Origin of the sequence: Pseudomonas farsensis (assembly GCF_014268805.2) — a bacterium.
GTDB lineage: Bacteria > Pseudomonadota > Gammaproteobacteria > Pseudomonadales > Pseudomonadaceae > Aquipseudomonas > Aquipseudomonas farsensis.
The window spans coordinates 462501-519902 of the sequence record NZ_JABWRF020000003.1; the positions used below are offsets into that span (position 1 = coordinate 462501).

48 protein-coding genes, 2 rRNA genes and 1 pseudogene are annotated in these 57402 nt (G+C 61.9%); 32 read left to right on the plus strand and 19 right to left on the minus strand.

Annotated features, from left to right (window positions below; genetic code table 11):
• Nucleotides 1–11: 11 nt before the first annotated feature.
• From HU719_RS18365 to HU719_RS18395, 7 genes are all read left to right on the plus strand, one after another.
• A 23S ribosomal RNA gene (locus HU719_RS18365) occupies nt 12–2905 on the plus strand.
• A gap of 133 nt (nt 2906–3038) precedes the next feature.
• A 5S ribosomal RNA gene (rrf, locus tag HU719_RS18370) occupies nt 3039–3154 on the plus strand.
• Nucleotides 3155–3428: 274 nt separating this feature from the next.
• Nucleotides 3429–5072 carry an acetolactate synthase large subunit gene (locus HU719_RS18375; RefSeq protein ID WP_186522024.1) on the plus strand — a complete coding sequence of 548 codons (1644 nt, stop codon included), beginning with the start codon at nt 3429–3431 and terminating at the stop codon, nt 5070–5072.
• A 321-nt stretch (nt 5073–5393) separates the two neighbouring features.
• Entirely contained in the window at nt 5394–5948 is a 555-nt protein-coding gene (locus HU719_RS18380; protein ID WP_186537192.1) for a UPF0149 family protein, read from the plus strand.
• A gap of 112 nt (nt 5949–6060) precedes the next feature.
• Nucleotides 6061–6690, plus strand: coding sequence for a glutathione S-transferase family protein (locus HU719_RS18385; protein WP_186537191.1), 630 nt, complete (start codon nt 6061–6063; stop codon nt 6688–6690).
• A gap of 28 nt (nt 6691–6718) precedes the next feature.
• Complete coding sequence (locus HU719_RS18390; protein ID WP_186537190.1) at nt 6719–8734, plus strand: 2Fe-2S iron-sulfur cluster-binding protein; 2016 nt, start codon at nt 6719–6721, stop codon at nt 8732–8734.
• Between the two features lie 285 nt (nt 8735–9019).
• Nucleotides 9020–9919 carry a LysR substrate-binding domain-containing protein gene (locus HU719_RS18395; protein ID WP_186537189.1) on the plus strand — a complete coding sequence of 300 codons (900 nt, stop codon included), beginning with the start codon at nt 9020–9022 and terminating at the stop codon, nt 9917–9919.
• A 370-nt stretch (nt 9920–10289) separates the two neighbouring features.
• Here HU719_RS18395 and HU719_RS23950 read toward each other — a convergent pair.
• Nucleotides 10290–10364, minus strand: a pseudogene (locus HU719_RS23950) (hypothetical protein); the annotation flags it as partial.
• Between the two features lie 23 nt (nt 10365–10387).
• On the opposite strand from HU719_RS23950, the gene HU719_RS18400 reads away from it, so the two are divergent.
• The 3 genes from HU719_RS18400 to HU719_RS18410 are packed head-to-tail and all read left to right on the plus strand — an operon-like array spanning nt 10388 to nt 11412.
• Entirely contained in the window at nt 10388–10609 is a 222-nt protein-coding gene (locus HU719_RS18400) for a hypothetical protein (protein WP_186537188.1), read from the plus strand.
• 39 nt (nt 10610–10648) lie between these two features.
• The gene (locus HU719_RS18405) at nt 10649–11005 is read left to right on the plus strand and encodes a hypothetical protein (RefSeq protein WP_186537187.1); all 357 of its coding nucleotides are present in this window, start codon (nt 10649–10651) and stop codon (nt 11003–11005) included.
• Nucleotides 11002–11412, plus strand: a complete 411-nt coding sequence (locus HU719_RS18410; protein ID WP_186537186.1) for a DUF7878 domain-containing protein — start codon at nt 11002–11004, stop codon at nt 11410–11412. Before HU719_RS18405 ends, HU719_RS18410 begins: the two co-directional genes overlap by 4 nt.
• 989 nt (nt 11413–12401) lie before the next feature.
• On the opposite strand, the gene HU719_RS18415 is transcribed toward HU719_RS18410, so the two are convergent.
• The 3 genes from HU719_RS18415 to HU719_RS18420 form a co-directional block, all read right to left on the minus strand.
• Entirely contained in the window at nt 12402–13652 is a 1251-nt protein-coding gene (locus HU719_RS18415; protein ID WP_186537185.1) for a ribonucleotide-diphosphate reductase subunit beta, read from the minus strand.
• A gap of 562 nt (nt 13653–14214) precedes the next feature.
• A complete protein-coding gene (locus tag HU719_RS23685; RefSeq protein WP_264081753.1) occupies nt 14215–14346 on the minus strand; it encodes a hypothetical protein in 132 nt (43 codons plus the stop codon).
• A gap of 150 nt (nt 14347–14496) precedes the next feature.
• The gene (locus HU719_RS18420; RefSeq protein ID WP_186521998.1) at nt 14497–17373 is read right to left on the minus strand and encodes a ribonucleoside-diphosphate reductase subunit alpha; all 2877 of its coding nucleotides are present in this window, start codon (nt 17371–17373) and stop codon (nt 14497–14499) included.
• Between the two features lie 740 nt (nt 17374–18113).
• Here HU719_RS18420 and HU719_RS18425 point away from each other — a divergent pair.
• The gene (locus HU719_RS18425; protein WP_186521996.1) at nt 18114–18824 is read left to right on the plus strand and encodes a response regulator; all 711 of its coding nucleotides are present in this window, start codon (nt 18114–18116) and stop codon (nt 18822–18824) included.
• Nucleotides 18821–20425, plus strand: coding sequence for an ATP-binding protein (locus HU719_RS18430; RefSeq protein WP_186537184.1), 1605 nt, complete (start codon nt 18821–18823; stop codon nt 20423–20425). Before HU719_RS18425 ends, HU719_RS18430 begins: the two co-directional genes overlap by 4 nt.
• Here HU719_RS18430 and HU719_RS18435 read toward each other — a convergent pair.
• Entirely contained in the window at nt 20422–21117 is a 696-nt protein-coding gene (locus HU719_RS18435) for a 4'-phosphopantetheinyl transferase family protein (RefSeq protein WP_186537183.1), read from the minus strand. The genes HU719_RS18430 and HU719_RS18435 overlap by 4 nt on opposite strands.
• Before the next feature lie 385 nt (nt 21118–21502).
• Nucleotides 21503–22294, minus strand: a complete 792-nt coding sequence (locus HU719_RS18440) for a dienelactone hydrolase family protein (protein WP_186537486.1) — start codon at nt 22292–22294, stop codon at nt 21503–21505.
• A gap of 132 nt (nt 22295–22426) precedes the next feature.
• Here HU719_RS18440 and HU719_RS18445 point away from each other — a divergent pair, with 132 nt between their 5' ends.
• The 5 genes from HU719_RS18445 to HU719_RS18465 all read left to right on the plus strand — a co-directional run bounded on the left by HU719_RS18445 (nt 22427) and on the right by HU719_RS18465 (nt 30853).
• A complete protein-coding gene (locus HU719_RS18445; RefSeq protein WP_186521951.1) occupies nt 22427–23032 on the plus strand; it encodes an outer membrane beta-barrel protein in 606 nt (201 codons plus the stop codon).
• Nucleotides 23033–23118: 86 nt separating this feature from the next.
• Nucleotides 23119–23796, plus strand: a complete 678-nt coding sequence (locus HU719_RS18450) for a response regulator (RefSeq protein ID WP_186537487.1) — start codon at nt 23119–23121, stop codon at nt 23794–23796.
• On the plus strand, nt 23793–25127 hold the full coding sequence (locus HU719_RS18455) for an ATP-binding protein (RefSeq protein ID WP_186521949.1): 1335 nt from the start codon (nt 23793–23795) through the stop codon (nt 25125–25127). The genes HU719_RS18450 and HU719_RS18455 overlap by 4 nt, the downstream gene beginning before the upstream one ends.
• 804 nt (nt 25128–25931) lie before the next feature.
• Entirely contained in the window at nt 25932–27254 is a 1323-nt protein-coding gene (locus HU719_RS18460) for a dicarboxylate/amino acid:cation symporter (RefSeq protein ID WP_186537197.1), read from the plus strand.
• 185 nt (nt 27255–27439) lie between these two features.
• Nucleotides 27440–30853: a M10 family metallopeptidase gene (locus HU719_RS18465; protein WP_186537196.1), complete on the plus strand. Its 3414-nt coding sequence runs from the start codon at nt 27440–27442 to the stop codon at nt 30851–30853.
• Nucleotides 30854–30868: 15 nt separating this feature from the next.
• Here the strand turns inward: HU719_RS18465 and HU719_RS18470 are convergent, their stop codons facing one another.
• Together HU719_RS18470 and HU719_RS18475 are read right to left on the minus strand one after the other, a co-directional pair.
• Nucleotides 30869–31363, minus strand: coding sequence for a SprT family zinc-dependent metalloprotease (locus HU719_RS18470; protein ID WP_186537195.1), 495 nt, complete (start codon nt 31361–31363; stop codon nt 30869–30871).
• Nucleotides 31364–31557: 194 nt separating this feature from the next.
• Nucleotides 31558–32157 carry a Yip1 family protein gene (locus tag HU719_RS18475; RefSeq protein WP_186521941.1) on the minus strand — a complete coding sequence of 200 codons (600 nt, stop codon included), beginning with the start codon at nt 32155–32157 and terminating at the stop codon, nt 31558–31560.
• Between the two features lie 264 nt (nt 32158–32421).
• Between HU719_RS18475 and ttcA the strand changes: the two genes are divergently transcribed.
• Nucleotides 32422–33246, plus strand: coding sequence for a tRNA 2-thiocytidine(32) synthetase TtcA (ttcA, locus tag HU719_RS18480; RefSeq protein ID WP_186521940.1), 825 nt, complete (start codon nt 32422–32424; stop codon nt 33244–33246).
• Nucleotides 33247–33250: 4 nt separating this feature from the next.
• Entirely contained in the window at nt 33251–33922 is a 672-nt protein-coding gene (locus tag HU719_RS18485) for a DNA-3-methyladenine glycosylase I (protein ID WP_186537194.1), read from the plus strand.
• A 146-nt stretch (nt 33923–34068) separates the two neighbouring features.
• Here HU719_RS18485 and HU719_RS18490 read toward each other — a convergent pair whose 3' ends face one another.
• From HU719_RS18490 to arsC, 3 genes are read right to left on the minus strand one after another with little or no spacing between them, the layout of a single operon-like run.
• Nucleotides 34069–34482 (minus strand): DUF2069 domain-containing protein, encoded by a 414-nt coding sequence (locus HU719_RS18490; RefSeq protein ID WP_186521935.1) that lies wholly within the window; start codon nt 34480–34482, stop codon nt 34069–34071.
• Complete coding sequence (gene wrbA, locus HU719_RS18495; protein ID WP_186537193.1) at nt 34475–35080, minus strand: NAD(P)H:quinone oxidoreductase; 606 nt, start codon at nt 35078–35080, stop codon at nt 34475–34477. The genes HU719_RS18490 and wrbA overlap by 8 nt, the downstream gene beginning before the upstream one ends.
• Nucleotides 35077–35430, minus strand: a complete 354-nt coding sequence (arsC, locus tag HU719_RS18500) for an arsenate reductase (glutaredoxin) (RefSeq protein ID WP_186521931.1) — start codon at nt 35428–35430, stop codon at nt 35077–35079. The genes wrbA and arsC overlap by 4 nt, the downstream gene beginning before the upstream one ends.
• Nucleotides 35431–35517: 87 nt before the next feature.
• Between arsC and HU719_RS18505 the strand changes: the two genes are divergently transcribed.
• Nucleotides 35518–35985 carry a TlpA disulfide reductase family protein gene (locus tag HU719_RS18505; protein WP_186521929.1) on the plus strand — a complete coding sequence of 156 codons (468 nt, stop codon included), beginning with the start codon at nt 35518–35520 and terminating at the stop codon, nt 35983–35985.
• 73 nt (nt 35986–36058) lie between these two features.
• Here the strand turns inward: HU719_RS18505 and HU719_RS18510 are convergent, their stop codons facing one another.
• The 4 genes from HU719_RS18510 to HU719_RS18525 form a co-directional block, all read right to left on the minus strand.
• The gene (locus tag HU719_RS18510) at nt 36059–36463 is read right to left on the minus strand and encodes an META domain-containing protein (protein ID WP_186521927.1); all 405 of its coding nucleotides are present in this window, start codon (nt 36461–36463) and stop codon (nt 36059–36061) included.
• On the minus strand, nt 36460–36897 hold the full coding sequence (locus tag HU719_RS18515; protein ID WP_186521925.1) for a hypothetical protein: 438 nt from the start codon (nt 36895–36897) through the stop codon (nt 36460–36462). The genes HU719_RS18510 and HU719_RS18515 overlap by 4 nt, the downstream gene beginning before the upstream one ends.
• A 31-nt stretch (nt 36898–36928) precedes the next feature.
• Nucleotides 36929–37918, minus strand: coding sequence for a 2-hydroxyacid dehydrogenase (locus HU719_RS18520; RefSeq protein ID WP_186521923.1), 990 nt, complete (start codon nt 37916–37918; stop codon nt 36929–36931).
• Between the two features lie 76 nt (nt 37919–37994).
• On the minus strand, nt 37995–40748 hold the full coding sequence (locus tag HU719_RS18525; RefSeq protein ID WP_186521921.1) for a response regulator: 2754 nt from the start codon (nt 40746–40748) through the stop codon (nt 37995–37997).
• Between the two features lie 196 nt (nt 40749–40944).
• Between HU719_RS18525 and HU719_RS18530 the strand changes: the two genes are divergently transcribed.
• The 7 genes from HU719_RS18530 (at nt 40945) to HU719_RS18560 (ending at nt 49593) form a co-directional block, all read left to right on the plus strand.
• Nucleotides 40945–41661 carry a response regulator transcription factor gene (locus tag HU719_RS18530; RefSeq protein WP_186521919.1) on the plus strand — a complete coding sequence of 239 codons (717 nt, stop codon included), beginning with the start codon at nt 40945–40947 and terminating at the stop codon, nt 41659–41661.
• Nucleotides 41662–41663: 2 nt separating this feature from the next.
• Nucleotides 41664–43013 (plus strand): histidine kinase sensor domain-containing protein, encoded by a 1350-nt coding sequence (locus tag HU719_RS18535; protein ID WP_186521917.1) that lies wholly within the window; start codon nt 41664–41666, stop codon nt 43011–43013.
• Nucleotides 43014–43528: 515 nt separating this feature from the next.
• Entirely contained in the window at nt 43529–44428 is a 900-nt protein-coding gene (gene cysM / locus HU719_RS18540) for a cysteine synthase CysM (RefSeq protein ID WP_186523487.1), read from the plus strand.
• A complete protein-coding gene (gene rlmD / locus HU719_RS18545) occupies nt 44428–45795 on the plus strand; it encodes a 23S rRNA (uracil(1939)-C(5))-methyltransferase RlmD (RefSeq protein ID WP_186523490.1) in 1368 nt (455 codons plus the stop codon). The genes cysM and rlmD overlap by 1 nt, the downstream gene beginning before the upstream one ends.
• A 90-nt stretch (nt 45796–45885) precedes the next feature.
• On the plus strand, nt 45886–48126 hold the full coding sequence (gene relA / locus HU719_RS18550; protein WP_186535728.1) for a GTP diphosphokinase: 2241 nt from the start codon (nt 45886–45888) through the stop codon (nt 48124–48126).
• Between the two features lie 62 nt (nt 48127–48188).
• A complete protein-coding gene (gene mazG / locus HU719_RS18555; RefSeq protein ID WP_186523496.1) occupies nt 48189–49022 on the plus strand; it encodes a nucleoside triphosphate pyrophosphohydrolase in 834 nt (277 codons plus the stop codon).
• Between the two features lie 28 nt (nt 49023–49050).
• Nucleotides 49051–49593 (plus strand): DUF2058 domain-containing protein, encoded by a 543-nt coding sequence (locus tag HU719_RS18560; RefSeq protein ID WP_186523498.1) that lies wholly within the window; start codon nt 49051–49053, stop codon nt 49591–49593.
• Between the two features lie 46 nt (nt 49594–49639).
• Here the strand turns inward: HU719_RS18560 and HU719_RS18565 are convergent, their stop codons facing one another.
• The 4 genes from HU719_RS18565 to purM all read right to left on the minus strand — a co-directional run bounded on the left by HU719_RS18565 (nt 49640) and on the right by purM (nt 52585).
• The gene (locus HU719_RS18565) at nt 49640–49822 is read right to left on the minus strand and encodes a hypothetical protein (protein WP_186523499.1); all 183 of its coding nucleotides are present in this window, start codon (nt 49820–49822) and stop codon (nt 49640–49642) included.
• A gap of 332 nt (nt 49823–50154) precedes the next feature.
• The gene (locus HU719_RS18570) at nt 50155–50865 is read right to left on the minus strand and encodes a DUF3108 domain-containing protein (protein ID WP_186535729.1); all 711 of its coding nucleotides are present in this window, start codon (nt 50863–50865) and stop codon (nt 50155–50157) included.
• A gap of 8 nt (nt 50866–50873) precedes the next feature.
• Nucleotides 50874–51527, minus strand: coding sequence for a phosphoribosylglycinamide formyltransferase (gene purN / locus HU719_RS18575; RefSeq protein ID WP_186535730.1), 654 nt, complete (start codon nt 51525–51527; stop codon nt 50874–50876).
• Nucleotides 51527–52585 (minus strand): phosphoribosylformylglycinamidine cyclo-ligase, encoded by a 1059-nt coding sequence (gene purM, locus HU719_RS18580; RefSeq protein WP_186519735.1) that lies wholly within the window; start codon nt 52583–52585, stop codon nt 51527–51529. The genes purN and purM overlap by 1 nt, the downstream gene beginning before the upstream one ends.
• Before the next feature lie 339 nt (nt 52586–52924).
• Here purM and HU719_RS18585 point away from each other — a divergent pair, with 339 nt between their 5' ends.
• From HU719_RS18585 to HU719_RS18605, 5 genes are all read left to right on the plus strand, one after another.
• Nucleotides 52925–53974 carry a DUF2066 domain-containing protein gene (locus tag HU719_RS18585; RefSeq protein WP_186535731.1) on the plus strand — a complete coding sequence of 350 codons (1050 nt, stop codon included), beginning with the start codon at nt 52925–52927 and terminating at the stop codon, nt 53972–53974.
• Nucleotides 53975–53986: 12 nt separating this feature from the next.
• Entirely contained in the window at nt 53987–55060 is a 1074-nt protein-coding gene (locus tag HU719_RS18590; protein ID WP_186519731.1) for an AI-2E family transporter, read from the plus strand.
• Nucleotides 55061–55211: 151 nt separating this feature from the next.
• On the plus strand, nt 55212–55916 hold the full coding sequence (gene hda / locus HU719_RS18595) for a DnaA regulatory inactivator Hda (RefSeq protein WP_186519729.1): 705 nt from the start codon (nt 55212–55214) through the stop codon (nt 55914–55916).
• 127 nt (nt 55917–56043) lie between these two features.
• Nucleotides 56044–56679, plus strand: coding sequence for a C40 family peptidase (locus tag HU719_RS18600; protein WP_186535732.1), 636 nt, complete (start codon nt 56044–56046; stop codon nt 56677–56679).
• 146 nt (nt 56680–56825) lie between these two features.
• Nucleotides 56826–57356 carry a C40 family peptidase gene (locus HU719_RS18605; protein WP_186519725.1) on the plus strand — a complete coding sequence of 177 codons (531 nt, stop codon included), beginning with the start codon at nt 56826–56828 and terminating at the stop codon, nt 57354–57356.
• Nucleotides 57357–57402: the final 46 nt, after the last annotated feature.

Consider the following 57402-nt stretch of genomic DNA (forward strand, 5'->3'; position numbering starts at 1 on the left):
TGGGGTTATATGGTCAAGTGAAGAAGCGCATACGGTGGATGCCTTGGCAGTCAGAGGCGATGAAAGACGTGGTAGCCTGCGATAAGCTTTGGGGAGTCGGCAAACAGACTGTGATCCAGAGATCTCTGAATGGGGGAACCCACTCAGCATAAGCTGAGTATCTTGTACTGAATACATAGGTGCAAGAGGCGAACCAGGGGAACTGAAACATCTAAGTACCCTGAGGAAAAGAAATCAACCGAGATTCCCTTAGTAGTGGCGAGCGAACGGGGACCAGCCCTTAAGCTGGTTTGAGATTAGTGGAACGCTCTGGAAAGTGCGGCCATAGTGGGTGATAGCCCCGTACACGAAAATCTCTTGCCAGTGAAATCGAGTAGGACGGAGCACGAGAAACTTTGTCTGAACATGGGGGGACCATCCTCCAAGGCTAAATACTACTGACTGACCGATAGTGAACTAGTACCGTGAGGGAAAGGCGAAAAGAACCCCGGAGAGGGGAGTGAAATAGATCCTGAAACCGTATGCGTACAAGCAGTGGGAGCCTACTTTGTTAGGTGACTGCGTACCTTTTGTATAATGGGTCAGCGACTTATATTCAGTGGCGAGCTTAACCGAATAGGGGAGGCGTAGCGAAAGCGAGTCTTAATAGGGCGCTTTAGTCGCTGGGTATAGACCCGAAACCGGGCGATCTATCCATGGGCAGGTTGAAGGTTAGGTAACACTGACTGGAGGACCGAACCGACTACCGTTGAAAAGTTAGCGGATGACCTGTGGATCGGAGTGAAAGGCTAATCAAGCTCGGAGATAGCTGGTTCTCCTCGAAAGCTATTTAGGTAGCGCCTCATGTATCACTGTAGGGGGTAGAGCACTGTTTCGGCTAGGGGGTCATCCCGACTTACCAAACCGATGCAAACTCCGAATACCTACAAGTGCCGAGCATGGGAGACACACGGCGGGTGCTAACGTCCGTCGTGAAAAGGGAAACAACCCAGACCGTCAGCTAAGGTCCCAAAGTCATGGTTAAGTGGGAAACGATGTGGGAAGGCTTAGACAGCTAGGAGGTTGGCTTAGAAGCAGCCACCCTTTAAAGAAAGCGTAATAGCTCACTAGTCGAGTCGGCCTGCGCGGAAGATGTAACGGGGCTCAAACCATGCACCGAAGCTACGGGTATCATCTTATGATGATGCGGTAGAGGAGCGTTCTGTAAGCCTGTGAAGGTGAGTTGAGAAGCTTGCTGGAGGTATCAGAAGTGCGAATGCTGACATGAGTAACGACAATGGGAGTGAAAAACTCCCACGCCGAAAGACCAAGGTTTCCTGCGCAACGTTAATCGACGCAGGGTTAGTCGGTCCCTAAGGCGAGGCTGAAAAGCGTAGTCGATGGAAAACAGGTTAATATTCCTGTACTTCTAGTTATTGCGATGGAGGGACGGAGAAGGCTAGGCCAGCTTGGCGTTGGTTGTCCAAGTTTAAGGTGGTAGGCTGAGATCTTAGGCAAATCCGGGATCTCAAGGCCGAGAGCTGATGACGAGTGCTCATTAGAGCGCGAAGTGGTTGATGCCATGCTTCCAAGAAAAGCTCCTAAGCTTCAGATAACTAGGAACCGTACCCCAAACCGACACAGGTGGTTAGGTAGAGAATACCAAGGCGCTTGAGAGAACTCGGGTGAAGGAACTAGGCAAAATGGCACCGTAACTTCGGGAGAAGGTGCGCCGGCGAGGGTCAAGGACTTGCTCCGTAAGCCCATGCCGGTCGAAGATACCAGGCCGCTGCGACTGTTTATTAAAAACACAGCACTCTGCAAACACGAAAGTGGACGTATAGGGTGTGACGCCTGCCCGGTGCCGGAAGGTTAATTGATGGGGTTAGCGCAAGCGAAGCTCTTGATCGAAGCCCCGGTAAACGGCGGCCGTAACTATAACGGTCCTAAGGTAGCGAAATTCCTTGTCGGGTAAGTTCCGACCTGCACGAATGGCGTAACGATGGCGGCGCTGTCTCCACCCGAGACTCAGTGAAATTGAAATCGCTGTGAAGATGCAGTGTATCCGCGGCTAGACGGAAAGACCCCGTGAACCTTTACTATAGCTTTGCACTGGACTTTGAGCTTGCTTGTGTAGGATAGGTGGGAGGCTTTGAAGTGGGGACGCCAGTTCTCATGGAGCCATCCTTGAAATACCACCCTGGCAACCTTGAGGTTCTAACTCAGGTCCGTTATCCGGATCGAGGACAGTGTATGGTGGGTAGTTTGACTGGGGCGGTCTCCTCCCAAAGAGTAACGGAGGAGTACGAAGGTGCGCTCAGACCGGTCGGAAATCGGTCGTAGAGTATAAAGGCAAAAGCGCGCTTGACTGCGAGACAAACACGTCGAGCAGGTACGAAAGTAGGTCTTAGTGATCCGGTGGTTCTGTATGGAAGGGCCATCGCTCAACGGATAAAAGGTACTCCGGGGATAACAGGCTGATACCGCCCAAGAGTTCATATCGACGGCGGTGTTTGGCACCTCGATGTCGGCTCATCACATCCTGGGGCTGAAGCCGGTCCCAAGGGTATGGCTGTTCGCCATTTAAAGTGGTACGCGAGCTGGGTTTAGAACGTCGTGAGACAGTTCGGTCCCTATCTGCCGTGGACGTTTGAGATTTGAGAGGGGCTGCTCCTAGTACGAGAGGACCGGAGTGGACGAACCTCTGGTGTTCCGGTTGTCACGCCAGTGGCATTGCCGGGTAGCTATGTTCGGAAGAGATAACCGCTGAAAGCATCTAAGCGGGAAACTTGCCTCAAGATGAGATCTCACTGGGATCTTGAATCCCCTAAAGGGCCGTCGAAGACTACGACGTTGATAGGTTGGGTGTGTAAGCGCTGTGAGGCGTTGAGCTAACCAATACTAATTGCCCGTGAGGCTTGACCATATAACACCCAAGCAATTTGCGCGTAAGCCGAATTGTGGTGGTGAAGACGCATGAACCGAAAGTTCGCGGCACACACAGATCACATATCCGAATTCGCTGGGCTGTTCATCTGAACGGACTGGCTACCGAATTTCTTGACGACCATAGAGCATTGGAACCACCTGATCCCATCCCGAACTCAGTAGTGAAACGATGCATCGCCGATGGTAGTGTGGGGTTTCCCCATGTGAGAGTAGGTCATCGTCAAGATTCATTTCGCAAAACCCCTATCTGCGCATGCAGGTAGGGGTTTTGTCTTTGCGGCTGAAAAAATTCCGCCATTACGCCCCGCGCACCGAGCTACCTCAACTACGTCTGGAAGGTGCGACAATTATTCCTGTTGGCGAACGTGACTTTCCCGTGCCTACCCTGCGTCAAGACTTAGGTTCGGGGCAACCCTAGCCCCTGGACAACGCGATGCCAGCGCACCGTGCTGCGCATTTATGGACCTTTCCCGTCCAATACAACTGAGGTAGATAGCAAGATGGCCAAGGCCGCCGATGTCGTTGTGCAATGCCTGGAAAACGAAGGTGTCGAGTATGTATTCGGCATTCCTGGTGAGGAAAACCTCGATCTGCTCGAGTCCCTGCGCAAGTCGAAGATCAAGCTGGTACTGACCCGCCACGAGCAGTCCGCAGGCTTCATGGCCGCAACCTATGGCCGCCTGACCGGCAAGACCGGTGTCAGCCTGTCGACCCTGGGCCCGGGTGCCACTAACCTGGTAACCGCCAGCGCCTACGCCTACCTCGGCGGCATGCCGATGATGATGATCACCGGCCAGAAGCCGATCAAGAAGTCCAAACAGGGCCGCTTCCAGATCATCGATGTGTGCGGCATGATGGACCCCATCACCAAGTACACCCACCAGTTCGCCTCGGCTGACAACATCCCGGCGCGCATGCGTGAAGCCTTCCGCCTGGCTGAAGAAGAAAAGCCCGGTGCTGTGCACCTTGAGCTGCCCGAAGACATCGCCGCCGAGCAAACCGACGCGCTGCCGATCCCGCGCAGCCTGCACCGCCGCCCGCTGGCCGAGCACGTGGCGATTGAAGCCGCTGTCGAGAAGCTCAAGACCGCCCGTAACCCGATTTTGGTCATTGGCGCCGGCGCCAACCGCAAGATGACCGCCAAGGTTCTCAAGCAACTGATCGACAAGACCGGCATTCCGTTCATCACCACCCAAATGGGTAAAGGCGTGGTCGACGAGCGGCACCCACGCTTCCTCGGCAACGCTGCGCTGTCGTCCGGTGACTTCGTGCACCGCGCCGTCGAAGCTGCCGACCTGATCGTCAACATCGGTCACGATGTCATCGAAAAGCCGCCGTTCTTCATGGTCCGTGGCGGTACCGAAGTGATTCACGTCAGCTTCCGTTCGGCAGAAGTCGACGCGGTGTACTTCCCTCAGGTGGAAGTGATCGGCGACATCGCCAACGCCGTGTGGCAGATCAGCGAAGCGCTGACCGACACCAGCCACTGGGACTTCACCCGCATCATGGCCATCCGTGAAGCCAACGAAGCCCAGATCGCCGAAGGTGCCGACGACAACCGCTTCCCGGTGTACCCACAGCGCATGGTCGCCGACATCCGTCGCGCCCTGCCATCGGAAGGCATCGTTGCCCTGGACAACGGCATCTACAAGATCTGGTTCGCCCGCAACTACAAGGCCCACAAGCCCAACACCGTGTTGCTCGACAACGCCCTGGCAACCATGGGTGCAGGCTTGCCTTCGGCCATGGCTGCGCACCTGGTATACCCGGACCGCCCGGTCATTTCGGTATGTGGTGACGGCGGCTTCATGATGAACAGCCAGGAACTGGAAACCGCAGTGCGTCTGGGCATGCACATCACCGTGGTCATTCTGCGCGATGACGGCTACGGCATGATCCGCTGGAAGCAGGCCAACATGGGCTTCACCGATTTCGGCCTGGACTACGGCAACCCGGACTTCGTCAAATATGCCGAAGCCTACGGTGCAAACGGCCACCGCGTCGAAAGCGCCGAAGGCTTCCTGCCGCTGCTGGAGCACTGCATCAAGACGCCGGGCGTGCACGTCATCGACTGCCCGGTCGACTACAGCGAGAACGACCGCATTCTCAACAGCGAGCTGCGTGAGCGCGCGCTGGCGGTCTAAGACGCTTTAGCAGTACACGCGGGGCAAGCTGCTCCCACTGCCGTGATTCGTTGAGTCCGGCAAGCGGGGGCGCTTGCCCCGTTGTGCTTTGCATACACCATCCGCAATAGCTAATTACTGCTCGTACCGCCTGCAGCTCCGTCACCCTCTGGTTCTTCTTCATTGACGGAGTACCAGGCCATGACCATAGCCTGAGCATCGCATCGCTAGCGCACGCTAGCGCAATGAAGCGCTGACAGTCATGTTCGTACCCGCAGCCGCGGGCGCGCTTTGCCAGGCGCTGTGCTAGGGTGCAGGCAAACTCGATCAGGACAACCGCCCATGCTTCCCCCGCTTAGCGAAAAAGAACTCAACCGTCTCGAAGACCTGCTGATCACCTACGGCAACGACTATTCGGTGCTCAACATCTCCGAACTCGATGGCTTTTTCACGGCTCTGGCCAGCTCCCCGGCCACCGTGACGCCCGAGCGTTGGCTCCCGGAAGTGGCTGGGGGCAAGGTGCCGAAGTTCAAGAAGCCCGCCCACGAAGAGGCCTACACCGCGCTGATGCTGCGCTACGCAAGCCAAGTGGCGCAGTCGTTGGCCGAAGACCTCGAAGGCTTCAAACCGCGGTTCGAACAAAGCGAGACCGAAGAGGGCACCACGATCATTCTCGAAGAGTGGTGCTTTGGCTATATGCGTGGCACCCAGGTTGCTGGGTGGCGCGAATTGCCGCCGGCGCAGGACGAACAACTCAAAGCCATTTCGCTCCACGGCCTTGAAGACAACTTCGAACTGCTCGACGCGATGACCTCTGATGAACTTCAAGCGTGCGTACCGCAGGTGACGCAAGCGGCCTGCAACCTTTACCGTTACCAGAAGCTGCAGCGCCACTGAAACCACTGGTATTGTTTCGCTGCAAGAAATTATTCATTGCTCCGGGCGCTGATTCTGCTGTCAGCCGAATCAGCGCAAGCTGTTGCTCAACCCCACCCCCGGAGCAACCGCCATGACCTCGCCCATCAAGCTCTACAATTTCCCCAAGTCCGGCCATGCCCATCGCATCGAACTGATGCTCTCGCTGCTTAACCTGCCGACCGAACTGATCTTCGTTGACCTGGCCAAAGGCGAGCACAAGCAGCCGGAGTTTCTGGCCATCAATCCCTTCGGCCAAGTGCCGGTGATCGATGACAATGGCACCGTACTCGCCGACTCCAACGCCATTCTGGTTTATCTGGCCAAAGCCTATGGTGGCGAGCACTGGCTGCCGCAGGACCCGCTCGGCGCCGCCCGTGTGCAGCGCTGGCTGTCGGTGGCTGCCGGCCCGCTGGCCTTTGGCCCGGCGGCGGCTCGGTTGGTGACGGTGTTTGGCGCGGCGTTCAACACCGATGAAGTCATCGGCCGCGCCCATAGCCTGCTGAAAGTGATGGATGCCGAACTTGGCAAAAGCCTTTACCTGACCGGCGATCACGCCACCATCGCCGACGTTGCCAATTATTCGTACATCGCCCATGCACCGGAAGGCAACGTGTCGCTGCAGCCTTATGCCAACGTGCGCGCATGGCTCGCACGTATCGAAGCGCTGCCAGGTTTCGTACCGATGCCGCGCACCGTGATCGGCCTGCAAACCAGCCTCTGAGCCCCCCCCCCACACGAGGAATGCAGCCATGCGCTCTCCCTGGCATGCAGGTGAAAAACAGTTGCAGCAACAGGTCGGCGTTGCCGAGCGCATGGAGGTGCTCGGGCAAAAGGTCATTCGCGACCACATGCCCGACCAGCACCGCAGCTTCTATCAGCAGTTGCCGTTTATCGTGGCGGGTGCGGTGGACCCAAGCGGGGTGCCCTGGGCCACACTGATCGAGGGTGCGCCAGGCTTCATCGGCTCGCCCGACCCGCAGCAACTGCTGATTGCCGCGAACCTGCCAGACGACGATCCCGCCACCCCCGGCCTCGCAGCGGGGCAGGGTATCGGCTTGCTCGGCATCGAACTGCACAGCCGCCGGCGCAACAGGCTCAATGGCCTGATTAGCGAGGCCTCGGCCGGCCAGTTGGCGGTGCAGGTCGAGCAGTCGTTCGGTAATTGCCCGCAATACATTCAGTTGCGCGAGTACAGCCGTGTCGACGAGCCGGCCCAGGCGCGTATCGACGCCACCGCGCTGGATGCCCACACCACCGCGATGATCGAAACCGCTGATACCTTGTTTGTCGCAAGCTATGTGGTGCACGAGGATGGCCAGCGTTCGGTGGATGTGTCGCATCGCGGTGGCCGGCCTGGGTTTGTCCGGGTGGAGGGCAACCGCCTGATCATCCCTGACTATGCCGGCAATCTGTTCTTCAATACCCTCGGCAACCTGCAGGTGAACCCTGTCGCAGGGCTGCTGTTCGTCGACTTTGCCAGCGGCACACTGCTGCAGGTGTCCGGGCGAGCGCAGGTGCTGCTCGACAGCCCCCTGCTCAGCAGCTTCGAAGGCGCCGAGCGGCTGTGGACCGTCGATGTGCAGCAGGTAGTGCTGCGCCCGGCGGCGGTGTCGCTGCGCTGGGCGTTCCGCGAGTTTTCCCCCACCAGCCTTGCCACTGGCACCTGGGCAGAGGCGCAGTTGCGCTTGCAACAGCGTGAACGCCAGCGCCAGTGGCAACGCTGGCAGGTGTTGCGTATCGAACAGGAGAGCCGCGATATCCGCTCGTTCTACCTACAACCTGAAGACGGCCAGCCGGTCACATTCGCACCTGGCCAGCACATCCCGGTGCGCCTGCAACTGGGCGCTGAGACGGCGCTTATTCGCACCTACAGCTTGTCCAGCGCGCCGTCCGATGGCCACCTGCGCATCAGCGTAAAAGCCCAGGGCCCGGCCTCGCAGCACCTTCATGCGCAGTTGAAGGTCGGCGACAGCCTGCAGGTGCGGGCGCCGGCCGGCAGCTTTACCCTTGATGCGCAGAGTACGCGGCCCATTGTGCTGATTGGCGCCGGCGTTGGCATCACGCCGCTGATCGCCATGTTGCGCGAGCAGTTGGCAACGGGGCAGGGGCGGCGCATTTATCTGTTCCATGGCGGCCGCTCGCTCGCCGACCTGCCTTTCCAGCAAGAGCTCGCTGCGCTTAAAGGCAAGGCCGGCGACGTGCTGTCGGTCTACCGGGCACTGAGCCAACCTGAACCCGAGGCTGTGCAAGGCCGCGATTACGAATTTGCAAGCCGCCTGGGTATCGAGCAGGTAAAGTCCACACTGGCACTGGACGATTACGACTTTTACCTGTGCGGCCCGGCCAGTTTCACCCAGGACCTGTACGAGGGCCTGCGTGGTGTGCACGTGCCGGATATGCGCATCCACGCCGAAGCCTTCGGCCCCTCGACCTTGCGTCGGCATACCGAGAGTGGCCAACCGGCGCTGCAGCAGCCTCCGCCCGCCAGCGACCCAGTACCTGTGTATTTCGCAAACTCTGCCAAGGAAGCGCGCTGGACGCCCGGCAGCGGCACTTTGCTGGAGCTTGCCGAGCGCCGTGGCCTGGCACCAGAGTTCAGTTGCCGAGGCGGCTCGTGCGGCACCTGCAAGACCAAGTTGGTCAGCGGCCAGGTGCACTACCCGAACCCACCGGCCGAGCTGCCAGAGCAGGGCACGGTGCTGATCTGCTGCGCCGTGCCGGCCCAGGCCGAGGATGGAGTGCTGGCGCTGGTGCTGGATATCTGAGCCTCGATAAGCGCATTGTGGATGAGCGCATTGCAGGAGAGCATTGCGCAGGAGAGCATTGTGGAGGAGGGCGATTGTGGAACAGGGCCATTGTGGCGAGCGGGCTTGCCCCGCGTTGGGCTGCGCAGCAGCCCCCTCGATTCCGAATATGAAGCGTATCTGACGCATCAGATGTGCGTGGCAAGCCCGCTCACCACGATATTTGTGCGCAGATAAGACCTGCCGCCCAGCACAAAACCTTCTACAAACCCCATAATCCATCGTCCCCCAGCCCAGGCGCCGCACATGGACCAGTTCCACCTGATGAAGGTCTTCGTCGCCGTCGGCGAGCTGGAAAGCTTCGCCGCCGCCGCCCGCCGCCTGGCCATATCCCCGGCTGCCGTCACCCGAGCCATCACCGCCCTCGAAGAGCAACTGGGCGTCAAACTGCTGCTGCGCACCACCCGCAGCGTCCGCCTGACCGAAGCCGGCGGCCGTTACCTGGAAGACACTCGCCACATCCTTGCCAGCATCACCGAGGCCAACGAAGCCGCCGCCGGCATCAACGCTGCGCCCAAAGGCGACCTTGCGGTGACTGCGCCGATCCTGTTTGGCAAGAAGTTCGTCATGCCCTGCATTGTCGGCTACCTGCAGCAATACCCCGAAGTAGACGTCTCGGCGTTCTTCCTGGACCGTGTGGTCAATCTGGTGGAGGAGGGCATGGACGTCGCCGTGCGCATCGGCCAGCTCCCCGACTCAGGCCTGAAGGCGCTAAGGGTCGGTAAAATGCGCCGCTTGCTGTGCGCATCCCCGGAGTACTTGCAGCGCCACGGCACCCCACGCCACCCCAGCGAGCTCCAGGGCCACGCCGTGATCGCCGCAGGCAGCCTGTCACCGCGCACCGACTGGCGCTTCGGCGCCCTCGACGACCCCACACTGATCCGCGTCAAACCAAGGCTCACCGTCACCAGCAACGACGCCGCCATCGCCGCCGCCAGCGCAGGCCTGGGCATCGCCAGGCTGCTCTCCTATCAAGTGGCCGATGAACTGGCTGCGGGGCATTTGCAGGTGATTCTCGCCGAGTATGAAGAAGCGCCCTGGCCGATCCATATCCTGCACCGCGAGAGCAAATATGGCTCGACCAAGGTACGCACATTCATCGACATGCTGGCTGAGCATTTGCGTGGGCATGAGCATTTGCGATGACGGTGGGTTGAAAGCATTTTCCCGCAGCGGTATGCTCAGGCCTGGACTCGCCCTTGACCATCTATATCGTGTTACGGCACGCTCTCATCGGCACTTGATGCCTTTGTCGGCAAGGGCGAGTTCTCTCACTTCCAAGTCAGCGCCAGCGCTACGTTGCTGGTTATCCGCTGCATCTGCGCAACGCAACTCCTTCCCCCAAGCATGAAAGCCTGCACCACGCCCGTAGGCGATTGCCCAGCGCTGCGCTATTCACCGAGAACAGGGCAGCGTGGGAGCGGGCTTGCCCCGCGATGGGCCGCAAAGCGGCCCCGATGGGCTTAACTGACTGGCATTAACCCGAAGGCAGCTTCTTTGCAGATCGCAGAGCCGATCAATCCCAGCTCAACGCCCCACCGGTCTGATACTCGATCACCCGAGTCTCAAAGAAGTTGTTCTCTTTCTTCAAGACTGCTGGACGATATACCTGAGATGGATAACGTATTGCAGCAGTATAGGCACCAAGGTGACGCGGGTAATGCAGCCTTCATTGGATTTGTGATTCAAAGCAATACTGAAGCGATGCAAACCATCGCTTCAACCCTCGGCAATGACTCCCCCCTGTTGGTGGTTATTGCTCAAGCCCTATTGAATCGGGGTGGTTCGAAGACGGCGACCACGGCCTCACATACGTCGACGGGGCAGTCAGAATAAACAACCTCAGTCGGTGCAAAAGCTGACTCAGAGGCTGGGGTGCCGCATAATCATCCCGTAAAAGTTAGCTCCGAATTGAAAACGGCGTCTAATGCTGCTAACTCAGCGGCGGACAATATTGATTTGTTCACCCCTAAGGATAAGCACAGCCTGGGCGGAGGATCAAAGTCGAAAGCGCGTTTCAGCACAAACGATGTACAGGAAATTAGAGATGTAATCAGTAATGGATTGCGTTCTAGCTCCGCCGCTTTTTATAATAATCCTGACCACCCTGGTACATTCAGAGTTGTCATTGATGCCGGCCGACCGATCGGTGTAAAAGGCCAGACTAAAATCAGGGTGATTGTGGGAGGAGATGGCAGAGTGATTAATATATTCCCGGTACACGAAAAATGACAGTGCTTTCAATTGATTTTGAGTTGGTTACCTTGCCGAAGGATATGTCAGGCTACAATGCTGCCGCATTCGTTGAGGGACCCCTTAGCTTTAAAATTGGAGGGCAGACATTTCTGAATATTGAGTATTGCTTGCTGCTTGAACTGGCGACTGTAATGTGGCGATGGTTGACCGCAGAAGCCGGTTCCGATTTTTACTACGCCTCAATGGATGAAGAGGAAGAACCCCTTCTGGCGCTGCGCTACTGCGAATCAAAATTGACTTATGTGGCCGAATCGTGCTGGGCGACAAACCAATGTGACCTAGATATCTCTCAAGAAGACATCACTGCATGCTTTGAGGCTTACATCAAAAACCTAGAACTTGTTCTTTACAATAAATGCGGATACATCTGGAATCGCGAGTAATTCACGCCTGGTAGCGGAAAAATATTTGAGAGCCTGAGCGCATTGAAACAAAAAAGACTGAACACCATACACGAGTTTGGCCACGGTATTTATGTGCCCTTAGAAGCGAGTAAGAAGGGCATGTTTGGCGTGCCGACTGCTGAGTTCGATGTTCAGGGACCTGGCAAGATTAATATTTATGCGCTAAAACCTGGACCCCAGGACCATTACTCGAGGGATTGAGAAGAAAGTCGTTCAAGGGCAGGCTAACTCCTGGGCGTTTCAGCAAGATGAATATGTTCAAGTCTACCGCTGCTGCTTTTGGAAAAAACTGGGGGCAAGCCAATTCATTTAAATCAAGTGATTTTCTCGCAGGGAGAGACAGTCATTCAACTGGACAAACAGGCTATCGACAGCCTGCCAGGAAGGTGGCAAATGGCAAAACTTCCATGTAGATGCTCCCATATTATCAACCTGATTAGCTCCCCACTTCGGAAGAGTTCACGCTCATGCCAAAAAAAATACTGTATGACCTGGCGGGGCGGGCAGAGAAGGGCAAGCATCTCTTTTGATGCATATCGATGCAGCCAGTAAAGAGGTCATTACTTGCCCTGCATGCGACCGGATTTGGATAAAAGTTTTGGGTTTAGTGGGCTTATCTTGAGGAAAAGGAATAAGCACCTCGGCTTAATCGCGGGTGTTTCTGTGATTTCTTTTTCTTTTTTGATGTGGTTTGTAGAGTAAATACCCCATAGCGCCACTGCGATTGCAGCGATTATTGTCATGATTAGCGAGCGATTTGAACTCTGACGTGCATTGCTTCTATTGTGCTCAGCGATCCGGCCGGCATATTACAATTCTTTTTGTGGCGCGTTAAATTATCTCGCCTTTTCTCCGAATCCATTGGCTCCTCCTGAAGATAGGTCAGAAGGTGTAAACCTTATTCAGGACGGGACACACCCACAAAAAAGGCCACCCGAAGGCAGCCTCTTTGCAGATCGCAGAGCCAATCAATCCCAGCTCAACGCTCCACCGGTCTGATACTCGATCACCCGCGTCTCAAAGAAGTTCTTCTCTTTCTTCAAGTCCATGATTTCGCTCATCCATGGGAACGGGTTGGTGGTCCCTGGGTACTCTTCCTTCAACCCGATCTGGGTCAAACGGCGGTTGGCGATGAACTTGAGGTAGTCTTCCATCATCGCCGCGTTCATGCCCAGTACGCCGCGTGGCATGGTGTCGCGGGCGTATTCGATCTCAAGCTGGGTACCCTGCAGAATCATCTGGGTAGCCTCTTCCTTCATCGCGGCATCCCACAGGTGCGGGTTTTCGATCTTGATCTGGTTGATCACATCGATACCGAAGTTCAGGTGCATCGACTCATCGCGCAGGATGTACTGGAACTGCTCGGCAACGCCGGTCATCTTGTTGCGGCGGCCCATCGACAGGATCTGGGTGAAGCCGCAGTAGAAGAAGATGCCTTCCAGTACGCAGTAGTACGCGATCAGGTTGCGCAGCAGCTCTTTGTCGGTCTCGACGGTGCCGGTGTTGAACTCCGGGTCCGAGATCGCGCGGGTGTACTTCAGGCCCCAGGCGGCCTTTTTGGCGACCGACGGGATCTCGTGGTACATGTTGAAGATCTCGCCTTCATCCATGCCCAGCGACTCGATGCAGTACTGGTAGGCGTGGGTGTGGATCGCCTCTTCGAAGGCCTGGCGCAGGATGTACTGGCGGCACTCGGGGTTGGTGATCAGGCGGTACACGGCCAGCGCCAGGTTGTTGGCAACCAGGGAGTCGGCGGTGGAGAAGAAGCCGAGGTTGCGCATCACGATGCGGCGCTCGTCTTCGGTCAGGCCGTCCATGCTCTTCCACAGGGCGATGTCGGCGGTCATGTTGACCTCCTGCGGCATCCAGTGGTTGGCGCAGCCGTCGAGGTACTTTTGCCACGCCCAGTCGTACTTGAATGGCACCAGCTGGTTAAGGTCGGCGCGGCAGTTGATCATGCGCTTTTCATCGACCGCAACGCGGGCCGAGGAGCCTTCCAGCTCAGCCAGGCCTTCGGCGATGTCGAGGGCATCCAGCGCGGCCTTGGCGCGCTTGACCGCGTCCGAGTCGGAGGCGGTGGCAGCACGCGCTTCAAGGGCGGCGGCACCGCCGGCGCTGTCGAGTTTGTCCAGGGTGGAGGCGGCTGCGGCTTGCGCCGGGGTGTTGGCCTTGGCAGCTACTTCGCCGTCTTCTTTGTCGAATTCGTCCCAGCTCAGCATGGTAATCAGCTCCTGCTTGAGGGTCGCCCCTGGGGCAACCGGTTGGATTTTAAGAATGTGATGCCTGACGCAAGGCCGTAACGGCGAATGGACAGCTAGAGAGGCTGACTCTCGTTTACATCTGAATGTGTTCTGGCTTGTGCCTGGCCGGGCCTCGAGGAGGGGCCAGGGCACTTGAATGGTATGCGGCCACGAAGTGCGGTGTAGCCGGGCGTTTTCACGCAGGCTTTTGTCACGCAACTGATCATTGGCTGACCCTTTTTCAGAGGGGGCGGAGTATACCGGAATTCGCGTTGGATCGGGGCGTGAGTCTTACCGGCGAGGGTAAATTTTCGACCCGGTTTGCGTGCATCCGTTCACGAATTTCAGGGTGGTTTCTGTGGGGTGGGAGTTTAGCGGCAAAACGGGAGGTGTACTACATGTTGTGTGTGATTATTTTGTAATCCACATGATGTAGTGATTTTACAGGCACTGAAACGGCGGGCCAGCGGCTATGGACACCGCACAAGGCACAAGGGCGATGGCGGCGCCTGCAGCCGCTGGCTTACCGATCAGTTGGGCGTTAACTGCAGCGCTTGCGCAGCGTTTCGACTACGTGGTTCTTGGGATGTTTGCGCGCTTCTTCGACCGAGGTAAAGCGGCCGGTTTCGGCGTTGCGGCCAATCTTGCGAGTAACGGCTTTTTTGCGTGCCATGGGGTACACCCTTGTTGAGAGATTGTGCCTTTTTACCGAGCCGTGCGAATGGCTGGCAAAAGGGCAAGGTTTCTCGGGGGGGCGCATGCAAAAAAGCCGCAAGCGGCGCCCGGGGGCACGGCTTGCGGCATATGGGGTGCTACGAATGCCTTATTGGCAGGCTTCGCAATCCGGCTCGTCGATGGCACATGCCTTCGGTACGGGGGCAGGGCCTGCGGCCTGCAGCGGGGCACTGTCGCCGCCGCTGGATACCGCGTTCAGCTTACCGGTGTTGATGGTCGACTTCTCGGTGCTGGTCGCCGCCAGGGCACGGAGGTAGTAGGTGGTTTTCAGGCCACGGTACCAAGCCATGCGGTAGGTCACGTCCAGCTTCTTGCCCGACGCGCCAGCGATGTACAGGTTCAGCGACTGTGCCTGGTCGATCCACTTCTGGCGACGCGAGGCGGCGTCGACGATCCACTTGGTCTCGACTTCGAACGCGGTGGCGTAGAGGTCTTTGAGCTCTTGTGGAATGCGCTCGATCTGCTGCACCGAACCGTCGTAGTACTTCAGGTCGTTGATCATGACCGAGTCCCACAGGCCGCGGGCCTTGAGGTCGCGAACCAGGTACGGGTTGATCACGGTGAACTCGCCCGACAGGTTCGATTTCACGTACAGGTTCTGGTAGGTCGGCTCGATGGACTGCGATACGCCGGTAATGTTGGCGATGGTCGCGGTCGGCGCGATGGCCATGATGTTCGAGTTACGAATACCTTTTTGTACACGCTCGCGCACCGGTGCCCAGTCCAGGCTCTCGGTCAGGTCGACGTCGATGTACTTCTGGCCACGGGCTTCGATCAGGATCTGTTGCGAATCCAGCGGCAGGATGCCCTTGGACCACAGCGAACCCTGGAACGTCTCGTAGGCGCCACGCTCATCGGCCAGGTCGCACGAAGCCTGGATGGCGAAGTAGCTCACCGCCTCCATGGACTTGTCGGCGAACTCGACGGCAGCGTCGGAACCGTAGGCGATGTGCTGCAGGTACAGTGCGTCCTGGAAGCCCATGATGCCCAGGCCCACAGGGCGGTGCTTCATGTTCGAGTTGCGCGCTTGCGGCACCGAGTAGTAGTTGATGTCGATCACGTTGTCGAGCATGCGCACGGCAGTGTTGACGGTGCGTTGCAGCTTGGCGGTGTCCAGCTTGCCGTCGACGATGTGGTTCGGCAGGTTGATCGAGCCCAGGTTGCAGACCGCGATCTCGTCCTTGTTGGTGTTCAAGGTGATTTCGGTGCACAGGTTCGAGCTGTGTACCACGCCCACGTGCTGCTGCGGGCTACGCAGGTTGCACGGGTCCTTGAAGGTCAGCCAAGGGTGGCCGGTTTCGAACAGCATCGACAGCATCTTGCGCCACAGGTCTTTGGCCTGGATGGTCTTGAATACCTTGATCTTGTTGTACTCGGTCAGGGCTTCGTAGTACTCGTAGCGCTCTTCGAAGGCCTTGCCGGTCAGGTCGTGCAGATCAGGGACTTCGTTCGGCGAGAACAGGGTCCACTTGCCGTCATCGAAGACGCGCTTCATGAACAGGTCAGGGATCCAGTTGGCGGTGTTCATGTCGTGGGTACGACGACGGTCATCACCGGTGTTCTTGCGCAGCTCGATGAACTCTTCGATGTCCAGGTGCCAGGTTTCCAGGTAGGCGCAGACCGCACCTTTGCGCTTGCCACCTTGGTTGACGGCAACGGCGGTGTCGTTGACCACTTTGAGGAACGGCACGACACCTTGGGATTTACCGTTGGTGCCCTTGATGTACGAGCCCAGCGCACGCACTGGCGTCCAGTCGTTGCCCAGGCCACCGGCGAATTTCGACAGCATGGCGTTGTCGTGGATCGCGTGGTAGATGCCCGACAGGTCGTCCGGCACGGTGGTCAGGTAGCAGCTCGACAGCTGCGGGCGCAGGGTGCCGGCGTTGAACAGGGTCGGGGTCGAGGCCATGTAGTCGAAGGACGACAACAGGTTGTAGAACTCGATCGCACGGGCTTCCTTGTCTTTCTCTTCCAGCGCCAGGCCCATGGCCACACGCATGAAGAACACCTGTGGCAGCTCGAAGCGCACGCCATCCTTGTGGATGAAGTAGCGGTCGTACAGGGTCTGCAGGCCCAGGTAGGTGAACTGCTGGTCACGCTCGTGGTTGATTGCCTTGCCCAGGCGCTCCAGGTCGTAGCCCTTGAGTGCCGGGTCGAGCAGCTCGAACTGCACGCCTTTTTCGACGTAGGCCGGCAGCGCTTTTGCGTACAGGTCGGCCATTTCGTGGTGGGTTGCGCTGTCGGCAACACCCAGGAAGCCCAGGCCTTCGGCACGCAGGGTGTCCATCAGCAGGCGGGCGGTGACGAACGAATAGTTCGGCTCACGCTCGACCAGGGTACGGGCGGTCATGACCAAGGCGGTGTTGACGTCTTTGAGGGCAACGCCGTCGTACAGGTTCTTCAGGGTTTCGCGCTGGATCAGCTCGCCATCGACTTCGGCCAGGCCTTCGCAGGCTTCGGTGATGATGGTGTTCATGCGCGCCATGTCCAGCGGCGCCATGCTGCCGTCGGCCAGAGTGATGCGGATGCTTGGGTGCGGCTCGACAACCGAATCGGCGTTGCTGCGGGTAGCACGCTCTTTGGCGCGCTGGTCGCGGTAGATGACGTAGTCACGGGCGACTTTCTGCTCGCCGGCACGCATCAGGGCCAGTTCGACCTGGTCCTGGATTTCTTCGATGTGGATGGTGCCGCCCGATGGCATGCGACGCTTGAACGTGGCAGTGACCTGCTCGGTCAGGCGCGCGACGGTGTCGTGGATGCGCGACGAAGCAGCGGCAGTGCCGCCTTCAACTGCGAGGAACGCCTTGGTGATGGCAACGGTGATCTTGTCGTCGGTGTAAGGGACGACAGTGCCGTTGCGCTTGATCACACGCAGTTGGCCCGGAGCGGTGGCAGCCAGATCCTGGTTGGATTCGGCCTGCGGCGCCAAAGCCTGCGGGTTCTCGCGAGTTGTGTCGGTTTGCATCGGTGGGTGTCTCCACAATTTCAATAGTTTCAGGCGCCTTTTGGGCACCTACCGTTCCATCCGTCAGACGTGTGGCCGGGGCGGGGACGCGCAAAATGCATGCATCCGCCGCTCGGGCTTGCCGACTTCGGGACAGACTCAGGAATAAATGGCAGTACAACTGCCGCTCCCTGGCCGAAGTCAAAGGTCCCGGGCCAGGCCCGGAAACTGTTGCTCATAAGTGCGAGGCAATGCCTGCAACACTCATACCCGAACAAGGCCCTGGCGGGCTTGCCTCGGTCGCCTCCGCAGGAGCGGTTTGGCTGGTGAAATCACGCTAAGTTCAGTGGGAAAATTCGCTTGAATTTACCTGTCGACTTGTGTTTGTGATTTTGCTCGAAACCCAATATGTAGTGGTTCGCAGCGATCGGGATACAAGATAATGCGGTCCGGGGGGCTTTGCAAGGTGGGCGGCCTGTGGATAACTTGTGGGTACTTTGTGGGTGATCCGTGGGTATTCGCTGTAGGCCTTGTGCCCACTGGTTTACAAGATTTTTCCGAGCTGTTTGGCCGCGGAGCACTTTTTCGCGGGCGCGCACCCTATCACAAAATCAGCTTCCGGCAAGGGCACGCATGTGCAGTTGGCATGGGCAGGGGTGCAACGTAGTATCCGGCGCAGAAGGTGTTTTTTTGATGCCTGGCCCAAGGGCCGGGCAGTAGACGACCGAAGCGCTGAAAAGACCTATAAAAGGCAAATTGCCATGCCCCAGCCAGACAACCGCATTCTCATCGTCGAAGACGACCAGCGCCTTGCCGAGCTGACCGCCGAGTACCTGCAAGCCAACGGTTTCGAGGTGGCGGTGGAGGGTGATGGCTCGCGCGCAGTGCGGCGCATCATCGACAGCCAGCCGGACCTGGTGATCCTCGACCTGATGTTGCCCGGCGAAGATGGCCTGAGCATCTGCCGGCGGGTGCGCGGCCAGTACGCCGGGCCCATCCTCATGCTGACCGCGCGCAGCGATGAACTCGATCAGGTGCAGGGCCTGGACCAAGGCGCCGACGACTATGTGTGCAAGCCGGTGCGCCCACGCCTGTTGCTGGCGCGGGTGCAGGCGCTGCTGCGCCGTACCGAGGCCCCCGAGCGGCGCCAGGCGTTGACCTTCGGCCCACTGCATATCGACAACCGCCTGCGCGAGGCGCACTTGGGCGGGGCGCTGGTCGAGCTGACGGGGGCGGAGTTCGACTTGCTCTGGTTGTTGGCCAGCAACGCCGGGCGAGTGCTGTCCCGCGAGCAGATCTTCACCGCCCTGCGTGGCGTCGGTTATGACGGCCAGGACCGCTCCATTGATGTGCGCGTGTCCAAGATCCGCCCCAAGATCGGCGATGACCCGGTCAACCCCCGGCTAATCAAGACCCTGCGCAGCAAGGGCTATCTGTTCGTTGGCGAGGCGGCCCAGGCGCTGGCGCCATGAAGTCGATTTTCCTGCGCATCTATGGCGGCATGCTCGCCGTGCTGGTGCTGGTGGCCGTGCTTGGCGCACTGAGCCTGCATCTGCTCAATGAGGTGCGCGCCGCCCAGCACCGCGAGGGCCTGGCCCAGGGCACGTTCAGCCTGATGGCCGACAACCTGGCGCAACAGAACGAGGTAGAACGCAAGCGCTCGTTATTGATGTGGGAGCGGCTGCTCGGCGTGCCGCTGGATGTGCAGCCGTTGTCTGCATTTACCTTGGACGGTGGCCAGCGCGCGCGGCTGTACCGCGACCTGGTGGTGGTGGAGAAGACCGGCCCGCATGCCGCCCGCGTGCTGCGCCGCATTGGCCATGAAGACCAGTTGCTGCTGGCCGAGGTCAAGCAGGTCAGCGAGCAACTGGCGCGCGCCACCCTGTACCTGCTGGCCGACGAGCTGGTGCGCTACCCGGTCAGCGAGCAGCAGAGCCGCCTGGCGCAGATCAAGCAGAGCAAAGGCTTCGGTTTCAATATCGCCCTGCAACGCATCGAACGTGCCGCGCTGGATGATGACCAGCGGCGCCGGGTGGAGGAGGGGGACACGGTGATGGCGCTGGGCAAGGACGGCGATTCGATCCAGGTGTTTTCGGGGCTGGCCGGTTCGCCCTGGGTGCTGGAAATCGGCCCGTTGTACCAGCTCAACCCCTACCCGCCGCAGTTGTTGATACTGATTGCCTGCCTGGGCCTGTGCCTGATCGGGCTGGTGGTGTACTTGCTGGTGCGCCAGCTTGAGCGCCGTGTGTCGGGGCTTGAGGTGGCCGCCACGCGCATTGCCCAGGGCAGCCTCGACACCCGCGTGCCGGCTGGCGATGCTGACTCGGTGGGGCGCCTGGCCGAGGCGTTCAACGGCATGGCCGAGCACCTGCAGCGTTCGCTCAGCATGCAGCGCGAGCTGGTGCGGGCGGTGTCCCACGAGCTGCGCACGCCGCTGGCGCGCCTGCGCTTTGGCCTGGAGATGCTCGAAAGCGCCAGCACTGAACAGGCGCGGGCCAAGCATCTGCTAGGCATGGACGGCGATATCCAGGACCTCGACAAGCTGGTCGACGAGATGCTCACTTACGCCCGCCTGGAGCAAGGCGCGCCGGCGCTGCAGTTTCAGGCCGTGGACCTGGATGCCTTGCTCGACCGGGTGATTGCCGAGCTGTCGCCGCTGCGCGCCGAGGTCAAGGTGCTACGTGGGCAGTGCCAAAGGCCGCAGGATGGCGCTGCCTGGGTCGAGGCGGAGCCACGCTATTTGCACCGCGCCCTGCAGAACCTGGTGCGCAACGCCATGCGCCATGCCGAAGGCGAAGTGCGCCTGAGCTATCAGCTGGGGCAGCAGCGCTGCCGTATCGATGTCGAAGACGATGGCCCCGGTATCCCCGAGGGCGTCTGGGACCGCATCTTCACCCCGTTCACGCGCCTGGACGACAGCCGCACCCGGGCGTCTGGCGGGCACGGGCTGGGCTTGTCGATCGTGCGGCGGATCATCTACTGGCATGGCGGCCGCGCACTGGTCGGGCGCAGCGAGGCGCTGGGCGGCGCCTGCTTCAGCTTGAGCTGGCCACGCCAGCAAGCGGGCGGTTAGACGCTGACCAGGCTGAGCAGGTGGCCGCCTTGCAGGCAGAACTGGCCGTCGAGCTCGACGCCGTGGTGCCATTGTGCGGACAGGTCGGTCAGCAGGCGCAGGCGGGCATGGCCGTCGGCGGACCAGTGCAGCAGTTCTGCGTGCTCGAAGTAAAAGCGCTGGCCGGTGATCGGGTAAAGGGCCTTGAACAGGCTTTCCTTGAGTGAAAACGTCAGGGTGACCGCCAGCGCTTGCTGGCTGCGGTCCAGGCGTTCCAGCTCGGCGGGGGTGAGGATTTCACCGGCCAGGCGTTCGGCGCGCTCTTCGCTCAGTAGCGACTCCTGGTCCAGGCCCAAGCCTGAGCCCACGCTCGCGACCACCGCCGCCGCCCAGCCTTGGCCGTGGGTGATGGAGCCATGAATGCCGCTGGGCCAGATCGGCGAGCGGTCCTCGTGGGTGGCGGGTATATAGTCGCGGCCATCAAGCAGGCGCAGGGCTTCACGGGCGCACATGCGGCCGGCCAGGTACTCGGCCTGGCGCTTGGCTACCGAGCGTTGCAGGCTGGCGCTGGGCACAATGCCGGCGCGCTGGAAATCGTCAGGTGCGAGGTTGGCCGGGTCGAAGGCACAGCTCACCAGCACCGCGCCCGGTACCGGGCGGGGCAGGGGCCAATGGGGTTGCAGGGGGGCGCAGCAGGCAGGGAGTCTGTTCATGGCGAGTATTGTGCCATGGTGTCTTCAACATTGGCGCAGGCTTGCTCCGGCCTCATCGCAGGCTGTCGCCAGCCACTCAGGCCTTGCTCAACCGCAACATTGCTGGTTGGACCCTATCTTGTGGGAAATGATAGAGAGTCGTGGCGAGCGGGCTTGTCCCGCGTTGGGCTGCGCAGCAGCCCTGAAAACCCAAGGGGCTGCTGCGCAGCCCAACGCGGGGCAAGCCCGCTCGCCACAAGGAGATATGTCTGGCGGGAACAGGCTTGCACAAAACCATAGAATCTCCCACAGATATCCAGATCAGGCCTCGATATTGTGGATGTGCACGGTCTTTGTAGGAGCTGGCGACAGCCTGCGATGGGCTGCAACGCAGCCCCGGCTTTACTCAGTCAAACGCCTTCTTGAAAAACGCCTGCATGTCTTTCCACGAGCTTTCATCGGCTGCCTTGTCATAACCGATATCCGGCCCGCCATGCCCACCATGGCTCAAACGGTCGGCATCCGGGTTGGTGAAGCCATGCTTGGCCCCGGGAATCCCGACAAACTCATAGTCCACCTTGGCTGCATCCATCTCGGCCTTGAACGCCGCCACCTGCTCCGCGGTGACCATGCTATCGGCCTCGCCGTGCTCAACCAGAACCTTTGCCCGTACCACGCCAGGCTTTGCCGGTGTCTTGGTCGCCAGTGCACCATGGAAGCTCACCACGCCATCGAGCTTTTCGCCCCGGCGCGCGGCATCGAGCACCACCGCGCCGCCAAAGCAGTACCCCACCGCGCCCAACTGGTGCTTGTTGGTGTTGGGCTGCAACTTGAGCAGCTCGAGCCCGGCGTCGAAGCGCCGCGCCGCTGCCGCCGGGTCTTTCATGGCCGCAGCCATGAACGCCTGGGCGTCCTGTGGGTGCTCGGTATGCTTGCCGTCGCCATACATATCGATAGCCAGCGCGTTGTAGCCAAGTGCCGCCAGGTCACGCGCGCGGCGTTTGGCGTAGTCGTTCAGCCCCCACCATTCATGCACCACGACGACGCCCGGGCGTTTGCCTTCGACCGCGTCGTCGTAGGCGTAGTAGCCGATCAGCGCAGTGCCGTTGTCATCCTGGTAGCGGATTTCGCGGGTCTGCACCGCCGCCTGGGCGAGGGCGGTACTGCACAGCAGGGCCAGGGCAAGCAGGGTACGCATGGGGAAACTCCTTTTACGACGGTGGCCGCTTCGTTCAGCGGTTGTTCAGGCAAGGTTCAGCGGCGGTTCAGGGCGCCCTCCCTACTCTAGCTCCCAGACACAGACAAAGCATCCAACGGGAGTACCTGAACCATGAAAACGCTCAATACCCTGATTGCCGCCATGGCGGTGTGCGCCGCCGGCATGACCACCGCGGCCCAGGCCGACGACAACTTCGCCAGCCTGACCTACGGCCAGACCAGCGACAAAGTGCGCAAGTCCGGCCTGCTGCAAAACAATGCCCCCGGCCTGAACGCCGACGGCATCATCGGCAAGGACAACACCTGGGGCGTGCGCCTGGGTCAGATGAATCAGCAGGGCCGCTACTACCTGACCTACGACAACGTGTCGGGTGACCACAGCGGTGTCAAGCTGCGCCAGGAGAACCTGCTGGGTAGCTACGACCTGTTCCTGCCCGTAGGCGATACCACCAAGTTGTTCGGCGGCGCCAGCCTGGGCGTGACCAAGCTGACCCAGGATTCCCCCGGTGCCAGCCGCGACACCGACTATGGTTACGCCGTTGGCCTGCAAGGCGGTGTCATCCAGGAACTCACCGACAATGCCTCGGTTGAGCTTGGCTACCGTTACCTGCGCAGCAACGCCAGCACCGAAATCGGCGAGCATGGCGGGCCGAAAGACGGCACCCTGCGCCTGACCAGCAGCGCGCAGACGTACCTTGCGGCCACCTACAAGTTCTGAAGCAGGTGCACCGGCAAGCCGGCACATAGGGATGATGTCGCTTCGCTGTTATCCTGTGCCGGCCCCGCACAAACAAGGAGAGCTGCATGAAACTGCTGGTGGTCGAGGACGAAGCGCTGCTGCGTCATCACCTGTTCACCCGTCTGGGCGAAGGCGGGCATGTGGTGCAGGCGGTGGCCAACGCCGAGGAGGCGCTGTACCAGGCCGAGCAGTACAACCATGACCTGGCGGTGATCGACCTGGGCCTGCCGGGCATGAGCGGGTTGGACCTGATTCGCCAGTTGCGCAGCCTTGGCCAAACCTTCCCCATCCTTATTCTCACCGCCCGCGGCAACTGGCAGGACAAGGTCGAAGGCCTGGCCGCCGGCGCCGACGACTATGTAGTCAAGCCGTTTCAGTTCGAAGAGCTCGAAGCCCGGCTCAATGCGCTGCTGCGCCGCGCCAGCGGTTTTACCCAGTCGACCATCGCTGCCGGCCCGCTGCTGCTTGACCTCAACCGCAAGCAGGCCAGCCTGGATGACACGCCGCTGGCGCTGACCGCCTACGAATACCGCATCCTTGAGTACCTCATGCGCCATCACCAGCAGGTGGTGGCCAAGGAGCGCCTGATGGAGCAGCTGTACCCCGGCGACGAGGAGCGCGACCCCAACGTCATCGAGGTGCTGGTGGGCCGCCTGCGGCGCAAGCTTGAGGGCGACAACGGCTTCAAACCCATCGACACCGTACGCGGGCTGGGTTACCTGTTCACCGAGCGCTGCCGTTGATTCGTTCGCTGCGCGTACGCCTGATGCTGGCAGCGGCGCTGTTGGCGCTGCTGTTCATGCTGGCGCTGCTGCCGGCGTTGCAGAAGGCGTTCAGCCTGGCGTTGCAGGAGTCCATCGAGCAGCGCCTGGCCTCGGATGTCACGACCTTGATTTCTGCCGCGCGCATCGAGGATGGCCGCCTGCAAATGCCGGCGCTGCTGCCCGACGAGCGCTACAACCTGCCGTACACCGGGCTGCTCGGCTACATTTTCGACCGCCAGGGCACGCTGGTCTGGCAATCCCGCGCGACCCGCAACCGCCACATCAACTACAGCCCGCGCTATGACGGGCGTGGCAATGAGTTCGCGCGCATCGAGCAAGAAGGCAACGAAGAGTTTTTCGTCTATGACGTCGAGGTCAAGCTGCTGGGGGGCAAGAGCGCGGCTTACAGCATCGTCGCCCTGCAACCGGTGCGCGAGTACCAGCACACCCTTGATGGCCTGCGCGAAAAACTCTACCTGGGTTTTGGCGCAGCGCTGCTGGCACTGATGGCGCTGCTGTGGGCCGGCCTGACCTGGGGCCTGCGTTCGTTGCGCAGGCTCAGCGTAGAGCTTGACCAGGTCGAGGCTGGTGCCCGTGACGGCCTCAGCCGCGAGCACCCGCGTGAGCTGCTGCGCCTGACCGGCTCGTTGAACCGCTTGCTGCATAGCGAGCGCGAACAGCGCCAGCGCTACCGCGACTCGCTCGACGACCTGGCCCACAGCCTGAAAACCCCGCTGGCGGTGTTGCAGGGGGTTGGCGAGAGCATGCCGCAGGGCAGCCAGGCGCAGGTGCTGCAAAGCCAGATCGAGCGCATGAGTCAGCAGATCGACTACCAGTTGCAGCGCGCCAGCCTGCGCAAGAGCGGGCTGGTGCGCCACCAGGTGCAACTCGTGCCGCTGCTCGACAGCCTGTGCAGCACGCTGGCCAAGGTCTACCGCGACAAGCGCGTCGAGGTCAGCCTGGATATCCCGGCCCAGGCGTGTGTGCCGGTGGAGCAGGGCGCCTTGCTCGAACTGCTCGGCAACCTGCTGGAGAACGCCTACCGGCTGTGCCTGGGGCAGGTGCGGGTGAGCCTGCGCGAAACGCCGGGGCTGCTGGAGTTGTGCATCGAGGATGACGGCCCGGGTGTGCCGCCGGATCAGCGCGAGCGCATTCTGGAGCGCGGAGAGCGGCTGGATAGCCAGCATCCGGGGCAGGGCATTGGGCTGGCGGTAGTCAAGGACATCATTGATAGCTACGACGCAGAGTTGCAGCTCGATGATTCGGCGCTCGGTGGGGCGATGTTCCGGATTGTGTTTCGCTTGGATTGAGGCCGAGCACCCCTCGCAGGCGGGCATCTCTGTGCCGGCTGGGCGCGGTTTGCGTAGGAGATCATCCAGCCCTGCAGGGCTGCGCTGTCGCGCAGAGAACTGGGCACCGTGGGAGATTCTATGGTTTTGTACAACCCTGTTTTCGCCAGACATATCTCCTTGTGGCGAGCGGGCTTGCCCCGCGTTGGGCTGCGCAGCAGCCCCTTGGGTTTTCAGGGCTGCTGCGCAGCCCAACGCGGGACAAGCCCGCTCGCCACGGCTCTCTATCATTTTCCATAGGATTGGGTCCAACCAGCAATGTTGCGGTTGCGCATGGCCTCTGTGGGAGCTGGCGATAGCCTGCGATGAGGCCGGTGCAGGTTTGCTGATACCTGTGGTTCTTTGCTGTGGTTTTGAGGTGTTTACGCGTATTCATTTGTGATGCCGACGCTTAGTCCCCCAGCCATTTTGAGTGAGGCGCCCATTTAAGGGTCGCACGCCCCATCGCGGCACAAGACCGCTCCCACAGCGGCCAGGGCGGATTCCCGCCACCCCCTCTGTACGAAACCCGCCACCGGGCGGAAATCCGCCAGCCGAACCCCCGCCTCGCGCCCTGTCCCAGGGCAAAAATATCCCGTAAACATTGGCTTTGCACCGCCGTCGGGCATTTTGGCATCGCCCTTGCTAAGTGTTCATCAGAGACCGGGCAGACGCCTGCCAGGCTGCTCGAAAACAATGACAAATCCCTCCAGGTGCAGGAGGGTTCGCGATTCAGGTGCCCACATCCTTGAAGGGATGCGCCGGCACACTTGAGGAAACTAAGCCATGACGACTCGTCAGCCGCTGTACAAATCGCTGTATGTCCAGGTGATCGTCGCGATCACCATCGGTATCCTGCTTGGCCACTACTACCCCGAAACCGGCGTCGCCCTCAAACCACTGGGTGATGGTTTCGTAAAACTGATCAAGATGGTCATCGCCCCGATCATCTTCTGTACCGTGGTCAGCGGCATCGCTGGCATGCAAAGCATGAAGTCGGTCGGCAAGACCGGCGGTTACGCGCTGCTGTACTTCGAGATCGTCTCCACCGTCGCACTGATCATCGGCCTGGTCGTGGTCAACGTGGTCCAGCCGGGCGCCGGCATGCACGTCGACGTCAGCACCCTGAACGCCAGCAGCGTGGCCGCCTACGCCGCCGCCGGCGCGCAGCAGACCACCGTCGGTTTCCTGCTCAACGTCATCCCTAACACCGTTGTCGGTGCCTTCGCCAACGGCGACATCCTGCAAGTGCTGATGTTCTCCGTGCTGTTCGGCTTCGCCCTGCACCGCCTGGGCAGCTACGGCAAGCCGGTGCTGGACATGATTGACCGCTTCGCCCATGTCATGTTCAACATCATCAATATGATCATGAAGCTGGCGCCGGTCGGTGCCTTCGGTGCCATGGCCTTCACCATCGGCCAGTACGGCGTGGGTTCGCTGGTACAGCTGGGCTACCTGATGGCCTGCTTCTACATCACCTGCCTGCTGTTCATCCTCGTGGTACTGGGCGGTATCTGCCGCGCCCACGGCTTCAGCGTCCTCAAGCTGATCCGCTACATCCGTGAAGAACTGCTGATCGTGCTGGGCACCTCGTCCTCCGAGTCGGCCCTGCCACGCATGCTGGCCAAGATGGAGCGCCTGGGCGCGAAGAAATCGGTGGTTGGCCTGGTTATCCCGACTGGCTACTCGTTCAACCTCGACGGCACCTCGATCTACCTGACCATGGCTGCGGTGTTCATCGCCCAGGCCACCGACACCACCATGGACATCACCCACCAGATCACCCTGCTGCTGGTGCTGCTGGTTGCGTCCAAAGGCGCTGCCGGTGTTACCGGTTCGGGCTTCATCGTGCTGGCTGCCACCCTGTCCGCCGTCGGCCACCTGCCGGTTGCAGGTCTGGCGCTGATCCTCGGCATCGACCGCTTCATGTCCGAAGCCCGCGCCCTGACCAACCTGATCGGCAACGCTGTTGCCACCGTGGTTGTCGCCAAGTGGGTCAAGGAACTGGACACCGACGTGCTGCAGGCTGAGCTGGCCTCCGGTGGTGCCCCGCTGATCGACACCCGCCCGACCGACGACCTCGGCGTAGCGGAAGGCCCGGCGCGCTGATAGCGCAGCGGTAACCTGAAAAAACCCATCTTCGGATGGGTTTTTTTGTGCCTCCCCGACCGGCGCAACGTTCTTTTGGCGCCAATTTAGTGTTAAATAGCCATCACCTTTTATTGCCTGGGTTTTACGGACCGGCCAGGCGTTGAGTACACGGATGTTCACGGTCTATTCAGGAATGTAGTGCAATGCCCAGCCCCACCGGATACACCTCGGCTCGCAGTGTTTCGCTGTCGGGCAACAACCTCATCGATAGTCTGCTTGCCGGCTCGGCCTGGGATACCTCTTCGTATTTCACCGGCGGCACCACGCCCCTGACCTACAGCTTCGTCACCCCGAACGTGTCGATGTTCGCCACCCGCTATACCGACAGCAACGAGTACCGCGCCGCGTATTCGCTGACCGCCGCGCAGAAAACCGCCGTGACCGGTGCGCTGGCGGCGTGGTCTGCCGTGGCCGACATCAAGTTCACCCTGGTTGCCGAGTCGCGCAGCAACGTGGGTGACTTGCGCTTTGGCGGTTACAGCAAGATGGATGAAGATGCCGCTGCGTGGGCCTACTACCCAGCCAACAACCCGAGTGCGGGCGATGTCTGGATCGGCAAGCACACCAACCAGGCCAATCCGCTGCCGGGCTCGTACGACTACATGACCTTCATGCACGAGATCGGTCATGCCTTGGGCCTGAAGCATCCGTTCAGCGCCTCTGCCAGCAACTCGGCCGTGTTGCCGACAGAGCTGGATGACGTGCGCGTCACCTTGATGAGCTACCAGAACCTGTATTTCACCGACAACACGCTCAGGGCCTACGTCGAGCCAACCACGCCGATGCTGCTGGATATTCTGGTGATGCAGCGCCTGTACGGCGCCAACATGAAGTGGCACAGCGGCGACGATACCTACAGCTTCAAGCCCGGCCAGGTGGTGTTCCAGACGTTGTGGGACGCAGGCGGCACCGACACCATCGATGCCAGCAACCAGCGCACAGGCGTGAAGTTGGACTTGAATGAAGGGGCTTACAGCAACATCGGCGCGTTGTTCTATGACTACAACCTCGGGGCCTATGTCAACGACGGCCTGGCCATCGCCTACGGCGCCAAGATCGAAAACGCCACCGGTTCCGCCTTCGCCGACACCTTGATCGGCAACGACCTGGACAACGTGCTCGACGGCCGTGGCGGCGCCGACATCATGCGCGGCGGCCTGGGCAACGACACCTACATCGTCGACAACGCAGGCGACGTGGTCGTCGAAGACAGCACCCTGGCCAGCGAGATCGACACCGTGATGGCGTCGATCAGCTACACCTTGGGCGACAACCTGGAAAACCTCACCCTGACCGGCCGCGCAGCGATCAACGCCACCGGCAACGCGCTGAACAACGTGCTGATCGGCAACGCCGGCAACAACGTACTGGACGGCGGCGCTGGCGCCGACAAGATGAGCGGCGGTGCCGGCAACGACACCTACGTGGTCGACAACGCAGGCGATGAGGTGATCGAAGGCGTCAACGCGGGTATCGACACCGTGCGCGCCTCGCTGAGCTGGGCGCTTGGCGCCAACCTGGAAAACCTCGAACTCACCGGCAGTGCCAACCTCAATGGCACCGGTAACGCCCTGGCCAACGTGCTGACCGGCAATGCCGGCAACAACGTGCTCGATGGCGGGCTGGGCGCGGACCGCATGATCGGCGGCCTGGGTGATGACACGTATTACGTTGATAACATCCGGGACGTGGTGGTGGAACTGGCTGGCGAAGGCCGCGACCTGGTGCGCAGCTCGATCACCTACGTGCTCACCGCCAACGTCGAAGACGGCGAGCTGCTCGGCACGGCCAACCTGAACCTGACCGGCAATGCCGGCGACAACGTGCTGACCGGCAACGCCGGCAACAACATCCTCAAGGGCGAGGGCGGGCGCGACACGCTCATCGGCGGCCTGGGCAACGACACCTACTACGTCGACAGCAGCGATGACGTGATCATCGAAACCAGCACCCTGGCCAGCGAAATCGACAGCGTGTTCGCCTCGGTCAGCTGGACCCTGGGTGACAACCTGGAAAACCTCACCCTGCTCGGCGCGGCCCACCTTGACGCCATCGGCAACGCGCTGGACAACCGCCTGACCGGCAACAGCGGCAACAACCTGCTCGATGGCGGCGCTGGCGCTGACATCATGAGCGGCGGGGCCGGCAACGACACCTACATCGTCGACAATATTGGCGACCAGACCCTCGAAGCGGCCAACGGCGGTATCGACACCGTGCGCGCCTCGCTGGACTGGACCCTGGCCGCCAACGTCGAAAACCTGGTGCTGACCGGCAACGGCAACTTGCGCGGCACCGGCAATGCGCAGGCGAACGTGCTGATTGGCAACAGTGGTGACAACCAATTGTTCGGCGGCGCCGGCAATGACCGCCTCGAAGGCGGCGCGGGCGACGACCTGCTCGATGGCGGCGTGGGTATCGACACCATGATCGGCGGCCTGGGCAATGACATCTATTACGTCGATAACGTGCGCGATGTGGTGACCGAAGCCTTTAACGAAGGCCGCGACCTGGTGCGCGCCTCGATCAGCTACGTGCTGGCCGATAACATCGAAGAGGGCGAGCTGCTCGGCAAGGCCAACCTCAACCTGACTGGCAACTCACTGAACAACATCCTCACCGGCAACGACGGCGCCAACGTGCTGCGGGGCGGTGGCGGGGTGAACACGTTGATCGGCGGGCTGGGCAACGACACCTACTACGTCGACAACGTAGATGACGTGATCGTCGAGGCTGGCACCTCGCCCAAGGAAATCGACAACGTATTTGCCTCGGTCAGCTGGGCCTTGGGCGACAACCTCGAAAACCTCACCCTGACCGGCGCTGGCAACCTCAATGGCACCGGCAATGCGTTGAACAACCGCATCACCGGCAACGACGGCGACAACGTGCTGGACGGCGGGGCGGGCGTCGATACTCTGATCGGCGGCAAGGGCAATGACACCTATGTGGTGGACGATGTGCGCGACGTGCTGATCGAAGGCGTCAACGCCGGCATCGACACCGTGCGCGCCTCGGTCAACTGGACCTTGGCAGCCAACTTCGAAAACCTGGTGCTGACCGGCACCGATAACCTCAACGGCACCGGTAACGCTGCGGCCAACGTGATGACCGGCAATGCCGGCAACAACACCCTCAATGGCGGCGCCGGCAATGATGTGCTGGATGGCGGGGCAGGCGATGACGTACTGATCGGCGGCCTGGGCACCGACACCATGACCGGCGGCACGGGCGCAGACCGCTTCGTGTTCAACCTGATCAGCGAAATCGGCCTGGGCGACAAGCGGGATGTCATCACCGACTTCAACGGCGCCGAAGGCGACCGCATCGACCTGACCAAGATCGACGCCAACGTGCTGCTCAAAGGCATCAACACCTTCACTTACATCGGTTCCGGCGATTTCACCGGTGCCGGCCAGCTGCGTTTTGCCAATGAGATCCTCTCGGGCAACATCGACGCCAAGTTGGGCAGTGACGGCAAGTTCACCGCTGACTTCGAGATCCAGCTGGTGGGCGTGCAGCAGTTTACTGCCGAGCACCTGGTAGGCGTTGCGTGATTCAGGGCGGGTGGCTCACTCCACCCGCGTCTGCCCGCTGAATACCAAGGTCTGCCGGCAACGTTTGCACAGGTAGCGCCGCCCCTTGGCCACCAGGGTGTGGCGCTGCGCCGTGAACGGGAAGTCTTGTTCCGGGCAGCGGCAGGTATAGATGTAGCGCGTGGCGCTGCGCCGCTGCACTGCATAGTTGTGGCAACGGTTGGGGGGCAGCTCGTAGACCCCGCGCATGATCAGTTGCCATTCTTCGCCATGGGCCTGGATGCGGTCACCGAACAATTGGTGGGCGACCAGGTGCGCCACCTCGTGGGCCACGGTCTGGCGCAGGAAGTCGTCCTGGTTTTCGCGGTACAGCTGCAAGTTGAAGCGCAGCAGGTTTTCGTGCAGATGGGCGACGCCGGCCTTCTGGCCACGCAGCTTGAAGCTGACTTGCGGGCGCGGGAAGGGGCGTTTGAAGAAGGTTTCAGCTTGTTGGTAGCAGGTTTCGACGCGTTGTTTGAGCAGCTCGGGCATGGCGGGGCGGGTCTCCTGGCCCGGCATTATGCCGCAATCAGTGCCTTGTAGGAGCGACCTTGCGTCGCGAAAGGGCGGCGAAGCGGCCCCAGGATCTGCGCGTCATGCAAAATCGCCGGGGCTGCTTCGCAGCCCTTTCGCGACGCAAGGCCGCTCCTACACACCGGCCGCGTGGCGGTTGAATTATCCGATCTTCAGTTGGTATACACAGGCCCCACACCCAACCCCCAGATGATCACCGTGGCCGCCATGATCGCCACCAGCACCACCAGGCCCACCGCCAGCACGGAACTTGAGAACAGAAAGCCCTCATCGGCCGGGATGTTCATGAAGGTCGGCAGCCCGACATACAACAGGTACACCGTGTAGCAGATCGCCGCCGTGCCGATCAGCATGCCCAGCCACAGGTGCGGGTACAGCGCGGCGAGCCCGCCGATGAACAGCGGGGTGGCGGTATAGGTCGCAAAGGCGATGCACTGCGCCATGCTCGGGTTGGCATCATAGGTGCGTGCCATCCAGTGGATGAACGCGCCCATCACCGCCACCCCGGCGAGCATCGCCAGGTAGGACATCACGCTCATCCACACGGCGCTTTCCATGGTCAGCATCACCGCTGGCCGTTCGCCGATCACCCAGCCCACCTGGGTGGTGCCAATGAACGCCGAAATGGCCGGGATCGCCGCCAGCACCAAGGTGTGTGTCAGGTACATGTGGCTGATGGTTTCGTCTTCGCCACGGATTTCCCGCCATTCCTGGTCAGGATGGGTAAATAGCCCCACAACGTGATGGATCATGCCGGTCACTCCTGTCAGTCGTCGTTGCCAGCGGCTTGCCCATGGCGCGCCAGTGGCCCGAGGCCAAGGTGCCCGCAGTGGGCGGATGTGGCCTTATGTCGCAGTATAGGAAGCGCTACCCGGCACAAACGGCGCTTTTTAGAGCAAATCGCGCTGTAACTCGCTTGGCTGATTCCCGCGAAGTCTTTGTCGGAAGGCCTACAGCGGGGCGCGGTTTGTGCGTAAAATAGCCGGCTTTTGTCACACCTCGCGGATTCAAGCGCTATGGGCACCCTCTCGGTCAACCAGAACAAACTGCAAAAACGCCTGCGTCGTCTCGCCGGCGAAGCCATCACCGACTTCAACATGATCGAAGATGGCGACAAGGTCATGGTCTGCCTGTCTGGCGGCAAGGACAGCTACACCATGCTCGATGTTCTGTTGCACCTGCAGAAGGTGGCGCCGATCCAGTTCGAGATCGTTGCAGTGAACATGGACCAGAAGCAGCCAGGCTTCCCCGAGCACGTGCTGCCGGCGTACCTGAAGAGCCTGGGCGTCGAGTACCACATCGTCGAAAAAGACACCTATTCGGTGGTCAAGGAATTGATCCCCGAGGGCAAGACCACCTGCTCGCTGTGTTCGCGCCTGCGTCGCGGCACGCTGTACACCTTCGCGGACGAAATCGGTGCGACCAAAATGGCCCTGGGCCACCACCGCGATGACATCGTCGAGACGTTCTTCCTCAACATGTTCTTCAACGGCGCGCTCAAGGCCATGCCACCCAAGCTGCGCGCCGATGATGGCCGCAACGTGGTGATCCGCCCGCTGGCGTACTGCAACGAGAAGGACATCCAGGCCTACTCGGACATGCGTGAATTCCCGATCATCCCGTGCAACCTGTGTGGTTCGCAGGAGAACCTGCAGCGCCAGGTGGTCAAGGACATGCTGGTGGAGTGGGAGCGCAAGCACCCGGGCCGTTCCGAGAGCATTTTCCGCGCCCTGCAAAACGTGGCGCCGTCGCAGTTGGCCGACCGCAACCTGTTCGACTTCACCAGCCTGAAAATCGACGAAAGCGCCACGCCGCGTTTTCTCGACGTGCTGAACATCTGACCGCATGCGCGATTATCAGTGGTTGCATGAGTACTGCCTGAACCGCTTTGGTTCGGCCCAGGCGCTGGAGGCGTTTCTGCCGCAGCCGCGTACGCCTGCGCAATTGCGCGCGGTCAGTGATGACCGCTACCTGTCGACCTTGGCGTTGCGGGTGTTCCGCGCAGGTCTCAAGCACAGCCTGGTGGATGCCAAGTGGCCGGCGTTCGAGCAGGTATTCTTCGGCTTCGACCCGGAAAAGGTCGTGCTGATGAGCGCCGAGCATCTGGAGCGGTTGATGCAGGACACGCGCATCATCCGCCACTTGGGCAAGCTCAAGAGCGTGCCGCGCAACGCGCAGATGGTGCTGGATGTGGCCAAGGTGCACGGCAGTTTTGCAGCGTTCATCGCCGCCTGGCCCGAAACCGATATTGTCGGGCTGTGGAAATACCTGGCCAAGCACGGTACTCAGTTGGGCGGGCTGTCGGCGCCGCGGTTCTTGCGCATGGTTGGCAAGGATACGTTCATCCCCACCGATGACATGGCCGCCGCGCTGATCGCGCAGAAAATCATCGACAAGGCCCCCACCAGCCAGCGCGACCTGGCGTTGGTGCAACAGGCGTTCAATCAGTGGCACGCCGAGAGCGGCCGGCCGCTGTGCCAGTTGTCGGTCATGCTGGCGCATACCGTCAACCATTGAGCGCAGGGGTAAGGCTATCGCGGGGCAAGCCCGCTCCCACAAAAGCTGCTTTCATGCATCCTGTGGGAGATCACCCAGCTGTTACGGGCTGCGCTGTCGCGCAGAGAACTGGGCAGCGTGGGAGCGGGCTTGCCCCGCGATAGGGCCTAACTGCCTTCGCCGGCCATGCGCCGTTCCAGCTGGAACTTCCAGCGCACATACAGCAGCCCGGCAATGAACAGCCCCAGGCTCACCAGCACCTCCACCCAGCCAAACAGCGCCCGGGCCGGGTCGAACGCGGCCAGCACGCCCTTGATGAAATAGATGTTCACCACAAAGCAGGCCCAGGCATGCGCCCTGGCGCTGCCCATCAGCATGCCCGGCAGCAGCAACAGCAACGGCACCAGCTCGACCGCCAGAATGACCTCGACCCGCGCCCCGTGCAGGTTGGCGAACCACAGGTTGTTGACCACCAGCAGCGCGATCAGGCCAAAGAAGCAGGCCAGGCTCAATGCCCGCATCAGGCGCGCCCGTGGCGCCAGCCAGGCCAGCGGCGGCAGTACTTTAGGCTTTTTAGCCACGTTGGCCCCCGAGGGCTTTGGCGGTGTTGGCCAGGCGTTGGCCCAGCGCGCGGCACAGGGTGATTTCGTGCGGGTCGAGCTCGCGCTTGCCGTCGGCACCGGCGTGATGGCTAGCCCCATAAGGGGTGCCGCCGCCGGCGGTTTCGAGCAGCGCCGATTCGCTGTATGGCAGGCCGGTGACCAGCATGCCGTGGTGCATCAGCGGCAGCAGCATCGACAGCAGGGTGGTTTCCTGGCCACCGTGCAGGCTGGCGGTGGAGGTGAACACCGCAGCCGGCTTGCCGACCAGTTCGCCGCCCAGCCACAGGCTGCTGGTGCCATCGATGAAGTACTTCAGCGGCGCGGCCATGTTGCCAAAGCGCGTCGGGCTGCCCATGGCCAGGCCCGCGCAGTGGCGCAGGTCGTCCAGGGTGGCGTACAGCGCGCCGCTGGCCGGGATGTCCGCAGCCACCGCTTCGCACTCGGTGGAAACCGCCGGCACCGTGCGCAGGCGGGCTTCAAGGCCGGCCATCTCGATGCCACGGGCGATGTGCCGGGCCATTTCGCTGGTGGAGCCGTGGCGGCTGTAATAAAGCACCAGAATGTAGGGGGCGCTCACGGCAGGATCTCCACCAGGTTGTCCAGTGGGCGGCCGATGGCAGCCTTGTTGCCGGCAACCAGAATCGGCCGCTCGATGAGTTTGGGGTGTTGCACCATGGCGTCGATCAGTTGCGCCTCGGTCAATGCCGGGTCCGCCAGGTTCAGCGCCTTGTACTCGTCTTCGCCGCTGCGCAGCAGCTGGCGCGCGCCGATGCCCAGCTTGGCCAGCAGCTGTTGCAGGGTGGGGGCGTCGGGTGGGGTTTCGAGGTAGCGCACGACGTTGGCGGTCAGGCCGCGTTCTTCGAGCAGCTCCAAGGCTGCACGGGATTTGGAGCAGCGCGGGTTATGATACAGCGTCAGGTCGGTCATGGCGGGTCGCATCCAGCAGGGTGTGGCGGCTATTCTAACCGCAGCGATCGGCTCCAGGCTTTGAAAAACTTGCAGAAGGATTGACCCATGGCAAGGCGTTTGGCAGCTGCACTGGCCATTACCGCGGGCTTGTTGCTCGGCGGTTGCGGTGCCGATTACGGCGTTGACCAGCACGGTAACGCGGTGCAGGCGCAACAGCTCGACGGGCACTGGCTGGTGCTCAACTACTGGGCCGAATGGTGCGGCCCGTGCCGCACGGAAATCCCCGCGCTCAATACCGCGGCCAAGCAGTGGCAGGCCCAGGGCATCAAGGTGTTGGGGGTGAACTATGACGGGCTGCAGGGCGCGGAGCTCAAAACCGCTGCCGATACCCTCGGCATCGACTTCACTGTGCTCGCCCAGGACCCGGCCGAGCACTTCAAGCTGCCACGCAGCGAAGCGTTGCCGGTGACCTACATCATCGATGACAAAGGCAAGGTGCGCGAACAGCTGCTCGGCGAGCAGACCCTCGAGGGCCTGCAGGCGAAGATCAAGGCGCTCAAAGGCGGCGCCTGAGCGGCTGTTCGCGGGGCAAGCCCGCTCCTACAGGCGTGGGAGCGGGCTTGACCCGCGAAGGGCCCTGGGCCCGTCAGCCTTCCTCAGGCCAAAAGCGCAGCGGCTTGCCTTCGGCGGGCCAGAAGCGGATCTGCTCGATGGGCGACACATCCCAGCGTTGCACGGTCTCCAGTGCCTGCAAGAAGCGTTTTTCCTGCTCCATCAGCGCCGGTGAGCACAGCTTGCGGGTCTTGCCGACCTTGCCGAAGCTCAGTTGCTCGCCGTCAAGCGTATACGGTGCAAACCAATGGTTGCAGCCGGCATTGCCGTAGGCGCGGCCATCGCTGGCCAGGGTCAGGGTCAGGTGGCTGTAGTCCATCAGCGGGCGTTCGCCGATCCATTCCAGCACATAGCTCTGCTCCTTTTGCAATGGCGAAGGCTGCGAAGCGCAACCGGCCAGGCCGCAAGCGAGCAGGGCGGCAGTCAACAACTGTTTCACTCACCACGCTCCTGGCAGTTGGGGCACAGGTGGGCGTTGCCCTGGCTGGTCCAGCCCAGCTCGGCAATGCGCGCGGTGGCGGCTGGGGCGTGGCCCTTTTTGCCAAGTTTGGCTTCGGCGGCGAACTCGAAGTCCAACTGCGCCTGGCAGCGGTCGCAGTTGACCTGCCACTGGTGAATTTCCAGCTCGTTGAACACCGGGCCCTGGGCCACGGCGACCCACTGGCCGGTCGGGTTGATCAGGTGGCGCACGCTGTCCACGGTCAGGCGCATGGACAGGGTCTTGCTACCTTTGAGCGACACCAGCAGGGCGTCACCCTTCTGGATCGAGCCGCCGTTGCCGGTCACCTGGTAACGGCCCGGTACCAGCGCGCGGCATTCGATCAAGGTGTGTTGCGGGTTGAAAAGGGTGTAGCGGAAATCGTGCTCGACCATGGGTCCTCCAGAAATGCCGCGTATCCTAGCATCACTTTGTGACCAGATTCTGCGGATTGCCTGCCGCCCAGCGGTTGATGTTGTCCAGCGTGGTCGCGGCGATGGCATCCAGCGCTTCGCGGGTGAGAAACGCCTGGTGCGCGGTGATGATCACATTGGGGAAGGTCAGCAGGCGCGCCAGCACATCGTCCTGCAGCGGCTGGTCGGAGCGGTCCTCGAAAAACAGTTGGGCCTCTTCTTCATAGACATCCAGCCCCAGGTAGCCGAGCTGGCCGCTCTTGAGCGCCTCGATCAGCGCGGGGGTGTCCACCAGCGCGCCGCGCCCGGTATTGATCAGCATGGCGCCGTGCTGAATCTGCGCAAGGCTCCTGGCGTTGATCAGGTGCCGGGTGTCTGCGGTCAGCGGGCAGTGCAGGCTGATGATGCGTGCTTCACGCAGCAGCTCGGGCAGCGGCAGGTAGCGGGCACCCAAGGCCAGCAGTTCGGGGTTGGGGTAGGGGTCGTAGGCCAGCAGCTGGCAGCCCAAGCCGGCCATGATGCGGGCGAAGGCCGCGCCGATCTGCCCGGTGCCGACCACCCCGACCGTCTTGCCATGCAGGTCGAAACCGGTCAGCCCATGCAAGGTGAAATCGCCCTCGCGGGTGCGGTTATAGGCCCGGTGCAGGCGGCGGTTCAGTGCCAGAATCAGCGCCACGGCATGCTCGGCGACGGCGTGCGGCGAATACGCCGGCACCCGCACCACACTCAGCCCCAGGCGCTCGGCTGCGGCCAGGTCGACGTGGTTGTAACCCGCCGAACGCAGCGCGATCAGCCGCGTGCCGCCCTCGGCCAGGCGCTCCAGCACCGCAGCGTCAAGTTCGTCGTTGATGAACGCGCACACCACTTCATAGCCGTGGGCCAGTGGGGCGGTGTCGAGGGTCAGCCGGGCGGGCTGGTAGTGCAGGTCCAGGTTGCTGCCAGCGGCGCTGCGGGCAAAGCTTTCCTGGTCGTAGTGCTGGCTGCTGAACAACAGTGCGCGCATGGCGGTAGTCCTTTTATGGCAACAGCAACAGTCTAACCACACGCCAGGCGCGCGGTGTTGACCTGCATAGCGCCGATCACGCGCTCAAGCGCGCCTGCTCGGCAAGGCGGATGATCGCCCGGTCCAGTTCATCCAGCGCTTGCAGCGCCTGCGGGCTGTCCTGTTTCAGCAGTGTTTCGCTGCGTTGGCAGGCGGCGCGCAGTTGCGGTACCCCGCAATAGCGCGAGGCGCCATTGAGGCGGTGCACGCGCTCGATCAAGGCCGTGCGGTCGTCATCTTGGCGGGCAATGTGGATGGCTTCGCGGTCGGCATCCAGCGAGGCCAGCAGCATCGCCAGCATGTCGGCGGCAAGGTCTGGCTTGTTGGCGGCCAGGCGCAGGCCTTCTTCAGGGTCGAGCACTTTCAGTTCGCTGTCCGGCAGTTGCTCGGCAGCGCGCTCCTGGGAGGTTGCGCCCAAGGTCAGGCCGGTCCATTTCATCACCACCTGGGCCAGTTGGCGCTCGCTGATCGGCTTGGTCAGGTAATCGTCCATGCCGCTTTGCAGCAGGGCACGTTTTTCGTTGGCCATGGCATGCGCGGTGAGGGCGACGATGGGCAGCACCGGGCCGCTCTGGGTGCTTTCCCATTGGCGAATCTGCTCGGTACAGGCGCGCCCGTCCATGCCGGGCATCTGCACATCCATCAGCACCAGGTCGAAGGCCTCGTTCTGCACCGCTTGCAGGGCGGCAAAACCGCTGTCTACAGCCAGCACCGCCGCGCCCATGTCTTCGAGCAGGGTTTGCACCAGCATCAGGTTGGCCGGGTTATCGTCGACGCACAGCACCTTGGGCATGCGCTCGCCACTGTCTATGCGCGCCTCGCCGAGGATGCGCCGCGGTTGCACCAGGTCGACCAGCAGCCGGCGCAACTTGCGCGAGCAGGTGGGTTTGGCCAGCAATTGCCCATAGGCGTTGGGCAGATACGGGTGATATAGCGGTTGTTCGGTGGTCGGGCACAGCACCACGCACTGGCAGCCCAGGCGTTCGAGCTGCTGATGACACTGGCCCAGTTGCTCGGGCGACAGGCTGCCCAGGTTGGCCCCGAGCACGGCGAAGTCGAACGGCTGGCCGGCCTGGCTTGCCGCGTTGACCGCTTGCAGCAGTTGCTCGTAGGAAGAGAACAGGCTCACCGCCAGGCCGCAGTCCTCAAGCTGGTGCTCCAGGGCCTGGCGGGCCAGGTCATGGCCGTCGACGATGGCCGCGCGGCGCCCGATCAGGGCTTGCAGCGGCTGTTCTTCGGCATCGTCATGGGCCCGTGGCAGGTTGATGCTGATCCAGAATTGCGAACCCTCGCCCGGGGTGCTGTCCACGCCGATCTCACCGCCCATCTGCTCGATCAGGCGTTTGGAAATCACCAGCCCAAGGCCGGTGCCACCGGGCTGGCGCGACAGCGAGTTGTCGGCCTGGCTGAACGCCTGGAACAACGTGCGCACATCCTGTGGCGACAGGCCGATGCCGGTGTCCTGCACGCTGATACGCAGTTGCGCATGGTCATCCTGCTCGTCCTCGACCATGGCGCGGACGACGATGGTGCCTTCGCGGGTGAACTTGATCGCGTTGCTCACCAGGTTGGTCAAAATCTGCTTGAGCCGCAGCGGGTCGCCGACCAGCGACAGCGGCGTGTCGCGGTACACCAGGCTGAGCAGCTCCAGTTGCTTGGCGTGGGCGGCCGGGGCGAGGATGGTCAGGGTGTCCTGGATCAGGTCGCGCAGGTTGAACGGAATGCTGTCGAGCACCAGCTTGCCGGCCTCGATCTTGGAGAAGTCGAGAATCTCGTTGATGATCCCCAGCAGGTTGTCGGCAGACTTTTCGATGGTGCCTAAATAGTCGAGCTGGCGCGGCGTCAGTTCGCTTTTCTGCAACAGGTGGGTGAAGCCCAGAATGCCATTGAGCGGGGTGCGGATCTCGTGGCTCATGTTGGCCAGAAACTCGGACTTGATACGGCTGGCCTCCAGGGCTTCCTTGCGCGCCATGTCCAGTTCGATGTTCTGGATCTCGATGGTTTCCAGGTTCTGGCGCACATCTTCGGTGGCCTGGTCGATGCTGTGCTGCAGCTCTTCGTGGGCGTTTTGCAGGGTTTCGGCCATGCGGTTGATACCGGCTGCCAGTTCATCCAGCTCATGGCTGCCCATGGCCGGCAGGCGTTCTTCGAGGTGGCCGTCCTTGAGTTGGTTGACCGCATGCTTGATGTGCTTGATCGGCTCGTTGATGGTGCGGCTCATGCGCAGGGCCAGCAGGGCGGTCAGGCTCAGGCCGACCAGTATCAACAAGAGGCTGGTAAACAGGTTGCGGTAGCCACGCAGCAAGGTGCCGTCATGGGACAGCTCGATCTCGACCCAGCCAAGCAAGCGCTCGGCCTCCTCGGGCACGGCGTCGGTGGCCAGGTCGCGGTGGTGGCCGAATACCGGCATCAGGTAGCGGGTGGCATCGTTGCCGGTGCGTTGCAGCAATTGCGTACCGGTGCCGCCGCTGGGCGGCTGGTTGAGCATGCTCGGGCCGGCATGGGCCAGGCGCTTGCGGTCCGGGCTCAGAAACGCCACAGCGCGCACGTCGGTCTGTTCCAGGGCCTGCGCGGCGATGCGCTCCAGTTGCGCAGGGGACTGGTGGGCCATTGCCGGTGCGGCCAATGGCGCCAACTGCTCGGCGATCATCTTGCCGCGTTGCAGCAGTTGCGTACGCAGTTCGCTCTGTTGCAGCCAGGTGAAGTAGGTGCCCAGCACCAGGGCCATGAGCGCTGCTGGCAGCAAGGCCAGTAACAGTACGCGGCTGCGGATTCCTAATCGGTCGAGCACACCTGTCTCCTGTCATGTGCATAAAACGTGCGCCGGGCGCATCTGCGCGAACGTTACTCCGCGAGCAGTGGCAATGCACTCATTTGTATCTGTTTTTTGCCTGTATGGCGGCACCTGCAACGCTTGTCGTTTCGCTGTTGCCTGGCGGCAGCGCTTGCCCAATAATCACGTAATTGAGAATTGATGGCAGTTGCCAATGCATCCTGTACCCATTCACCCTTCAAGCATTCTTGCCATTGAAGACGACCCCGTGCTGGGCGCCTACCTGCACGACGAACTGCAACGCGGCGGTTTTCAAGTGACCTGGTGCCGCAATGGGCTGCAAGGGCTTGAAACCGCCGGGCAGCAGGCCTTCGATCTGGTGCTGTTGGACATCCTGCTGCCTGGCCTCAACGGGCTTGAGGCCTTGGCCCGCCTGCGCCAGCACAGCGCCACGCCCGTCATCCTGATGTCGGCGCTGGGCGCTGAGGCGGATCGCATCAGCGGCTTCGAGCGCGGCGCCGACGACTACCTGCCCAAGCCGTTCAGCTTTGCCGAACTGCGCGTGCGCATCGATGCGGTATTGCGTCGGGTTGCCTTTGAGCGGCGCAACCAGGCTCCGCGCGAACTGCCAGCCAGCGCGCTGTGCTTCGACGAGGCGCTCGCGGATGTGAGCCTGGGCGATGCCTGGGCAGGCCTGACCCCCAGCGAATACCGGCTGCTCGACACCTTGTACCGCAGCCAGGACGAGGTGTTGAGCAAGCCCTTCCTTTATCGGCAGGTATTACAGCGTGGTTATTCACGCCACGACCGCAGCCTGGACATGCACGTCAGCCAGATCCGCCGCAAGCTCAAGGCCATCGGCTACCACGAGCGCCAGCTGCGCACGGTGTGGGGCAAGGGCTATGTGTTCGCAGCTGGCGAGGCCGACTGACTGTGCTCAACCGCCATTCGCTGTTCTGGAAACTGTTCATTCTGCTGGTGGGCTTCTGCCTGCTGATGATCGGCCTCAGCTACACCTGGGGCCGGCACATGGAAACCCGCAACGCCTTCCTCGACGAGCCGGCGCGCGCCGTGCTGCGCGGCTATGCCGCCCAGGCAGAGCAGGCCTGGCTTGAAGGCGGGCGTGAAGGGGTCGACCGCTGGCTTGAGCAATTGCAGGGCCATGAGCCTGGCTGGGCCGCTGTGCTCGATGCCGACCTGCAACCCTTGGGCAGCGTGCCGCTCAATGCCGAACAAACCCAGCACCTGACCCGCCTGCGCGGCATCGACTGGCCGATGAGCCGGCGCATCGTTGGCCAGCCCTGGCTGCGCCTGCCGTTCCCCACGGTGCCCGAGCAGGGCATGTTGGTTATGGAGCTGCCCCAGCGCCTTAACCCAGGCCATTACCGCCTGGCCTGGCAAATTGTGACCAACGGCATTATCCCCGGGTTGTTCACGCTGCTGCTGTGCGTAGGCCTGTACCGCATGCTGATCGTGCCGCTGAACCAGCTGCGCGAGCAGGCCAACGCTTGGCGCGCCGACCAGCTCACCGCGCGGCTGGACTCGCGCACCACCCAGCGCAAGGACGAGCTTGGCGAACTGGGCCGTGCCTTCGACCAGATGGCAGAGCGGCTGCAAGGGACGGTGGCCTTGCAGCAGCAGTTGTTGCGTGACCTTTCCCACGAAATGCGCACTCCGCTCAGCCGGCTGCGTGTGGCTTGCGACGGCGAGACTGACCTGCAGCGCCTGCGCGAGCGTCTGCACCGCGAGGTGGACGCCATGCAGCAACTGGTCGAGGACACCTTGCAGTTGGCCTGGCAGGACGCCGAGCGCGGGGCGGTGGCGTTCGAGCCGATCCAGATTCACCCGTTGTGGGACCTGCTGAGCGAGAACGCCTGCTACGAAAGCGGCTGGTCGCAGGCTCGGCTGCGCTGCGAGGTGCCGGCCGATTGCGCGGTGCAAGGCAACCTCAACCACTTGGCCCAGGCGCTGGAAAACCTGTTGCGCAACGCCATCCGCCACTCGCCAGCCGATGGCGTGGTGCGGCTTGCCGGGCAGCGTGAGGGCAGTTATTGGCGCATTGACCTTGAAGATGACGGCGGCGGTGTGGCCGAGGGCGAGCTGGAGCGCATCTTTGCGCCATTCACCCGCCTTGATGGCTCGCGGCCTGGGGATGGCGGGTTTGGTCTGGGCTTGAGCATCGCGCGCAGTGCCATCGAGCGCCAGGGGGGGATGCTGTGGGCAGTCAATGGCCAGCGCGGGTTGCGCTTGTGCATGCGTTTGCCGGCAGCGGCGTGCGCATAAACCACAAGCGGCGCGGTCTTTGTGTGTTTTGCGCAATCGCGCTCTGGCCTCATCGCAGGCTATCGCCAGCTCCCATAGCTCGCCCATCCCCATATCGATGCCGTCTACGCGGTCAGTGTAGGAGCGGCCTTGTGTCGCGAAAGGGCTGCGGAGCAGCCCCAGGATCTGAGCACCCAGCAGAATCGCTGGGGCTGCTCCGCAGCCCTTTCGCGACACAAGGCCGCTCCTACACAATCAAAAGCGACTTGCCCGAAACCATAGAATCTCCCACAAAGACTGCGCACAAGCACACTATCGAGCGCTTGCCAGGGTTCCTGTGGCTGGCGATAGCCTGCGATGAGGCCGGTGCAGCATTGCATAGAGCCGATGTGCATGCGGGCTTGTACTCTGCGCGACCTGCAACCCTTTGAGGGCCATATAGCTTCCAGCTATAACCCCCAACAATTGCGTGATATGGCCTGGAACTGTTTGCCGGTATGATAGGCACCCCCGCCGTCCGGATTGCGAAAACGCCCATGACTTTGCAGTACCCAACCATCGCCGATTGCGTCGGCAACACGCCTCTGGTTCGCCTGCAGCGTCTCGCCGGGGAAACCAGCAACACTTTGCTGCTCAAGCTCGAAGGCAATAACCCGGCAGGTTCGGTCAAGGACCGCCCGGCGTTGTCGATGATCACCCGCGCCGAGCTCAGCGGCCAGATCAAACCCGGTGACACGCTGATCGAGGCCACCTCCGGCAACACCGGCATTGCCCTGGCCATGGCCGCTGCCATCAAGGGCTACAAGATGATCCTCATCATGCCCGACAACTCCACCGCCGAACGCAAGGCGGCCATGACCGCCTACGGCGCCGAGCTGATCCTGGTCACCCGCGAAGAGGGCATGGAAGGCGCCCGTGACCTGGCCGACAGACTGCAAGCCGAGGGTCGGGGCCTGGTGCTCGACCAGTTCGCCAACGGCGACAACCCGCTGGCCCACTATCACGGCACCGGCCCGGAAATCTGGCAGCAGACCCACGGCCAAGTTACGCACTTCATCAGTTCCATGGGCACCACCGGTACCATCATGGGCTGCTCGCAGTACCTCAAGGAACAAAACCCGGCCGTGCAGATTGTCGGCCTGCAACCGATGGAAGGCTCGTCGATCCCCGGCATTCGCCGCTGGCCGCACGAGTACCTGCCGAAGATCTTCGACGCCACCCGCGTCGACCAGGTTCTGGACATGTCCCAGCAGGAAGCCGAAGACACCACCCGCCGTCTGGCCCGCGAAGAAGGCATCTTCTGCGGCGTTTCCTCCGGCGGTGCGGTGGCCGGCATGCTGCGCCTGTCGCGCGAAGTCGAGAACGCGGTCATGGTTGCGATCGTCTGCGATCGTGGCGACCGCTACCTGTCCACCGGCCTGTTCGATCCCGCCTGATGTCAAAGAAAAAACCTAGCGGCGGCCTGCGCTTCCAACCGGCCGGCGGCGAGCGCAGCACCCAGGTGCCAGTGGGCAAGAAACAGCGCCTGAGCATCGAGCGTGTCAGCGGCGATGGCCGTGGCATTGCCTTCATCGACGGGCGCACCTGGTTCGTCAGCGGCGCGCTGGCCGGTGAAGAGGTCGAAGCGCGGGTGCTCGGCGCCCGTGGCAAGGTGGTCGATGCGCGCCTGGAACGCGTGTTCCAGGCCAGCGCCGAGCGCCGCGAAGCACCGTGCAAGCACTACCAGCGCTGCGGCGGCTGTACCTTGCAGCACCTGCCCCACGAAGGCCAGCTGGCGCTCAAGCAGCGCCTGCTCGCCGAGCAATTGCAGCGTGTGGCCGGCCTGCAGCCCGAAGCATGGGCCGCGCCACTGTGCGGGCCGGAATTCGGCTACCGTCGCCGCGCCCGCGTGGCGGTGCGCTGGGACCACAAAGCCCGCCAGCTGGATGTCGGCTTCCGGGCCGAAGCCAGCCAGGACATCATCGCCATTGATGAGTGCCCAGTGCTGGTACAACCCTTGCAGGCGATCCTGCGCCATTTGCCGACCGTCCTGCGCAGCCTGGCCAAACCCCAGGTAGTGGGGCATGTCGAGCTGTTCAGTGGTACTGCGCAAGCGTTGCTGGTGCGCCATGTGGCGCCCTTGGCAGAAGACGACCTGGCGCGCCTTGGTGCGTTCTGCCAGGAGGCCGGTGCGCAGCTGTGGCTGCAAGGCGAAGGTGAGCCGCAGCCGGTCGATGCCACCGCGGCGCTGGGCTTTACGCTGCAGCCGTGGGGGCTGGAACTGGCCTGGCGGCCAGGTGACTTTGTGCAGGTCAATGCTCAGGTGAACGACCTGATGGTTCAGCAAGCGCTGGAGTGGCTCGCGCCACAGGCTGACGAGCGGGTGCTGGACCTGTTCTGCGGCCTTGGCAACTTTGCCCTGCCATTGGCCGGGCTTGCCCGCGAGGTGGTGGCGGTGGAAGGCGTGCAGGCCATGGTCGAGCGCGCCGCAGGCAACGCCCGCAACAACAATGTGCATAACGCGCAGTTTTTTCAGGCCGATTTATCGCAGCCTTTGGCCGGCGCCGGATGGGTCGCCGAAGGCTTTTCTGCGGTACTCTTGGACCCACCACGCGACGGCGCCTTTGATGTGGTGCAAGGCATCAAACAGCTCGGCGCAAAACGGCTGGTCTACGTATCGTGCAACCCGGCCACGCTGGCGCGAGACGCGCAGGTGCTGGCAGGGCAGGGGTACCGGTTAAAAAGGGCCGGGATTCTCGACATGTTTCCTCAGACGGCGCATGTCGAAGCCATGGCGTTATTTGAAGCGGGTCAGCCAGGCTGACTCTCTTGGTGCAGCCTTCAGGGACTGAGGGCCGTACAGTTGATAGCCAGTGCACCCGCGTGGTGCGCTGTATGGAAAGGTAAAGCAAAGATGGTACAGGTGAGAGTGCACCAGCCGGTCAATACCGACGGCAGTATCAATCTCGAAGCATGGCTCGATCATGTGGTGAGCGTCGATTCGCAGCTTGATCGCGCAGCGCTGAAAGAAGCCTGCGAGTTCGCCCAGGAAATCGAAAAAAAGGGTAACCCGGCCAAGCATTCATGGGCCGATGGTACCTCCAGTTTTCAGGCCGGGCTTGAAATCGCCGAAATTCTGGCTGACCTCAGGCTCGACCAGGATTCATTGGTGGCAGCCGCCATCTACCGCTCGGTACGTGAAGGCAAGGTAACCCTTGCCGAAGTCGGCCAGCGCTTTGGGCCGGTGGTGTCCAAGCTGATCGACGGCGTGCTGCGCATGGCGGCCATCAGTGCCAGTTTCAGCCCGCGCCAGTCGCTGGTGCTGGGCTCCCAGGCGCAGGTCGAGAACCTGCGCAAGATGCTCGTGGCCATGGTCGATGATGTGCGTGTCGCGCTTATCAAGCTGGCCGAGCGCACCTGCGCCATTCGGGCCGTCAAAAGCGCCGATGACGAAAAACGCCTGCGGGTTGCCCGTGAGGTCGCGGACATCTACGCACCGCTGGCCCACCGCCTTGGCATCGGCCATATCAAGTGGGAACTCGAAGACCTTTCGTTCCGCTACCTTGAGCCTGACCAGTACAAGCAGATCGCCAAGCTGCTGCACGAGCGCCGCCTCGACCGCGAGCGCTTCATCAGCGATGTGATGAACCAACTGCAGAACGAACTGCTGGCCACCGGCGTCAACGCCGATATCAGTGGCCGGGCCAAACACATCTATTCGATCTGGCGCAAAATGCAGCGCAAAGGCCTGGAATTCAGCCAGATCTACGACGTTCGCGCCGTGCGCGTGCTGGTGCCTGAGGTGCGCGACTGCTACACCGCGCTGGGTATCGTGCACACGCTGTGGCGGCACATCCCCAAGGAGTTCGACGACTACATCGCCAACCCCAAGGAAAACGGCTACCGCTCGCTGCACACCGCGGTGATCGGCCCCGAGGGCAAGGTGCTGGAAGTGCAGATCCGCACCCACTCCATGCACGAGGAAGCCGAGCTGGGCGTATGCGCGCACTGGCGCTACAAGGGTACCGATGTAAAGTCCGGCTCCAACCACTACGAAGAAAAAATCTCCTGGCTGCGCCAGGTGCTGGAATGGCACGAAGAGCTGGGCGATATCGGCGGCCTGGCCGAGCAGCTGCGCGTCGATATCGAGCCGGACCGGGTGTACGTCTTCACCCCTGATGGCCACGCCATCGACCTGCCCAAAGGCTCGACGCCGCTGGACTTCGCCTACCGCGTACACACCGAAATCGGCCACAACTGCCGTGGCGCGAAGATCAACGGCCGCATCGTGCCGTTGAACTACAGCCTGCAGACCGGCGAGCAGGTGGAGATCATCACCAGCAAGCACGGCAACCCCAGCCGTGACTGGTTGAACTCCAACCTTGGCTACGTGACCACATCGCGGGCGCGGGCCAAGATTGTCCACTGGTTCAAGCTGCAGGCCCGTGACCAGAACGTCGCCGCCGGCAAGACCCTGATCGAGCGTGAACTCAGCCGCCTGGGCCTGCCCCAGGTCGACTTCGAGCGTCTGGCCGAAAAAGCCAACGTCAAGACCGCCGAGGACATGTTCGCAGCGCTTGGCGCCGGTGACTTGCGCCTGGCGCAGATGGTCAACGCCGCCCAGCAACTGCTTGAGCCCGAGCGCATCGAGCAGGTCGAGCTGATCCCGCGCCAGGCCCGTGGCATTCGCGCCGGCAAGCGCAGCGATATCCAGATCCAGGGTGTCGGCAACCTGCTCACGCAGATGGCCGGCTGCTGCCAGCCGTTGCCGGGCGATGCCATCGTCGGCTACATCACCCAGGGCCGGGGCGTGAGCATTCACCGCCAGGACTGCGCCTCGGTGCTGCAATTGAGCGGCAAAGAGCCGGAGCGAATGATCCAGGTCAGCTGGGGCCCGATCCCGGTGCAGACGTATCCGGTGGATATCGTCATCCGCGCCTACGACCGCCCCGGCCTGCTGCGCGACGTGTCGCAGGTGCTGCTCAACGAGAAGATCAACGTGCTGGCGGTCAACACCCGTTCGAACAAGGAAGACAACACCGCGCTGATGTCGCTGACCATCGAGATCCCTGGCCTGGATGCCCTTGGGCGCCTGCTTGGGCGGATTTCGCAGTTGCCCAACATCATCGAGACGCGGCGTAACCGTACCCCTTGAAACTGCGGCGCCCGCTTTGCAAGCCACCCTGCCAAGCGGGCGCCGTCGAAGGACCTGCCACCATGACCTACACCCTCGACGACCTGCTGCACCTGATGGCGCGGCTGCGTGACCCGCAATACGGCTGCCCCTGGGACCTCAAGCAGACATACGCAAGCATCGTCCCGCATACCCTCGAAGAAGCCTACGAGGTGGCCGATGCCATCGAGCGCGGCGACTTCGCGCACTTGCAAGGCGAGCTCGGTGACCTGTTGTTCCAGGTGGTCTACTACAGCCAACTGGCCCGCGAAGAAGGGCGTTTCGAGTTCGCCGGGGTGATCGACTCGATTACCCGCAAGCTGATTCGCCGCCACCCCCATGTGTTCCCCACCGGTGAGCTGTATGCCCCGCTGGATACCCCGGCCCTGAGCGAGGACCAGGTGAAGTCGCGCTGGGAAGAAATCAAGGCCGAGGAGCGCGCCGAAAACCGCGAACCCGAACAGCTATCGCTGCTCGACGACGTGCCGGCAGCCTTGCCTGCATTGTCCCGTGCGGCCAAGCTGCAAAAGCGCGCGGCCACGGTCGGCTTCGACTGGCCGGACGCGCTGCCGGTGCTGGACAAGGTGCGCGAAGAGCTCGACGAAGTGTTACAAGCCATGGCCGATGGCGACAGCGACGCACTGGAAGATGAACTCGGCGACCTGCTGTTTGCCACCGTCAACCTGGCCCGCCACCTCAAGCACGACCCAGAAAACGCCCTGCGCCGCGCCAACCGCAAATTCGAGCGGCGTTTCCGATTTATCGAACAGGCATTGCGCGAGCAGGGCCTGAACCTCCAAGATCGTACCCTCGACGAGCTGGACGCCCTCTGGGGCGAGGCCAAGCGTCAGGAAAAGAACCTGCCCAGCTGCGGCTGAGCCGATGCCAGAGTGAGTGAACACCCCCATGAGCCTTTCCCTTCGCGACCAATTGCTCAAAGCCGGTCTGGTCAACCAGAAACAGGTCTCGCAGACCAACAAAGCGCAGAAAAAACAGAAACGCATGGAGCACAAGGGCCAGGTCGAGGTGGATGACACCCAGCAGCGCCTGGCCAAGGAAGCCATGGCCGAAAAGGCCAGGAAGGACCAGGAGCTGAACCGTGCGGTCCAGGAGAAAGCCGAGCAGAAAGCCCGTGCCGCGCAGGTCAAGCAATTGATCGAAGCGACCCGTCTGCCAAAGCTGACCACCGAGGACTACTTCAACTTCGTCGATGACAAGAAGGTCAAACGTATCGCCGTCAACGCCCTGATGCGCAGCAAGCTGAGCAACGGCGCACTGGCCATCGTCGCCCACGGTGGCGGCTATGAGGTGGTGCCGCGTGAGTCGGCGCTGAGGATCCAGGAGCGTGACCCCCACCGCATCCTGCTGCTCAACACCCATGTCGAAGAAGCCGACGAGGCTGATGATCCGTATGCGGCCTACAAGATCCCGGACGATCTGATGTGGTAAACCTGAAAAACCCCGCCGCGGCGGGGTTTTTCATTTAAAGACGGGGTCATTGCGTACGGTGCTGGTTTTCCTGGGCTTCCAGTTCGTTGCGGTACTGCTGAGCCTGGTGCTCTTCATGGAACATGCCGACCAATTGACCTTGCTGATGCACGTCCCAGATCCGCACACCAGCGGCCAGGCCTTCGTGGGACATTTTCGATTCGTCGCGTTCGGTTACTTTGACTGTCATCGCTGAACTCCACTGCTAGGATTTGGCTGCGGCACTGTGTCGCAGGTCTTCTTTATAGATTCAGTTAGCAGGCTAAGTAAATAAAACAGCGATTAAACAAATTTCATGAAAGCGTTTGGGTTGGGCAGGGCACCACAGCCGACGCGCCCGCGTGTAGGAGCGGCCTTGTGTCGCGAAAGGGCTGCGTAGCGGCCCCAGGATCTTGGCGGTGAGCAGGATAGCCGGGGCTGCTACGCAGCCCTTTCGCGACACAAGGCCGCTCCTACAGCGCCAGGCTTCAGCCACAAAAAAGCCCCGCACAAGGCGGGGCTTCGGGCGCTACAGGCGAGTGGTCAGTTACCCTTGACCGCCTTGCCATCAACCGTGCCGTCCTGCAGCACGATTACATACTCTTTGCCGTCAGTCTCAACCTGACGCAGCTGCACCAGCAGGTAATCCCAATCCTTGGCGAACCAAAGCTCGGTCACGCGCTTGCTCTGGCTAGGATCGCGCACGCGCTCCACCTTGATGGCCTCGACCTGGCCGGTCTTGGTCGCAACCTTTTCGGTGCCCAGCACGCGGAAGTCGTAGGTATCGATCTCGTCGCCATCGACCACCTGGTAGCTCATGCTCTTCTTGCCCGCCGCTACATCATGCTGCAGCGCCAACTGATAAGAGGACTTGTCCAGCACGCCACGGTTCAGCGGCAGGTTCACCGCATCGCCACGGTCGCTGCCGGTGATCTTCTTGCTGGTCCAGTCGAAGTCCAGGTCAACTTTCTTGGCCTTGCCCAGCCCGCCGCGCTCGAAGTGGTACTTCTGCGGCAGCAGCGTGTCCTTGTCCATGCGCACGGTGCTTTGCTCGGTCAGGCTGGCGATCATCATCGAAGCCTTGAAGTTGAGCTCCCAGCTGCCATTGGCGTTTTCCACCAGGCTGCGCTCGGCGGTGCCGCTCATGGGCAACTGTTTCCAGTCTGCGGTGTAGCTGGCCTTGAAAGGCTTCAGATCGGCTGCCTGGAGCGGCAGGGCGAGCACGGCGAGAGCCATCAGCAGGGCACGACGCATAGTTTCTCCTAGGATCGAATCAAGTGGCCACTGGCCGCCAGCGGTTCGCCATCCAGTAACGCACCCTGATCAGTAAGGCGCAAGCGACCTTCAGCAAACCAGCGCACGGCCAGCGGGTAGATCTGGTGTTCCTGCAGGTGCACCCGCTGGGCGAGTGTCTGCGCGGTGTCATCGGTTGCAACCGGAACTACAGCCTGTACGACCAGAGGCCCGCCATCGAGTTCCTCGGTGACGAAGTGCACGCTGCAGCCATGCTCGGTATCGCCTGCCTCCAGCGCCCGTTGATGGGTGTGCAGGCCCTTGTACTTGGGCAGCAATGACGGGTGGATGTTGAGCAGACGCCCCTGGTAGTGGCGCACGAAGCCGCCACTTAGGATACGCATGAACCCCGCCAGTACCACCAGGTCCGGGCTGAAGCCGTCGATCAGCGCCATCAGCGCTGCATCGAAGGCTTCACGACCGGCAAAGCCTGCGTGTTCGAGCACCGCGGTGTCGATGCCGGCAGCTTTTGCGCGTTGCAGGCCGTAGGCATCGGCGCGGTTGGAAACCACCGCGCGGATGCGCACCGGGCTGTCACCTGCACTGGCGCTGTCGATCAGCGCCTGCAGGTTGCTGCCGGAACCCGACAGCAGCACCACCACGTTACAGGTATTGCCAGGCATCAGTGCGCCTTGAGGTTTTGCAGCTCGACCTGGGCGGCGCCTTCGGCGGCAACGCCGATGCTGCCGATGACCCAAGGCTGCTCGCCGGCGGCGCGCAGGACGTTCAGGGCGTTGTCGACCTGGTCCTGGGCAACGCAGATGACCATGCCGACGCCGCAGTTCAGGACGCGGTGCATTTCGTGCTCGTCGACGTTGCCTTTTTGCTGCAGGAAGTCGAACACTGCCGGGCGCTGCCAGCTGGCCACGTCAACCACGGCCTGGGCGCCTTTTGGCAGCACGCGCGGGATGTTGTCGAGCAGGCCACCACCGGTGATGTGGGCCATGGCCTTGACTGCGCCGGTCTGCTTGATCAGTTGCAGCAGTGGCTTGACGTAAATACGGGTTGGCGCCATCAGCAGGTCGGCCAGCGGCTGGCCGTCGAGTTGGGTGTTCTCGATATCGGTGCCGGACACTTCGAGGATCTTGCGGATCAGCGAGTAGCCGTTGGAGTGCGGGCCGGAGGAGGGCAGGGCGATCAGGGCGTCGCCGGCGGCTACTTTGGAGCCGTCGATGATTTCCGACTTTTCCACCACGCCGACGCAGAAGCCGGCCAGGTCGTAGTCTTCGCCTTCGTACATGCCAGGCATTTCGGCGGTTTCACCACCGACCAGCGAGCAGCCGGCCAGTTCGCAACCTGCGCCAATGCCGGTGACCACAGTGGCGGCCACGTCGACGTTGAGCTTGCCAGTGGCGTAGTAGTCGAGGAAGAACAGCGGCTCGGCGCCGCACACCACCAGGTCGTTGACGCACATGGCGACCAGGTCCTGGCCGATGCTGTCGTGCTTGTTCAGGTTCAGCGCCAGGCGCAGCTTGGTGCCAACGCCGTCGGTGCCGGAAACCAGGACCGGTTGCTTGTAGCCGGCCGGGATCTCGCAGAGGGCGCCGAAGCCGCCCAGGCCACCCATGACTTCAGGGCGTGCGGTGCGCTTGGCGACGCCCTTGATGCGTTCGACCAGTGCTTCGCCGGCGTCGATGTCTACACCGGCGTCTTTGTAGCTCAGGGAGGGTTGCTTGCTCATTGATCCAGGCCTTTAAGAGGGAGGGATTCAGAAAAACGACCGTGACGGCCAATGCCGGCTGTGTAAGCGGCGGCTGCCTGTACGTCACTGGTCTGCGAAGGCGCGCGATTTTATCAGGGTTACCCCAAGGCGGCCATCCTCAGGCCGACGGGCAGGGTGCAAATCTGCTGAAAAAAGCGCTTTCACCTTGCGCGACTGGTTGCCGCGCCAGTGCCTGTATAAGGTATAGGCATGGCAACCCGCACAAACACCGGCTGCGGCGCAGCATTCAGCCCGGCGGTGTGGTCACAGCCCACAGTGAAAGTGTGTTGCCCCCGGTTATCTGGACAGGAATTCCCCATGCGTCTGCTCAATCATTTCGCCGCCGGTTGCCTGGCACTGGTCTGCATCAGCGCCCAGGCCGAAACCGTCTCAGGCCTGTATCAGGTGCGCGAGCCGCTTGCCGGCCAAGGCAGCGAAGCCCGCGCCGAAGCCACCAGCAAAGCCTTCGATACCCTGGTGCTGCGCCTGACCGGCGACCCCAAGGCGCCGCAAAGCCAGGCGCTGGCCGGCCTGCGCAAAGACCCGCAGCAAATCGTCAACCAGGTGGGCAGCGAGGCAGGGCCGCCCGAGTCGGTACTGGTCGAGTTCGACCCTGGCAGTACCGAGCGCGCCCTGCGCAAGGCGGGCCTGGCGCTGTGGGGCAGCAACCGCCCGGCAATCATTGGCTGGTGGTTGAACGACGGCATCGAGGGCAGCAACCTGGTCGGTGATGGCCAAAGCGCTGCCGAGCCGCTGCACCGCGCGGCCCAGCACCGTGGCCTGCCGCTGCGTTTGCCACTGGCCGACCTGCAGGAACAACTGGTGGCTGACGCCAAGCACATCGAAGGCAAAGACCCGACCGCGCTGCGCGAAGCCTCCGAGCGCTATGGCGCGGATGCGTTGCTGGCCGTGCACGCCCGTGAGGCCGACGGCAAGTGGCAGGGCAAATGGCAGCTTTGGCTGGGCGATGACCGCGAGCAAGGCACCGCCGAAGGCGCCGACCAGGCTGCTTTGGCCGATGCCGTGCTGCTGGCGGTGAGCAACCGCCTGGCGCCGCGTTATGTCACCCGGCCGGGGGCTAGCAGCGAACTGCTGGTGCAGGTCGAGGGCATGAACCTTGCGCACTATGCCGAACTCAGCCGGGTGCTTGAGCCTTACGGCGCCCGCTTGCAGATGGCCGAAGGCAGCACCCTGACCTACGCCGTCAGCGGTAACCGTGAGCAATTGCGCGCGCAATTGGCACTGGCTCGCCTGCAAGAGGTGCCGGCCGAGCCCGCGGCGCCTGCCCAGGCCGCTCAAACCGAACCCGCTGCAAGCCCCCAGCCTGCTGCCCCTAAACCGTTCGACGGCATGCGTTTTCGTTGGTAAGGGAGCTTTGCGATGACTGACTTGCGTCGCTGGATCTGGCTTGGCGCAGCACTGCTGATTGCCCTGCTGCTGTACTTGCTGCACAACATTCTGTCGCCGTTCCTGGTGGGTATCCTGCTGGCTTACCTGGCCGACCCGCTGGTCGATCGCCTTGAGCGCATGGGACTGTCGCGCACTTGGGGCGTGGTGGTGGTGTTCAGCCTGTTCACGTTGATCTTCCTCGCGCTGTTGCTGGTGCTGATCCCGATGCTGGCCAAGCAACTGGTGCGCCTTTACGAACTGGCGCCGCAGATGCTCGACTGGCTGCAGCACGTCGCGCTGCCTTGGGTGCAAAGCCGCCTGGGCCTGGCCGACGGCTTCTGGAAGTTCGACAAGATCAAGGCCGCCATCGGCGAGCACATGGGCCAGACCACCGACATCGTCGGCGTGGTGCTGTCCCAGGCCACGGCTTCAGGCCTGGCGCTGATCGGCTGGGTGGCCAACCTGGTGCTGATCCCGGTGGTAGGCTTCTACCTGCTGCGCGACTGGGACCTGATGATGGCCAAGCTGCGCAGCCTGCTGCCGCGTCAGCACGAGCCGCAGGTGGTGGCGCTGGCCGGGGAGTGCCACGAAGTGCTGGGCGCCTTCGTGCGTGGCCAGTTGCTGGTGATGCTCGCCCTCGGCGTCATCTATTCATCCGGGCTGATGCTGGTGGGGCTGGAGTTGGGGCTGCTGATCGGCATGCTGGCCGGGCTTGCGGCGATTGTCCCGTACATGGGCTTCATTATTGGTATCGGCGCGGCAATCATTGCCGGTTTGTTCCAGTTCGGTGGCGAGCCTTACCCGATGCTGGCCATCGTCGCGGTCTTCATGGTCGGCCAGGCCCTTGAGGGCATGGTGCTGACGCCGCTGTTGGTGGGTGACCGTATCGGCCTGCATCCGGTTGCGGTGATTTTCGCCATCCTTGCCGGCGGCGAGTTGTTCGGCTTTACCGGCGTGTTGCTGGCCCTGCCGGTGGCGGCAGTGATCATGGTGCTGCTGCGCCATGTGCACAGCCTGTATAAAGAGTCGGACATGTATGCCGGGGAAATCGACCCCGATCTCTGACCTGGCCAAGCAGTTGCGCTGCTTTTGCAGCGCAACTGCTTGATTTTGTTCGTGCTCCGGCGTTGGCCGATTGTGCCGCCCGCGCTGCGGGTATAGACTTTGCACACTCTTCACCATAGGGCCTCTGTGGTCGCTGCGACCACCCGCGAGCATGAAACCGATCCAGTTGCCCCTGGGTGTGCGTCTGCGTGATGACGCCACCTTCATCAACTACTACCCAGGCGCCAATGCAGCTGCATTGGGCTATGTCGAGCGTTTGTGCGAAGCCGACGCGGGTTGGACCGAGAGCCTCATCTACCTGTGGGGCAAGCAGGGCGTGGGCCGCACCCACCTGCTGCAGGCCGCGACCCAACGTTTCCAGCAGCTCGGCGAACCCGCCGTGTATTTGCCGTTGGCCCAGTTGCTCGACCGTGGCGTCGAGCTGCTCGACCACCTCGAACAATACGAACTGGTGTGCATCGACGACCTCCATGTAATCGCTGGCAAGGCGGATTGGGAAGAGGCGATGTTCCACCTGTTCAACCGCCTGCGCGACAGCGGCAGGCGCCTGTTGCTGGCGGCCTCCAGCTCCCCGCGTGAGCTGCCTATCAAGCTTGCCGACCTCAAGTCGCGGCTAACCCTGGCGCTGATTTTCCAAATGCGCGCCATGTCCGATGAAGAAAAGCTCCGTGCCCTGCAATTGCGCGCCTCGCGCCGTGGCCTGCACCTGACCGACGAGGTCGGCCACTTCATCCTGACCCGCGGCACGCGCAGCATGAGCGCACTGTTTGACCTGCTCGAACGTCTCGACCAAGCTTCCCTGCAAGCCCAGCGCAAGCTGACCATCCCCTTCCTCAAGGAAACCCTTGGCTGGTAAGCCCCTGAAAACACGGCGCCAGAGCGGAAAAACGTAAAAGTCACACATTTATCGATAATATTTGCAAATGGTTCCGATAGAGGGCATAGTTTCCCCCTTCTAAAGGACTACAGACACGGTCGTGCCCATGCTGAAGCGCTTCGCACCCCTCGTGCCACTTGCACTTGTCACGGTATTGTTCGGTTGCGCCACCACTGGCCCAACCACCCCTTCGCAGCCGCAGCGCCCGGTTTCCGAGCAATCGGTTCAAGCCAAGCCATCCACCTCTTCCGTATTCACCGAAGAAGAGCTGGCCAGCGAAGAAGACCTCAACACCTTCTCCAGCAGCAAGCCTTACCAGATGCCAGTGCTGGCAGACAGCATTCTTGAGCGCGGTATGTCGCTGATCGGCACCCGCTACCAGTTTGGCGGTACTTCGGCCAAGTCGGGCTTCGATTGCAGCGGTTTCATTGGCTATCTGTTCCGCGAAGAAGCCGGCATGAACCTGCCACGCTCTACCCGCGAAATGATCAACGTCAATGCCCCGAAGGTTGCGCGCAACAAGCTCAAGCCGGGCGACTTGCTGTTCTTCAGCACCAATGGCCGTGGCCGCGTGAGCCACGCCGGCATCTACCTGGGTGACAACCAGTTCATCCACTCCAGCAGCCGCCGCAGCGGTGGCGTACGTATCGACAGCCTTGGCGATCGCTACTGGAGCAAGACGTTCATCGAAGCCAAACGCGCCCTGGCCATGGCCCCGAGCACCACGCTCTCGCGCAATTGATTTGATATCAAAATGATGTAATCTGCCACGGCGGCGCAGCTGAAAAGCTCGCCGCCGTGTGCGTTTACAGAAAACGTCTAATCTAATTTCTCAACTCTTTTAATCTTCGGCTACGGCCGGAGCCTCCCTGACAGGAAGTTCCTCTCATGGCGATGTTGGCGCGTTTCGCATTGCTCTCGGCGGTGGCCCTGCTCGCGGCCTGTTCCAGCCGTGCTCCGGCCCCGGCGCCGGTCTACCCAACCGTTACCTTCAATCAGCAGCCTGCTTCGCCGGCCGCCGAAGATGTGTTGTTCCGCGCCATCGGCCTGGTTGGCACGCCGTACCGCTGGGGTGGCAACACGCCGGACTCAGGTTTTGATTGCAGCGGCCTGATCGGTTATGTGTACCGCGATGCAGCCGGTATCAGCCTGCCGCGGACCACCCGCGACATGATCGTCATGCGTGCCCCCAATGTCGACATCAATGCCCTGCAGTCGGGCGACCTGGTGTTCTTTGCCACCAATGGCGGGGCGCAGGTCAGCCATGCGGGTATCTATGTGGGGGAGGGGCGCTTTGTGCATGCCCCGTCCACCGGTGGCACGGTGCGCCTGGACTACCTGTCCAACAGCTACTGGGCCAAGGCCTACCTGCAGGCCAAGCGGGTATTGGCCCCAGGCCATCTGGCGCAGAATCCTTAGCGGCTTTATCTACCGCACATCCAGCTGCTATCAGCCGACCATGGGC

Excerpts from the sequence above, each read along its gene's own strand:
- HU719_RS18375 (WP_186522024.1), top strand. The coding sequence starts at position 3,429 with ATGGCCAAGGCCGCCGATGTCGTTGTGCAATGCCTGGAAAACGAAGGT.
- HU719_RS18380 (WP_186537192.1), top strand. The coding sequence starts at position 5,394 with ATGCTTCCCCCGCTTAGCGAAAAAGAACTCAACCGTCTCGAAGACCTG.
- HU719_RS18385 (WP_186537191.1), top strand. The coding sequence starts at position 6,061 with ATGACCTCGCCCATCAAGCTCTACAATTTCCCCAAGTCCGGCCATGCC.
- HU719_RS18390 (WP_186537190.1), top strand. The coding sequence starts at position 6,719 with ATGCGCTCTCCCTGGCATGCAGGTGAAAAACAGTTGCAGCAACAGGTC.
- HU719_RS18395 (WP_186537189.1), top strand. The coding sequence starts at position 9,020 with ATGGACCAGTTCCACCTGATGAAGGTCTTCGTCGCCGTCGGCGAGCTG.
- HU719_RS18400 (WP_186537188.1), top strand. The coding sequence starts at position 10,388 with ATGGATAACGTATTGCAGCAGTATAGGCACCAAGGTGACGCGGGTAAT.
- HU719_RS18410 (WP_186537186.1), top strand. The coding sequence starts at position 11,002 with ATGACAGTGCTTTCAATTGATTTTGAGTTGGTTACCTTGCCGAAGGAT.
- HU719_RS18415 (WP_186537185.1), bottom strand. The coding sequence starts at position 13,652 with ATGCTGAGCTGGGACGAATTCGACAAAGAAGACGGCGAAGTAGCTGCC.
- HU719_RS23685 (WP_264081753.1), bottom strand. The coding sequence starts at position 14,346 with ATGGCACGCAAAAAAGCCGTTACTCGCAAGATTGGCCGCAACGCCGAA.
- HU719_RS18420 (WP_186521998.1), bottom strand. The coding sequence starts at position 17,373 with ATGCAAACCGACACAACTCGCGAGAACCCGCAGGCTTTGGCGCCGCAG.
- HU719_RS18425 (WP_186521996.1), top strand. The coding sequence starts at position 18,114 with ATGCCCCAGCCAGACAACCGCATTCTCATCGTCGAAGACGACCAGCGC.
- HU719_RS18430 (WP_186537184.1), top strand. The coding sequence starts at position 18,821 with ATGAAGTCGATTTTCCTGCGCATCTATGGCGGCATGCTCGCCGTGCTG.
- HU719_RS18435 (WP_186537183.1), bottom strand. The coding sequence starts at position 21,117 with ATGAACAGACTCCCTGCCTGCTGCGCCCCCCTGCAACCCCATTGGCCC.
- HU719_RS18440 (WP_186537486.1), bottom strand. The coding sequence starts at position 22,294 with ATGCGTACCCTGCTTGCCCTGGCCCTGCTGTGCAGTACCGCCCTCGCC.
- HU719_RS18445 (WP_186521951.1), top strand. The coding sequence starts at position 22,427 with ATGAAAACGCTCAATACCCTGATTGCCGCCATGGCGGTGTGCGCCGCC.
- HU719_RS18450 (WP_186537487.1), top strand. The coding sequence starts at position 23,119 with ATGAAACTGCTGGTGGTCGAGGACGAAGCGCTGCTGCGTCATCACCTG.
- HU719_RS18460 (WP_186537197.1), top strand. The coding sequence starts at position 25,932 with ATGACGACTCGTCAGCCGCTGTACAAATCGCTGTATGTCCAGGTGATC.
- HU719_RS18465 (WP_186537196.1), top strand. The coding sequence starts at position 27,440 with ATGCCCAGCCCCACCGGATACACCTCGGCTCGCAGTGTTTCGCTGTCG.
- HU719_RS18470 (WP_186537195.1), bottom strand. The coding sequence starts at position 31,363 with ATGCCCGAGCTGCTCAAACAACGCGTCGAAACCTGCTACCAACAAGCT.
- HU719_RS18475 (WP_186521941.1), bottom strand. The coding sequence starts at position 32,157 with ATGATCCATCACGTTGTGGGGCTATTTACCCATCCTGACCAGGAATGG.
- ttcA (WP_186521940.1), top strand. The coding sequence starts at position 32,422 with ATGGGCACCCTCTCGGTCAACCAGAACAAACTGCAAAAACGCCTGCGT.
- HU719_RS18485 (WP_186537194.1), top strand. The coding sequence starts at position 33,251 with ATGCGCGATTATCAGTGGTTGCATGAGTACTGCCTGAACCGCTTTGGT.
- arsC (WP_186521931.1), bottom strand. The coding sequence starts at position 35,430 with ATGACCGACCTGACGCTGTATCATAACCCGCGCTGCTCCAAATCCCGT.
- HU719_RS18505 (WP_186521929.1), top strand. The coding sequence starts at position 35,518 with ATGGCAAGGCGTTTGGCAGCTGCACTGGCCATTACCGCGGGCTTGTTG.
- HU719_RS18515 (WP_186521925.1), bottom strand. The coding sequence starts at position 36,897 with ATGGTCGAGCACGATTTCCGCTACACCCTTTTCAACCCGCAACACACC.
- HU719_RS18520 (WP_186521923.1), bottom strand. The coding sequence starts at position 37,918 with ATGCGCGCACTGTTGTTCAGCAGCCAGCACTACGACCAGGAAAGCTTT.
- HU719_RS18530 (WP_186521919.1), top strand. The coding sequence starts at position 40,945 with ATGCATCCTGTACCCATTCACCCTTCAAGCATTCTTGCCATTGAAGAC.
- cysM (WP_186523487.1), top strand. The coding sequence starts at position 43,529 with ATGACTTTGCAGTACCCAACCATCGCCGATTGCGTCGGCAACACGCCT.
- rlmD (WP_186523490.1), top strand. The coding sequence starts at position 44,428 with ATGTCAAAGAAAAAACCTAGCGGCGGCCTGCGCTTCCAACCGGCCGGC.
- relA (WP_186535728.1), top strand. The coding sequence starts at position 45,886 with ATGGTACAGGTGAGAGTGCACCAGCCGGTCAATACCGACGGCAGTATC.
- mazG (WP_186523496.1), top strand. The coding sequence starts at position 48,189 with ATGACCTACACCCTCGACGACCTGCTGCACCTGATGGCGCGGCTGCGT.
- HU719_RS18560 (WP_186523498.1), top strand. The coding sequence starts at position 49,051 with ATGAGCCTTTCCCTTCGCGACCAATTGCTCAAAGCCGGTCTGGTCAAC.
- HU719_RS18565 (WP_186523499.1), bottom strand. The coding sequence starts at position 49,822 with ATGACAGTCAAAGTAACCGAACGCGACGAATCGAAAATGTCCCACGAA.
- HU719_RS18570 (WP_186535729.1), bottom strand. The coding sequence starts at position 50,865 with ATGCGTCGTGCCCTGCTGATGGCTCTCGCCGTGCTCGCCCTGCCGCTC.
- purN (WP_186535730.1), bottom strand. The coding sequence starts at position 51,527 with ATGCCTGGCAATACCTGTAACGTGGTGGTGCTGCTGTCGGGTTCCGGC.
- purM (WP_186519735.1), bottom strand. The coding sequence starts at position 52,585 with ATGAGCAAGCAACCCTCCCTGAGCTACAAAGACGCCGGTGTAGACATC.
- HU719_RS18585 (WP_186535731.1), top strand. The coding sequence starts at position 52,925 with ATGCGTCTGCTCAATCATTTCGCCGCCGGTTGCCTGGCACTGGTCTGC.
- HU719_RS18590 (WP_186519731.1), top strand. The coding sequence starts at position 53,987 with ATGACTGACTTGCGTCGCTGGATCTGGCTTGGCGCAGCACTGCTGATT.
- hda (WP_186519729.1), top strand. The coding sequence starts at position 55,212 with ATGAAACCGATCCAGTTGCCCCTGGGTGTGCGTCTGCGTGATGACGCC.
- HU719_RS18600 (WP_186535732.1), top strand. The coding sequence starts at position 56,044 with ATGCTGAAGCGCTTCGCACCCCTCGTGCCACTTGCACTTGTCACGGTA.
- HU719_RS18605 (WP_186519725.1), top strand. The coding sequence starts at position 56,826 with ATGGCGATGTTGGCGCGTTTCGCATTGCTCTCGGCGGTGGCCCTGCTC.